Origin of the sequence: Streptomyces endophytica (genome assembly GCF_026153355.1) — a bacterium.
Lineage (GTDB): Bacteria > Actinomycetota > Actinomycetes > Streptomycetales > Streptomycetaceae > Streptomyces > Streptomyces endophytica.
This window is the reverse complement of the sequence record NZ_CP110636.1, coordinates 6,148,640-6,206,310: the sequence shown is the minus strand read 5'-3', so window position 1 is coordinate 6,206,310 and position 57,671 is coordinate 6,148,640. Positions and strand designations below refer to the sequence as shown.

41 protein-coding genes, 1 tRNA gene and 7 pseudogenes (2 of these 49 running past the window's edge) are annotated in these 57,671 nt (G+C 72.1%); 23 read left to right on the top strand and 26 right to left on the bottom strand.

The features are described from left to right. Positions 1-259, bottom strand: the start of a protein-coding gene (locus OJ254_RS27705; RefSeq protein ID WP_265364556.1) for a sensor histidine kinase. 1,298 nt of this gene lie to the left of the window's left edge; 259 of the gene's 1,557 nt are visible here — the first part of the coding sequence; its start codon is at positions 257-259; its stop codon lies beyond the left edge, outside the window. A 17-nt stretch (positions 260-276) separates the two neighbouring features. Then, a complete protein-coding gene (locus OJ254_RS27700) occupies positions 277-981 on the bottom strand; it encodes a response regulator transcription factor (protein ID WP_265364555.1) in 705 nt (234 codons plus the stop codon). Between the two features lie 148 nt (positions 982-1,129). On the opposite strand from OJ254_RS27700, the gene OJ254_RS27695 reads away from it, so the two are divergent. Beyond that, positions 1,130-1,906 (top strand): polysaccharide deacetylase family protein, encoded by a 777-nt coding sequence (locus OJ254_RS27695; protein WP_265364554.1) that lies wholly within the window; start codon positions 1,130-1,132, stop codon positions 1,904-1,906. Between the two features lie 276 nt (positions 1,907-2,182). Here OJ254_RS27695 and ssgD (OJ254_RS27690) read toward each other — a convergent pair whose 3' ends face one another. From ssgD (OJ254_RS27690) to OJ254_RS27680, 3 genes are all read right to left on the bottom strand, one after another. Then, entirely contained in the window at positions 2,183-2,596 is a 414-nt protein-coding gene (gene ssgD, locus OJ254_RS27690; RefSeq protein ID WP_265364553.1) for a spore wall synthesis regulator SsgD, read from the bottom strand. 126 nt (positions 2,597-2,722) lie between these two features. After that, positions 2,723-4,399 carry a PH domain-containing protein gene (locus OJ254_RS27685; RefSeq protein WP_265364552.1) on the bottom strand — a complete coding sequence of 559 codons (1,677 nt, stop codon included), beginning with the start codon at positions 4,397-4,399 and terminating at the stop codon, positions 2,723-2,725. Then, positions 4,396-4,929, bottom strand: coding sequence for a PH domain-containing protein (locus OJ254_RS27680; RefSeq protein WP_265364551.1), 534 nt, complete (start codon positions 4,927-4,929; stop codon positions 4,396-4,398). Before OJ254_RS27680 ends, OJ254_RS27685 begins: the two co-directional genes overlap by 4 nt. A 246-nt stretch (positions 4,930-5,175) precedes the next feature. Here OJ254_RS27680 and OJ254_RS27675 point away from each other — a divergent pair, with 246 nt between their 5' ends. Then, positions 5,176-5,778: a TetR/AcrR family transcriptional regulator gene (locus OJ254_RS27675; protein WP_265364550.1), complete on the top strand. Its 603-nt coding sequence runs from the start codon at positions 5,176-5,178 to the stop codon at positions 5,776-5,778. 112 nt (positions 5,779-5,890) lie between these two features. Here the strand turns inward: OJ254_RS27675 and ssgD (OJ254_RS27670) are convergent, their stop codons facing one another. Further along, positions 5,891-6,304: a spore wall synthesis regulator SsgD gene (gene ssgD, locus OJ254_RS27670; RefSeq protein ID WP_261954773.1), complete on the bottom strand. Its 414-nt coding sequence runs from the start codon at positions 6,302-6,304 to the stop codon at positions 5,891-5,893. A 599-nt stretch (positions 6,305-6,903) separates the two neighbouring features. Between ssgD (OJ254_RS27670) and OJ254_RS27665 the strand changes: the two genes are divergently transcribed. Then, positions 6,904-7,995, top strand: a complete 1,092-nt coding sequence (locus tag OJ254_RS27665; RefSeq protein WP_265364549.1) for a beta propeller repeat protein — start codon at positions 6,904-6,906, stop codon at positions 7,993-7,995. Positions 7,996-8,137: 142 nt separating this feature from the next. On the opposite strand, the gene OJ254_RS27660 is transcribed toward OJ254_RS27665, so the two are convergent. Both OJ254_RS27660 and OJ254_RS27655 read right to left on the bottom strand, forming a co-directional pair. Further along, on the bottom strand, positions 8,138-8,644 hold the full coding sequence (locus OJ254_RS27660; RefSeq protein ID WP_261954771.1) for a MarR family winged helix-turn-helix transcriptional regulator: 507 nt from the start codon (positions 8,642-8,644) through the stop codon (positions 8,138-8,140). Between the two features lie 341 nt (positions 8,645-8,985). Then, positions 8,986-11,067, bottom strand: a complete 2,082-nt coding sequence (locus OJ254_RS27655) for an FUSC family protein (RefSeq protein ID WP_265365335.1) — start codon at positions 11,065-11,067, stop codon at positions 8,986-8,988. A gap of 144 nt (positions 11,068-11,211) precedes the next feature. Between OJ254_RS27655 and OJ254_RS27650 the strand changes: the two genes are divergently transcribed. Further along, positions 11,212-11,805, top strand: a complete 594-nt coding sequence (locus tag OJ254_RS27650; RefSeq protein WP_265365334.1) for a TetR/AcrR family transcriptional regulator — start codon at positions 11,212-11,214, stop codon at positions 11,803-11,805. Positions 11,806-12,207: 402 nt separating this feature from the next. Here OJ254_RS27650 and OJ254_RS27645 read toward each other — a convergent pair whose 3' ends face one another. The 4 genes from OJ254_RS27645 to OJ254_RS27630 form a co-directional block, all read right to left on the bottom strand. Then, the gene (locus OJ254_RS27645; RefSeq protein ID WP_265364548.1) at positions 12,208-12,519 is read right to left on the bottom strand and encodes a hypothetical protein; all 312 of its coding nucleotides are present in this window, start codon (positions 12,517-12,519) and stop codon (positions 12,208-12,210) included. A gap of 871 nt (positions 12,520-13,390) precedes the next feature. Beyond that, positions 13,391-14,206, bottom strand: coding sequence for a DeoR/GlpR family DNA-binding transcription regulator (locus OJ254_RS27640; protein WP_265364547.1), 816 nt, complete (start codon positions 14,204-14,206; stop codon positions 13,391-13,393). Between the two features lie 194 nt (positions 14,207-14,400). After that, positions 14,401-15,282, bottom strand: a complete 882-nt coding sequence (locus OJ254_RS27635; protein ID WP_265364546.1) for a class II fructose-bisphosphate aldolase — start codon at positions 15,280-15,282, stop codon at positions 14,401-14,403. 69 nt (positions 15,283-15,351) lie between these two features. After that, positions 15,352-16,257 (bottom strand): SIS domain-containing protein, encoded by a 906-nt coding sequence (locus OJ254_RS27630; RefSeq protein WP_265364545.1) that lies wholly within the window; start codon positions 16,255-16,257, stop codon positions 15,352-15,354. A gap of 348 nt (positions 16,258-16,605) precedes the next feature. On the opposite strand from OJ254_RS27630, the gene OJ254_RS27625 reads away from it, so the two are divergent. Continuing rightward, positions 16,606-18,072, top strand: a complete 1,467-nt coding sequence (locus tag OJ254_RS27625) for a sugar porter family MFS transporter (RefSeq protein ID WP_265364544.1) — start codon at positions 16,606-16,608, stop codon at positions 18,070-18,072. A gap of 86 nt (positions 18,073-18,158) precedes the next feature. Here the strand turns inward: OJ254_RS27625 and OJ254_RS27620 are convergent, their stop codons facing one another. The 4 genes and pseudogenes from OJ254_RS27620 to OJ254_RS31205 form a co-directional block, all read right to left on the bottom strand. Then, the gene (locus OJ254_RS27620) at positions 18,159-18,458 is read right to left on the bottom strand and encodes a YciI family protein (RefSeq protein ID WP_265364543.1); all 300 of its coding nucleotides are present in this window, start codon (positions 18,456-18,458) and stop codon (positions 18,159-18,161) included. A gap of 34 nt (positions 18,459-18,492) precedes the next feature. Beyond that, complete coding sequence (locus OJ254_RS31215; protein WP_341483740.1) at positions 18,493-19,056, bottom strand: amidase family protein; 564 nt, start codon at positions 19,054-19,056, stop codon at positions 18,493-18,495. Beyond that, the gene (locus tag OJ254_RS31210; RefSeq protein ID WP_341483739.1) at positions 19,053-19,262 is read right to left on the bottom strand and encodes a hypothetical protein; all 210 of its coding nucleotides are present in this window, start codon (positions 19,260-19,262) and stop codon (positions 19,053-19,055) included. Before OJ254_RS31210 ends, OJ254_RS31215 begins: the two co-directional genes overlap by 4 nt. Before the next feature lie 95 nt (positions 19,263-19,357). Continuing rightward, positions 19,358-19,912, bottom strand: a pseudogene (locus OJ254_RS31205) (amidase family protein); the annotation flags it as partial. A gap of 170 nt (positions 19,913-20,082) precedes the next feature. On the opposite strand from OJ254_RS31205, the gene OJ254_RS27610 reads away from it, so the two are divergent. Continuing rightward, positions 20,083-20,787, top strand: coding sequence for an endonuclease V (locus tag OJ254_RS27610; protein WP_265364542.1), 705 nt, complete (start codon positions 20,083-20,085; stop codon positions 20,785-20,787). 34 nt (positions 20,788-20,821) lie between these two features. Here the strand turns inward: OJ254_RS27610 and OJ254_RS27605 are convergent. Continuing rightward, positions 20,822-22,009, bottom strand: a pseudogene (locus tag OJ254_RS27605) (saccharopine dehydrogenase family protein). 362 nt (positions 22,010-22,371) lie between these two features. On the opposite strand from OJ254_RS27605, the pseudogene OJ254_RS27600 reads away from it, so the two are divergent. Further along, positions 22,372-23,775 (top strand): annotated as a pseudogene (locus OJ254_RS27600) (sialate:H+ symport family MFS transporter); the annotation flags it as partial. A 68-nt stretch (positions 23,776-23,843) separates the two neighbouring features. Here the strand turns inward: OJ254_RS27600 and OJ254_RS27595 are convergent. Next, positions 23,844-24,584: an MgtC/SapB family protein gene (locus tag OJ254_RS27595; protein WP_265364541.1), complete on the bottom strand. Its 741-nt coding sequence runs from the start codon at positions 24,582-24,584 to the stop codon at positions 23,844-23,846. A gap of 163 nt (positions 24,585-24,747) precedes the next feature. On the opposite strand from OJ254_RS27595, the gene OJ254_RS27590 reads away from it, so the two are divergent. From OJ254_RS27590 to OJ254_RS27570, 5 genes and pseudogenes are all read left to right on the top strand, one after another. Continuing rightward, positions 24,748-25,179: an MmcQ/YjbR family DNA-binding protein gene (locus OJ254_RS27590; protein ID WP_265365333.1), complete on the top strand. Its 432-nt coding sequence runs from the start codon at positions 24,748-24,750 to the stop codon at positions 25,177-25,179. A gap of 127 nt (positions 25,180-25,306) precedes the next feature. Further along, a complete protein-coding gene (locus OJ254_RS27585) occupies positions 25,307-26,620 on the top strand; it encodes a CaiB/BaiF CoA transferase family protein (protein ID WP_265364540.1) in 1,314 nt (437 codons plus the stop codon). A 27-nt stretch (positions 26,621-26,647) separates the two neighbouring features. Continuing rightward, positions 26,648-27,789: pseudogene (locus OJ254_RS27580) on the top strand (acyl-CoA dehydrogenase family protein). A 22-nt stretch (positions 27,790-27,811) separates the two neighbouring features. Continuing rightward, complete coding sequence (locus OJ254_RS27575; protein ID WP_261954756.1) at positions 27,812-29,026, top strand: acetyl-CoA C-acetyltransferase; 1,215 nt, start codon at positions 27,812-27,814, stop codon at positions 29,024-29,026. Positions 29,027-29,059: 33 nt separating this feature from the next. Continuing rightward, positions 29,060-31,264 (top strand): 3-hydroxyacyl-CoA dehydrogenase NAD-binding domain-containing protein, encoded by a 2,205-nt coding sequence (locus tag OJ254_RS27570; RefSeq protein ID WP_265364539.1) that lies wholly within the window; start codon positions 29,060-29,062, stop codon positions 31,262-31,264. Positions 31,265-31,685: 421 nt separating this feature from the next. Here OJ254_RS27570 and OJ254_RS27565 read toward each other — a convergent pair whose 3' ends face one another. Beyond that, on the bottom strand, positions 31,686-32,441 hold the full coding sequence (locus OJ254_RS27565) for a MerR family transcriptional regulator (RefSeq protein WP_265364538.1): 756 nt from the start codon (positions 32,439-32,441) through the stop codon (positions 31,686-31,688). 129 nt (positions 32,442-32,570) lie between these two features. Here OJ254_RS27565 and OJ254_RS27560 point away from each other — a divergent pair, with 129 nt between their 5' ends. The 3 genes from OJ254_RS27560 (at position 32,571) to OJ254_RS27550 (ending at position 37,229) form a co-directional block, all read left to right on the top strand. After that, a complete protein-coding gene (locus OJ254_RS27560; RefSeq protein WP_265364537.1) occupies positions 32,571-35,009 on the top strand; it encodes an AMP-dependent synthetase/ligase in 2,439 nt (812 codons plus the stop codon). A 115-nt stretch (positions 35,010-35,124) separates the two neighbouring features. Next, positions 35,125-36,591, top strand: coding sequence for an amino acid permease (locus OJ254_RS27555; RefSeq protein WP_265364536.1), 1,467 nt, complete (start codon positions 35,125-35,127; stop codon positions 36,589-36,591). A 155-nt stretch (positions 36,592-36,746) separates the two neighbouring features. Further along, on the top strand, positions 36,747-37,229 hold the full coding sequence (locus tag OJ254_RS27550) for a macro domain-containing protein (protein ID WP_265364535.1): 483 nt from the start codon (positions 36,747-36,749) through the stop codon (positions 37,227-37,229). A gap of 33 nt (positions 37,230-37,262) precedes the next feature. Here the strand turns inward: OJ254_RS27550 and sph are convergent, their stop codons facing one another. Then, positions 37,263-38,252, bottom strand: coding sequence for a sphingomyelin phosphodiesterase (gene sph / locus OJ254_RS27545; RefSeq protein WP_265364534.1), 990 nt, complete (start codon positions 38,250-38,252; stop codon positions 37,263-37,265). Between the two features lie 177 nt (positions 38,253-38,429). On the opposite strand from sph, the gene OJ254_RS27540 reads away from it, so the two are divergent. Beyond that, complete coding sequence (locus tag OJ254_RS27540; RefSeq protein WP_265364533.1) at positions 38,430-39,293, top strand: oxygenase MpaB family protein; 864 nt, start codon at positions 38,430-38,432, stop codon at positions 39,291-39,293. 95 nt (positions 39,294-39,388) lie between these two features. Here OJ254_RS27540 and OJ254_RS27535 read toward each other — a convergent pair whose 3' ends face one another. Next, a complete protein-coding gene (locus OJ254_RS27535; RefSeq protein WP_265364532.1) occupies positions 39,389-40,876 on the bottom strand; it encodes a M1 family metallopeptidase in 1,488 nt (495 codons plus the stop codon). Positions 40,877-41,128: 252 nt separating this feature from the next. Here OJ254_RS27535 and OJ254_RS27530 point away from each other — a divergent pair, with 252 nt between their 5' ends. Continuing rightward, positions 41,129-43,093 carry a Xaa-Pro dipeptidyl-peptidase gene (locus tag OJ254_RS27530; RefSeq protein WP_265364531.1) on the top strand — a complete coding sequence of 655 codons (1,965 nt, stop codon included), beginning with the start codon at positions 41,129-41,131 and terminating at the stop codon, positions 43,091-43,093. Positions 43,094-43,513: 420 nt separating this feature from the next. Next, complete coding sequence (locus OJ254_RS27525; RefSeq protein ID WP_423836043.1) at positions 43,514-44,860, top strand: M14 family metallopeptidase; 1,347 nt, start codon at positions 43,514-43,516, stop codon at positions 44,858-44,860. 222 nt (positions 44,861-45,082) lie between these two features. Here OJ254_RS27525 and OJ254_RS27520 read toward each other — a convergent pair whose 3' ends face one another. After that, on the bottom strand, positions 45,083-46,069 hold the full coding sequence (locus tag OJ254_RS27520; protein ID WP_265364529.1) for an FAD-dependent oxidoreductase: 987 nt from the start codon (positions 46,067-46,069) through the stop codon (positions 45,083-45,085). A gap of 199 nt (positions 46,070-46,268) precedes the next feature. On the opposite strand from OJ254_RS27520, the pseudogene OJ254_RS27515 reads away from it, so the two are divergent. Further along, positions 46,269-47,480, top strand: a pseudogene (locus OJ254_RS27515) (FUSC family protein); the annotation flags it as partial. 671 nt (positions 47,481-48,151) lie between these two features. Here the strand turns inward: OJ254_RS27515 and OJ254_RS27510 are convergent. From OJ254_RS27510 to OJ254_RS27500, 3 genes are all read right to left on the bottom strand, one after another. Beyond that, on the bottom strand, positions 48,152-49,360 hold the full coding sequence (locus OJ254_RS27510) for a Cmx/CmrA family chloramphenicol efflux MFS transporter (protein WP_265364528.1): 1,209 nt from the start codon (positions 49,358-49,360) through the stop codon (positions 48,152-48,154). A 390-nt stretch (positions 49,361-49,750) separates the two neighbouring features. Beyond that, positions 49,751-52,195 carry a Tex family protein gene (locus tag OJ254_RS27505; protein ID WP_265364527.1) on the bottom strand — a complete coding sequence of 815 codons (2,445 nt, stop codon included), beginning with the start codon at positions 52,193-52,195 and terminating at the stop codon, positions 49,751-49,753. Positions 52,196-52,330: 135 nt separating this feature from the next. Next, positions 52,331-53,200 (bottom strand): SCO6745 family protein, encoded by an 870-nt coding sequence (locus tag OJ254_RS27500; protein ID WP_265364526.1) that lies wholly within the window; start codon positions 53,198-53,200, stop codon positions 52,331-52,333. Between the two features lie 152 nt (positions 53,201-53,352). Here OJ254_RS27500 and OJ254_RS27495 point away from each other — a divergent pair, with 152 nt between their 5' ends. Both OJ254_RS27495 and OJ254_RS27490 read left to right on the top strand, forming a co-directional pair. Continuing rightward, positions 53,353-54,312, top strand: coding sequence for a GlxA family transcriptional regulator (locus tag OJ254_RS27495; RefSeq protein ID WP_265364525.1), 960 nt, complete (start codon positions 53,353-53,355; stop codon positions 54,310-54,312). Between the two features lie 53 nt (positions 54,313-54,365). Next, positions 54,366-54,986 (top strand): annotated as a pseudogene (locus OJ254_RS27490) (DJ-1/PfpI family protein); the annotation flags it as partial. Between the two features lie 41 nt (positions 54,987-55,027). Here the strand turns inward: OJ254_RS27490 and OJ254_RS27485 are convergent. After that, entirely contained in the window at positions 55,028-55,798 is a 771-nt protein-coding gene (locus tag OJ254_RS27485; protein ID WP_265364524.1) for an enoyl-CoA hydratase/isomerase family protein, read from the bottom strand. 54 nt (positions 55,799-55,852) lie between these two features. Here OJ254_RS27485 and OJ254_RS27480 point away from each other — a divergent pair. Both OJ254_RS27480 and OJ254_RS27475 read left to right on the top strand, forming a co-directional pair. Beyond that, a pseudogene (locus OJ254_RS27480) lies at positions 55,853-57,510 on the top strand (ABC-F family ATP-binding cassette domain-containing protein). 96 nt (positions 57,511-57,606) lie between these two features. Next, positions 57,607-57,671: transfer RNA gene (locus OJ254_RS27475), tRNA-Met, on the top strand (it continues 9 nt past the right edge of the window).

Sequence of the window (57,671 nt, the reverse complement as noted above, 5' to 3'; positions counted from 1 at the left end):
GGGATTTGCCGGAGCGTTCCAGCTGCACCCGGAAGTTGTCCAGGTCCGCCTGCGTCGGCGGCACCATCAGCTCCGGCGCGAGCGAGTTGACCTGCGCCCGCAGATCGTTCACCGCGATGTCCTGGGACCGCTGCAGAATGGCGTTACGGGCCTCGCGGTACGTCAGCAGCGCCGTGGTCAGCGCACTGACGGCCGCCACCACCAGGAACCCCACGACGAGCCGCGCCCGCAGACCACGCAGCAGGGTGCGCGACGGCACCTTTCCGGCGAGGCGGTTCACAGCGGACCGAAGCGGTAACCGAAGCCGCGCACCGTCTGGACGTAACGGGGGCTGCGCGGGGTGTCCTCTATCTTCGTCCGCAACCGCATCACACACGCGTCCACCAGCCGCGCATCGCCGTGGTAGCTGTGCTCCCACACGTGCTCCAGCAACTGCTGGCGGCTGAAGACCTGCCCCGGCGTCGCGGACAGGAACAGCAGCAGCTTCATCTCCGAGGGCGCCAGCGCCAGGTCCTTGCCGCCCTTGGCGACGACCAGACCGGCCCGGTCGATGGCCAGTTCACCGTAGGTCTCGACCGGCGCGGGCCCCGGCTCCACGGCCGGGGCCCCGTCGGCGGGCAGCGCCGTACGGCGCAGCACCGCCCGGATGCGCGCCTCCAGCACCTCACCACGGGCCGGTTTGACGATGTAGTCGTCGGCCCCCGCCTCCAGTCCGAGCACCACGTCCAGGTCGTCGCCGCGGGCGGTGAGCATGATGATCGGCAGCTGCCGCTCGGCGCGGATCAGCCGGCACACCTCGAAACCGTCCTTGCCGGGGAGCATCAGGTCCAGCAGCACGATGTCCGGGCGGAACCCGGACAGCACCGCCAGGCCCTCCTCGCCGCTGGCCGCGGCCGCCACTTCGTGGCCGCGCCGCCGTAGCGCGAGGGACACCCCGTCCCGTACGGCGGCGTCGTCCTCGATCAGAAGTACTCGTGGCATGGCACCAGTATCAATAAGTTTCATGATGGATCCGTAACAGGAGCAGCCTCCCCGGCCCGGGGCGCATCTGTCGTGGTGGAAGACGGCGGACGCCTCCCGCGCCCGCCGTCGGCACGGACACCGGCACGGCATAGGGGACGGGATCGGGATGGCTCGGCGATTCGGTATCGAGGGCGGCATCATCACAGTGGTGGCGGCGGCGGTGGTGTCGCTGGGGATCGTCGGGGCGGTCGCCTCCGGCCAACTCGGCGGCCCCTCCAAGGCCGAGGCGGACACCCTCAACTCGGGCCAGCAGAGCATGCGGGCGCCGCAGAACGTCAGGGTCGACCCGTCCATCGTGCACGCCTCCGACCGCCCGGGCCGCAGCCTGAACATCACCATCGACGACGGCCCCAGCCCGGTCTGGACCCCCAAGGTCCTCGAAGTGCTGAAGAAGCACGACGTCAAGGCGGTCTTCTGCATGATCGGCCCGCAGGCCAGGGCCCACCCCGACCTGGTCAAGCAGGTGGTGGCCGCCGGCCACAAGCTCTGCGACCACACCGTCAGCCACAACACCGGCATGGACCACCAGCCGGAGAGCTACCAGTCGCAGCAGATCCTCGACGCCCAGAAGATGATCGAGGACGCGGCGGGCGGCGCCAAGGTCGAGTACTACCGGGCACCCGGCGGCGCCTTCACGCCCTACAGCCGGAAGCTGGCCGCCGACCACGGCATGCGCCCGCTCGGCTGGAACGTCGACAGCAAGGACTTCGAGAGCGGCAGCGTCGAGGCGATCGACGTCACCGTCCGCGGGGAGATCAGCAACGGGCCGACCGTCCTCTTCCACGACGGCGGCGGCAACCGCGCCCTGACCGTCGCGTCGCTGGACCGCCTCCTGCCGTGGATGAAGCAGCAGGGGTACGGCTTCGGGTTCCCCAAGCGGTGAGCCTACGGAACCGCCCGCTCACCTTCGGAAGGTCGATGTGTAGCGAGCCGCGGAGAGGGTAAGCGGCCGCCGCCCCGGGGGACCCCGGGGCGGCGGCCGTTCTGCGGGCCGGCGGCGCCGGTCACGTCACGGCGCGGTCGGCCCAGTCTTTGGCCGCCTTTCGGTGTTGTCCGTGGCCATCTGTCGACGTTCGACGTTCGACGTTCGACGTTCGGCGTTCGGCCCGGGCGTTCGTGGGCGGCCGTCGCCGCCCCTCGGCCCGTTTTCCCCCGCGGCCTACGCCGTTCCGAACAGCTCGGCGAGTCCGCGGTCCATGCCCAGATGGGCGAGTTCACTGCCGGCCGGCACGGCCTCGTACGACCGGTCCAGGAACCGCCGCACGTCCACCGTGTCCAACTGCACCATCGCGATGCCCTCGTCCGCGTGGAACTCCATCACCGTGCGGTCCGGGCCGCACGGCCGCACCCGTACGTCGCCCCGCCCGGCCGGCGCCCGCACCCCCTCCGCCAGCAGCTCACGCGCGAACGCCCAGTCCACCGCCGAGCCGTCCAGCGAGATCTCCGGCGGGAAGGACATCCGTACGGCCAGCGGGTCGGCGGGCTGGTAGTGCAACACCGCGGGCACCCCGTACGGGCCGGGAGTGGTGGCGATGAGACGGACCTGGACGGCGTGGTCGATGACGGTGTTCATCGCGCTGCTCCCTCACGGCTGTTGTTTGGGCAATGGCTCGTCCAGTAGGACGGTGTGCCCGCTCTCGCCGTGCACGCGACAGGGGTGTGATGTATCTCATGTTGCGGGGCACTTGTCGGAACACTGTCACCCCTGCTGCGTTCTCCCCGAACTCCCCGGGAACGTCCGGGAATCCACCGGGTCCACCGTGGATTGCCCGGCCGGAACGAGGAACTCCGCCAGAACCCCCGGTCCCGCGACCGCCGCGAACCCGGCCGCCTCGCCGGCCGCCAGATCCCGGACGCGATAGCCGTCCTCACCCGCCGCGACCGCCGCGGTCAACGTCACCAGACCGGACCGGCGGGTGAACGGCGAATCCGTGAACGTCCACGCCGCGATCGCGGACCGCTGGAGGACCAGGGTGTCGCGGCTGAAGGTGCCCGACCGGGCGACCAGGAAGCCGCCCTGGAGACCGTGCCCCAGACTGCGGTACGCGTCCCGCGCCAGCCACAGCACCAGCGGCGTGGCCACCACCGCGAAGACCCAGGCGCAGTGCAGCAGTACGGGGGTGAGGGCCGCCCCCAGCCCGGCGAGCAGCGCGGTACCGGGCAGCACGACGCACAGCATCCCGCGCACCCTGCGGCGCCGGAGGGCGGCACGGGGGTGGGGGGTCAGGGAGGCGGGAGCGGCCGGCAAGGGTGTGCGGAGAGCGCCGGCCGCCACCCGCAGTGCCTCCGCGCGCGGTGCCGGCGGCAGCAGCCCGCTCCGCTTGCGGTTCTCCTCGCGGTTGCCCAGACCGCCGGCCACCGCCCTGACCAGCGCACCGCCACCGGCCCGCAACATCAGCGGCTCCCGCAGCAACACCCCGCGCAACCGGGCCCGTTCGATGGCGACCGACCGGGTCGTGAACAGCCCGCGCCGCACCTGCAGCGTGCGGCCGTCGGTCCACTCCAGGCGGTAGTTCCACCAGTTCTCGACGTAGAGCGCCACGGCACCGACCGAGCCCAGGGCGAGGACGGCCAGCAGCGCCACCGGGACCGTCACCCAGAGGGCGCTCGTGCCGAACTCGGCGAACGCCTGCCGGACGATGCCGAGTTTCCACGGCTCGATGCCGATGCCGTCCAGCACCCGGTAGACCGAACCCGCCGCCGCGAACACCCCGCCGACGACCCAGAACGTGAGCGGCGCGTACCGCAGCCAGCGCCAGTCGACACGGGCCAGCACCGGGTCGCCGTCGGCCGCCGCACTGCCGGCCCGGGCCAGCAGCTCCGCACGCAGCCGCGCCGCCTCCGGGGCCGCCAGCGCATCCAGCGACAGCGCCCCACCGCCCTCGCCCGACCCGGCCGTACCGGCCCGCAACACGGTGACGCCCAGCAGCCGGTGCAGCGGTGACGCGGTCAGATCGACGGTGCGGATGCGGTGCAGCGGGATGCTCCGCAGCCGCCGGTTGAACAGCCCGCTGCGGATGTCGAGGGTGGCGGCGTACCGGGTGGGCGCGGCGCCGCCCGCCGGGTCGGGCCGCGCAGTCGTGTGGCCCGCCGCGTCGGCACCCCCGTCGAGGCTCACCCGGAACTCGGTGCGGGCCCAGCGGATCAGACCGAGCGTGGTGACGACGGCGAACGAAGCGGCGATGACGGCCAGGGTGATCCAGCCGCGGGCGCTGATCCGCCCCCCGGTGGCCAGCGCCGTCAACGCCAGCGAACCGAGCGGCGCCGCCATCCAGCCGCAGTGCACCAGCAGCGTCCGCGGATCCAGCCGCCGCCACCGGGGCGGGTGCGACGGGTGGTTCCACGGCATCGGCCGCGCCGGGTGTGAGCTGCTCATACGGCATCACCCGGCACCTGCTGCGCGGCCTCGCCGATCCGCCGCGAGAGCTCCTCGGCGTCCGCGTCCGACAGCCCCGCGATTTTTATGTCCCCGGCGGTCGACGCGGTGGTGACGGTCACCGTCGCCAGCCCGTACCGCCGCTGCAGCGGACCGCGCACGGTGTCGACCGTCTGCACCCGGGACAGCGGGGCTATCCGCCGCTTCTGCCAGAACCAGCCGCCCGCCGCGTACACCGCCCGCTCGCCGAGTTCCCAGGCGTGCACCGCGTACCGCCACCGCGGCATCACCACGAGATAGCCGAGTCCCGGCACGACGAGCACGACCAGCAGCAGGGGCCCCAGCCACGGCAGGGCGCCCGGGAAGAACAGCACGGACAGGACCGCCATGACCAGTGCGGTCAGCAGCATCGGTCCGCTGAGCGTCAGCAGCGCCTGCGCCGCCCACCAGCGGCGGGCCCGGGGATCGACGCGATGGCGGGGCGGGCGCAGGACGAGGGCGGCGTGGGGCTCGGCCCCGGGCTCGGACATGCGGAGTCACCGTTTCCAGGTCAACTGTATTGGATGGCGGTACGTTATAACGGTACAAGCGACTTGCAAAACGAGAAGCGAGAAGCGAGAAGCGCGAAGCGCGAGAGAAGCAAGACGAGCAAGACGCACGAGAGAAGCAAGAAGCGCAAGGAGCGCGAGACACGTGAGAAGCGTGAGGAGCGCGAGACACGTGAGAAGCGCGAGAGACCTGAGAAGCGCGAGGAGCGCGAAAGGAAGTCCTCCGCCGTGCCCAAGAAGGTGGACCACGAAGCCCGACGGCAGGAGATCTCCGCCGCGCTCTGGCGGATCGCCGTCACCCGCGGCCTCGACGGCGCCAGCCTGCGCGATGTCGCCGCCGAGGCCGGCATCTCGCTCGGCCGGCTGCAGCACTACTTCCGTACCAAGGACGAGATGCTGCTCTTCGCCCTCCGGCGGATCAACCAACTGGCCGCCGACCGCGTCCGCGAGCGCATCGAGGCACTCACGGGCGAGCCGACGCCCCGAGAGGTGCTGCGCGCCTGTCTCTCCGGGATGCTGCCGCTGGACGAGAAGAGCCGCACCGGCCTGCTGGTCGGCGCCGCCTATTACGTGCGCGCCGTCCACGACCCCGCCCTGCGCGCCGAGGCCCAGCAGGGCATCCCGCAGCTCCGCGACTTCTTCGTCAGCCAGCTCCAACATGCCGTGGAACGCGGCGAGTTGAACCCTGAGCGCGCCACCGCGGAGGAGGCCATGCTGCTGATCAGCACGGTCGACGGACTCGCCACCTACGTCCTGCTGGACGTCCACCAGCCGGAAACCGCCCTCCGTCTTCTGGACCGCTGTCTGGACAACCTCTTCGGGGAGGGGTGAGGGACGAGCCCCGGGGGGCGGGCGCTTACGGGGTATGGGTCTGCGGGTGCGGGTGCGGGTGCGGGTGCGGGAGCGGGGCGGGGGTGGGAGCGGGGTGGGGTGGGGGAAGGGCCTACGCCTCGCGCAACAGGGCGGCGAGATCCGCCTCGACGTCCAGATGCCGCGCCTCATCGCCCTGTGCGACGACCCCGTACGACAGTTCCAGGAACTCCCGCAGCTCCTGCGCCATGAACTCCACGACCGCCATCCCGCCGTCGGTGCGCAACTCGACCATGATCTCCTCGGACGTACACGGCCAGACCTGCACATCACCCGCCCCGGCCGGCCCGTACAGCCCCTCCTCCAGCAGTTCCCGGCCGAACGTCCACACCACCTCGGCTCCGTCCAGCGAGGCCGCCGGCGGAAAGACCAGACGCACCGCGAACGGGTCGGTGCGGTCGTACCGCAGGCTCGCCGGAATCACCCGCGACCGGGGAGCGGTCGCGATGAGACGGGCCTGAACGGCATGGTCGATGACGCTGGACATCGCGTGACTCCCTAACGGTGGTGACGGTGGTGCGGGCGTGCGGACACCGCGCATCGCTGACACCGTGCATCGCTGACTCTGCGCATCGCTGACACTGCGAATTGCGGACACTGCGAATTGCGGTGATGCGGTGGTGCGGTAGTGCCGTGGTGCGGTTGTGCAGGAGTGCGGATGCGGCCCCCGTCCATTAGGACGAGCGGGCGGCGGGACCGGGTGCGCCCGTTACCGCGGGATTAAGCGTGAGCTGCGTCACGAGCGGGAGGGTCCGGAAGGGGAGGGGAGGGCAGGTCGCATGAGGTAGGCCCCGGCATATGTCGATGTGTCAGCACATCACCCATGTCGGCCGGCCGACGGTCTGGACGTGACCACCCGGCTCGGCTAGCTTCCACGCACTGACGTGAGCGGGGTGGGGCGTGAGTGGGGTGGGGCCGATGCGGCGCACGGCGCGCAGGGTGAACGGGGGCAGGGGCGTGACTGAGGGCGTTGGTGTTGGTGTAGGCGTTGGTATTGACGTCGGTGTGGGCGTGGGCTTTGCCGGTGCCAGTGGCGGTGGCGGGGGCCGTGGCAGTCGAACTCGCCTGCGCGAGCTGGCAGTTGGGGTGACCGCGCTCGCGGCCGCGCTCCTCTCCCTCGCCACCGGCCCGGCCGCCGCGGCGCCCGCCCCGCCTGACCCTTCGACCACCCGTGAACCGGTGCCGGCGGCGGCGCTCACCGGCCCGCACGCCGGCTGGCACCTCAAGGACAGCGGCAGCACCGCCCGGTTCCGCGGCCTGGCGGCCGTCAGCCGGCGCACCGCCTGGGTGGCCGGTACGTCCGGCACCGTGCTGCGCACCCGCGACGGCGGCCGGCACTGGGCCGACGTGTCGCCGCCAGGCGCCGCGACGCTGGAGTTCCGCGACATCGAGGCGTTCGACGCGCGCCGTGCGGTCGTCCTGGCGATCGGCGAGGGGGAGGCGTCCCGCGTCTTCCGCACCGACGACGCCGGCGCCACCTGGACGGAAAGCTTCCGCAACACCGACCCCCACGCGTTCTACGACTGCCTCACCTTCTTCGACTGGCGCCACGGCATCGCCCTCAGCGACCCCGTGGACGGCAGGTACCGCGTGCTGTCCACCGGGGACGGCGGCCGGAGTTGGCGCGTACTGCCGTCGGACGGTATGCCTCCGGCACAACCGGGCGAGGCGGCGTTCGCCGCCAGCGGCCAGTGCCTGGTCTCCACCGGCAGCCACGACGCCTGGATCGCGACCGGCGGCGCGGCCACCGCCCGCGTACTGCACTCCGCCGACCGCGGCCGCACCTGGTCCGTCACCGACGCCCCGATCCCCGCGGGCGACCCGGCCCGCGGCGTCTTCGCGCTGGCCTTCCGCGACCGCACCCACGGGCTGGCGGTCGGCGGCGACTTCCGCGCCGACCAGCCGTCGCCCCACGCCGCCGCGGTCAGCGCCGACGCCGGCGCCACGTGGACAGCGGCCGCCCGTCCCCCGCAGGCGTACCGCTCCGGCGTGGCCTGGCTCCCGCACTCCCGCCGGCTCGCCCTGGCGGTCGGCCCCTCCGGCAGCGATCTGACCGCCGACGGCGGCCGCACCTGGCGCCCGTTCGACACCGGCTCGTACGACACCGTCGACTGCGCCCCCGACCTCGGCTGCTGGGCCGCGGGCGAACGCGGACGAATCGCCCGCCTGGAGCCGTGATTAGGCGCATGGCTCCGGCGGCACGACTGGGGCGGTGATCAGAGGCATGGCCCCGGCCGTACGACTGGGGCGGTGATCAGGCGCATGGCTCCGGCCGCACGACTGGAGCCGTGAGAGCGAGCCGGAGGTATTGCGCGCCGCGTCAGTCCAACAGGCTGCCGAGTCGCCCCTCCAGTACGACCAGCAACTCGCTGAGCGCCGCGGAGAGTTCCTCCTGCCGCTGATCGCCGATGCCGTCGAGCAGCGAGGCCTCGTACCGCAACTGCTCCGGCAGCAGCCGGTCGATGATCTCGCGTCCTTCGTCGGTCAGCGACAGATGGGCGACCCGGCGGTCGCGGTCGTCGGGCCGACGGGCGATCAGCCCCCGCTCCTCCAGTTGCCGCACCCGCTTGGTCACCGCAGCACCGGAGGCGAACGTCTCGCGGGCCACCCGCCCGGGCGTCAGCTCGCGGTCCATTCGGCGCAGCGTGCCGAGGATGTCGAACTCGGGACGGGTCAGCCCGGCGCGCCGCAACGGCGCATCGGCCGCCTGCTGCAGCAGCGCGGAGCAGCGGTTGAGCCGTCCGATCACCGCCATCGGGCCGGTGTCCAGCCCGGGGTGCACCTGCTGCCACTGGCGCAGCACCCCCGCGACGATGTCCTCGGTCACCCGCACTCTCCTCTCGGCCATTGCGTACGCCTTCAATTGTGCCTGCTCATACGGCACCGGACGCGCGTCGTGGGGCCGGTGCGCGGGCCGGGGGAGGAGCACCGGGGGAGGCGCAGACCGAAGCCGGAATCGAAGCCGCAGCGGGAGCGGCCGCCGGAGCCACAGCGGCGGGAAAGCCGAAGCCGGAGCCACTGCAGCGGGGAATGCCGAGGCCTGAGCCGCAGCAACGAGGGAAGCCGACGCCGGAGCTGCAGCAATGGGGAAACCGAAGCCAGTGCCGAAGCCGCAGCAACGAGGGAAGCCGAAGCTGGAGCGGGACCGCGGGACCGCGGTCCCGCAGCCTAAGTCGGAGCGGACGCGGCAGCCGCAGCGTGCGCAGACGCGGAGGCCGGCGCCGATACCGAAGCCGAAACGGAAACCGACGCCGATACCGAAGCCGAAACGGAAACCGGCGCCGATACCGAAGCCGAAACGGAAACCGACGCCGATACCGATACCGAAGCCGGCGCCGACGCGGGAACCGGTTCTGAGAGCCGCCGTACGAGGCCGGCCAGCGTACGGTGCCCCTGCTGCTCGGCACGGGCGATCCGTTCCTCCGGGAGCGCACGCTGCCACCATTCCCCGGACGCCACCTCCACCGCCTCACGCAGCTCGACCAGCCCCTCGGCCAGCCGGTCACGTGCCCAGCCGACCCTCCGCACGTCCCCCTCCGACCCCCGTGGCGACGGCTCGGCCGCGAGGGCGAGCAGCTCCCGCGCGGCGTCCTCCGCCGCCACGACCCGTTCCAGCGCGGATTCGATCCGGTCCGCGGCCCGTCGATTGGTGATCAGCACGCAGCAGGCCACCCCCACGGCCGCGCCCACCACCGTGTCGATCCAGCGGTCCGCGATCAGCGTGTGCGCCGGCAGCGGATTGCCGAAGGCGGTCAGCAGCAGCGCCATCGGCGTCACGCAGACCGACCCCAGCCAGTAGTTGCGGGTGATGCACGCCTCCGCCCCGAGCTGGAAGGCCAGCGCCAGCACGATCATCGCGAACTGGCCCGTGTGGATCAGCGGCAGCAGCACCGTGAACAGCAGCAGCCCGAGCAGATTGCCCAGCGTGCGTTGCAGGGCCCGCTGCCAGGAAAGCGTGGTGTTCGCCTGGTAGATGGAGGCCGCCGTGACCACGGCCCAATACGGATGCCCGACACCGACAGCCATCGACGCCCAGCCCGCCAGTACACACCCGAGGGCGACCCGCGCACCTATGGGCAGCAAGGGCGACCCGGGAGCGAGCCGCGCCAGCACGGCGCGTACCGCACCTGCGGCACGCGGATGCCCCGGCCCGGGCCGTCGCAACCCGGCTGCCCCCTCGGCACCGACGACGGCCGCATCCTCCGCCGCGACCCCCGCCCATTCCTCGGCCTCCGCTGCCGAGAGCGTGACCTGCGGCATCGTCCGCCCACTCCGCAACGCACGCGCCCAGCCACCGAGCCGCTCGGCCTCAGCCACCCGCCCCAGCCACCCCGACGCCGCTGCCCCTGCCCCTGCCGGTGCCGCCGCTCCTCGCCCTGCCGGTGTCCCGCCCAGCGCCGACTCCGCCCGCACCAGCAGTCGTTCGAGTGCGGCACGCACCGCAGCCCTCTCCGGGGTACGAGCCGGCACCAGGAACAACGTGTGCCAGGCCGCATTGACCGCAGCCGCAGCCCCGTGCCGAGCCTGCACCACACCCGCAGGCACCACACCTGCAGGCACCACACCTGTGTGCCCCGCGCCCACCCGTACCGTTTCCCCGTGCACCGCTTCGATGAGGTGCGTCTTCTCCGCGCGCAGCAGCCCCGCCGCGGCCTCCAACGCCCGGGCGACCGCGATCCGCTCCGGACCGTGCGGCCGTACGAGCGCGGGCGCCATACACACCAGCCACGCCAGTACGCCGGTCCCGAGCGTCAGCGCGAGGTGGAGCGGCACCTGCCCGAGGCGCTGCGGCACGAAGAAGGCGGACGCCGCGATGAACGTCAGGATGAGGTTCCCCGGCGGCCCGATGCGCGTGGCGTCGCAGAGCATCTTGTGAACTGCCGCGACCAACGAGGCGAGGACCACGAGCAGAGCGGTCGAGGCGATGAGCGACGCCGCGGTCAGGGCGACACCCACGCTCGCGACCATGCCGAGCACGACCCACGGCAGCGTGCGGGCACGAGCGGCGTACGGCAGCCCGTGCGCGTACAGCGCACACATCGCCCCGGCCGAGGTGTAGAGGACGAGATCCAGCCGGCCCAGCGCGAACAGCGTGAGGTCGGGGATCCCGAGAGCCACGACCGCGCTGAGCGCCGGCTTGTGCCAGATGTCGACGGGACGGCGCAGCCGCACGGTGCTCTTGATCGGCAACGGCCGGACGCGCACCACGACGCTCCCCGGCCCGGCGTTCCGGTGCCCTCTCGTCCACATCCCGGCAGGTCTGGCGTGCTTCCCCATACCTTGAGGCTAGCAGAAGATTCCCAAGTGTTTTACTCGCGAAATATAGGCCTGCGGCTCCGGTACAGCCGCAACGGGAGTGACAATGGCCGGGTGCCAGCCGCCAAGAAGAAGACCATGACCGCCCCGGCGTCACCGGAGCGCCGCAGCGAACTGCTCAACACCGCGGCCGAGGTGTTCGCCGCGCAGGGTTACAACGCCACCACCGTCCGCCGAATCGCGGACGAGGCCGGAATGCTCGCGGGCAGCCTCTACTACCACTTCGACTCCAAGGAATCGATGCTGGACGAGATCCTGTCCACGTTCCTGACCGAACTCTGGGACGGCTACGACGCCGTGCTCGCCGCCGGACTCGGCCCCCGGGAAACCATCGAGGCCCTCGTCACCGAGTCCTTCCGGGAGATCGACCGGCACCGCGCCGCCGTCGCCATCTATCAGAAGGAGGCCCGGCACCTCGCCGACCAGCCCCGCTTCGGCTATCTCGCCGACTCCCAGCGGAAGTTCGAAAAGGCGTGGCTGGGCACCCTGGAACGGGGCGTGGCCGACGGCGTCTTCCGCGCGGACCTCGACATCCGGCTCACCTACCGCTTCGTGCGCGACACCGTCTGGGTCGCCGCGAGCTGGTACCGCCCGGGCGGCCTGCACAGCCCCGAGGAGATCGCCCGCCAGTACCTCTCCATGGTCCTGGACGGCATCGCCGTACGCGCCTGACCACAAGGCCGTACGCGCCTGGTCGCGAGGCCGTACGCGTCTGACCGCGGGCTGTACGCGTCTGACCACAAGGCCGTACGCGTCTGGCTGCAGCGTCGTGCGCGAGCGACCGACCGCAGCGGGCGTGGGTGGCTGCCCGCACTCAAGCACGGCCGGCCTGCCGCGCAAGCCCACGTCGCGCCGCGCGTCCACGCGGCGACGGACGGGTGGTCCGTCCACGCGGCGACTGACGGACGGTGGGCCGCCGATTCCCTCGACGGCCCACGCTCACTACTCGCCACTCACTTCTCGCAGCTCACAGTGCACCGCTCACCGCTCGCGCCTCACCGCTCGCGCCTCACTGCGCAAGACTCACGGCTCAAGACTTACCGCTCGAGACTCACTGCTCAAGACTCACTGTCCTCAGCAGGAAACGTTCTTCACATACAGCGCCCGCGGAATCCCCGTCGTGCCGTACCAGACGTCCTTCGTCGCCCCCTTGGCAAGGCGGCCGCTCGGGTCGCTGTGGTGAGGAATGACGATCTTGTAGCACGACACACGCTGGGTGCACAGATTCGCCAGGCGCACGTATCGCTGCTGACCCTTGTTGAAGTACTTCCGGACCTTGACGCACTGCGGTGAGTGGTCGGCGGCCGCCGCTGGCGACGAGGCGACCAGGGTGAGCGAGGCGCTGCACGCCACCGCTGCCAGCGATATGGCCATGATCTTCCGCACGTGATCTCCCCCGTGGAAACTCAGATTCACCTTCAAACCCCCGCGAAGCATACGAACGGCTTCGCACGTTCATTCCCCATTGTCCACACGCGCCCCGGGAAAACAGCCTCGGGGGTCTCACAGGGACACAAGCGCGACACAAGAGCGACCCTTTCGGGACCGGCCCTTGCCCACCCCGGCCCCGCCGTTTGCCCGAAGGTGCCGCGCCAGCTCGGGGCGAAGGGCACTGCGCCAGTTCGGGCAGAAGGGCACTGCGCCAGCCCGGGGCGATGGTGCTGCGCCAGTTCGGAGGCGAAGGTGCTGCGCCAGCTCTGGCCGAGGGTGCCGAGGCAGCTCCGGCTGTGAAGATTGCCGCGCCACCTCGGACTGAAGGCCGGGCCAGCCGGCCCGGTGTCGCCCGGCATCCACCCCGTCCTCGATCCCGCCCGCCACCACCGACTACAGCTCGTCGATGCGCCAATACTCCAGGTCATGTCGAGTCAGCTCGGCCCGCTGAGTCGGCTCGGCCACGTCACCCTGCTCAGTCCCGCCACTGCCCAGTACTCCCCACGCCCGGGCTCCCGCCACGCCCAGTACTCCCCACGCCCGGGCTCCCCGCGCAGCTGGCGCCCGACCTCCCCACCCACAGCCTGGGCCGAGCGCACCTGCCGCCCGCAGCTGCCGTCCCCCGGGGGCCTCCCGGGCCCCCGCCCCCACCGCCCCGCCCACCCCTGCCCACCCACGTCCCAGCCCTCGCCCCACTCCCACCCAACGAGGGCGATCAACGAGAGGCTCAACAAGAGGCAATTAACAAGAGGCAATCAACCTCGCCACCCGCTCGCACTACCTACTTACCTACCTCCTACGCATAGGCGCTCGCTCGCTCGCTCACTCACTCACTGACTCGCTCGGTCACGGGTGGGCGTGCCGTCACCACCCGCAGCCCTCGGTCTGCGAACTCCCGGCGGGCGGCTTCCTTGGCGCTCGCGTCCGTGATGAAGGTGTCAAAGACGTCCGTGTCACCGACCCGGGCGAAGCACCGTTCGCCGATCTTCGACGAGTCCGCGACGATCACCGCACGCCGGGCGCGCTCCGCCATGAGGCGGTTGACCCGGGCCTCGGCCTCGTCGTGAACGGTGGCCCCCATCACCGGGTCCATGCCGTTCGCCCCGATGAACGCGATATCGATCGAGATCTGCTGGAGCACCAACTCACTGAAGGGTCCGACCAGTTCGAACGACCGGGAGTGCGCCACCCCGCCAGTGAGCACAATCTTGATCTGCGGCCGCACGGCCAGCTCATTGGCGATGTTCAGCGAATTGGTGACGATCGTCAGATGAGGCTGCGGGCCCGCCTCCGCGAAGTCCGGACGTGTGGCGAGCACCCGGGCGATCGCCGTGGTCGTGGTGCCACCGCTCAGCCCGACCACATCACCACGCTCGACCAGCTTCGCCGCGGCCTGTGCCACCGCTTCCTTCTCCGCCGACCGGTGCGCATGCTTGTAGCGGATCGGCAGGTCGTACGCCACCGAGCTGAGCACTGCCCCGCCCCGGGTGCGGGTCAGCAACTGCTGTTCGGCGAGAGCATCCATGTCGCGCCGCATCGTGGCGGCCGAGACTTCCAGTGCGGTCGCTGCCTCCTCGACATCCACCCGACCCCGCTCACCGAGCAGCTCGAGCAGTGCGTTCATCCGTTCATGGCGCTTCATGGCGCGAGCCTAATTCGTTTCCATCGGCCACGATGACGCCCGGTCGGCCCCCGCGTTCGCCGCATCTCTCGCCGCTTCCTCTCCCTCCGTCTCCTCTCTATCTCTCCATCTCTCTATGGGGCATCGCATCTCTCTATGGGGCGCTGCCTCCTTGCCTCCTTGCCTCCTTGCGTGTCTGAGCCGCGGGCCGGTGCTCAGCCGCGCGCCGGCGCCTGGGCCGCGTACTGCCCGGGCACCGCCGCCGGAGCGGCCAGTACGCCCAGCAGTCGTGCGGCCTCTTCGGTCACGGCCTCCCGCGCCGGTTTGACGTACTTCCGGGAGTCGACCAGTGACGGGTTCGCGTCCAGCGTCCCGCGTATCGACCGGGTGAAGACGGAGACCAGATGAGTGGAGATATTGATCTTCGTCATTCCGGCGGCGATGGCCCGGCGCAACTCGTCGTCCGGCACGCCGGAGGACCCGTGCAGGACCAGCGGCACCGGCAGCGTGGCACGGAGCGCCGCGATGAGCTCCTTGTCCAGGACGGCCGTGCGCTCGTGCATCGCATGGGACGAACCCACGGCCACGGCGAGGGCATCCACGCCGGTCGCGCTGACGAATGCCAAGGCCTCGTCCGGATCCGTGCGCACGCCCGGCGCGTGTACGCCGTCCTTGCCGCCCACCTCGCCGAGCTCCGCCTCGACATAGGCCCCTCGGTCGTGGCACCAGGAGGTGAGTTCGGCGGTGGTGGCGACGTTCTCCTCGTAGGGAAGGGCGGAAGCATCCACCATGACCGAACCGACCCCTGCGGTGATGCCCTCGCGGACCAGTTCGGCATCGGTGATGTGGTCGAGATGGACCGCGATCCGGGCGCTGGAGCCCTCGGCAAGGGCCAGCGTGGCCCGGGTGATGGGGAGCAGGCTGCCGTGGTAGCGGATGCAGTTCTCACTGATCTGCAGGATCAGCGGAATGCTGGTGCGTTCGGCCGCCGTGACGAGTGCCTCGGCGGTTTCCAAATGGATGACGTTGAAGGCCGCCGCGCCGACGTGCGCCTCACGTGCGGCGTCGATCAGGGACGAGGTGGGGACCAGGGGCATGGGATGTGAACTCCCTTGCAGGACAGGTGAGATGGGGAAGGGGGGACGGTGACGCGGAGGGTCGGCGGGCTATGAGGCGGCCGGGGCCTCGAGCATCACCGAGCGGGTGAGGCTGCGCGGGTTGTCCGGGTCCAGGCCGCGGGCCCGGGCACGCTCCAGCGCCACCCGCTGGACCAGGACCAGATCGGCCAGCGGATCGCGCGCATGGCGCACGAAACGCGCACCCGTTCGCACCACATCGGCCTCCAGTCCCTCCGGGGCCTCGCCGAACAGCCAGGTCACCCGACCGGGCGCGGCTATCGAGATGGGGCCGTGGCGGTACTCCATGGCCGGGTAGGACTCCGTCCAGCTCTGCGATGCCTCCCGCATCTTGAGCGCCGCCTCGTTGGCCAGCCCGAACGTCCAGCCCGTACCGAGGAAGGAGAACTGTTCGGCGTCCACCCACTCCTTCTCGACCGCTGCGGTCAGGGCCTCTTCCGCGTCGGTCACGGCCCGGGAGACGTCCTCGCCCAGATGCGCGCGCAGCAGCGTCAGCGCCGTGGTCGCGAAGCGGGTCTGCACCACCGACTTCTCGTCGGCGAACGGAAGCTCGACCGTTTCGTCGGACAGGGCAACGGCCGGCGTCTCGGGGTCACCGAGGATCGTCACCGTCGGAATGCGGCCCTTGACCGCGTCGAGTACCCGCAGCACTTCGGTCGTGGTGCCCGAGCGGGTGATCGCCACCACCGCGTCATAGCCGCGGTCGCCGCCGAGGAAGGCCTCGGAAGCGGCGAACGGGTCCGTCACGCCCAAGCCGGCGCTCTCGCGCAACGCCGCGTACGACTGCGCCATGAACCATGAGGTGCCGCAGCCGACGACGGCCACTCGCTGCCCCGCCTTCGGCAGCGGGCCGGCGGCCGCTCCGATCCGTGCGGCCTGCCGCCAGGTCTCCGGCTGGCTGTGCAGCTCCTGCTCCATGTACGAGGTCTCGCTCATGGCCCACCCTCCCGTGATGTGTGAAGCGGTCTTGCTCCGTTGCGGCCGGTTCCCTCCGACCTCGGCTGGATACTCTGCGAGCGGATTGCTCGAAACTGCAACTTTGGCGTCTGTTGCAATCGACTGTACGCATCATCGCTCTAGCGATCCATCCCTCGAAAGAGTGGCTGCGGGCAGAGGGGCAGGGAACAGCCATGCCCGCGCTGCAAGATTCTGAGGCGACTCGTGGGTGTTGACAGTTGCGCGAAGAACGTCAAATACTCGCATGATCAATCATTGAGTCCGCTGATGCTCTCGCTGACGCGCTCGCTCACGCAGCAAGGCCGCCCGCCGCACAAAGGACTTCCCATGTCCACTGCCACGATCTCCGCGACGCCTCCGCCGCCGTCCGCCGGGACTTCCGGTCGCACCGGCAGGCTGTTCGCGCTCACCGGCGCCATCGTTGGCGTCATCTACGGCTACGACACCGGCAGCATCTCCGGTGCCCTGGTGTTCCTGAGCAAGGACTTCCACCTCACCGAGACGGAAAAAGGGCTGGTCAACAGCATCTTGGTGTTCGGCTCCATCGTGGGAGCGCTGATCGGCGGCAAGCTCGCCGACGCGTTGGGGCGAAAGGCGGCAATGCTGATCGTCGCCGGCTCGTACGCGGTGTTCGTCGCGCTCTCCGCCGCCGCGCCCAACGTCGTCGTGCTGGACGCCGTCCGCTTCCTGCTCGGCGTCGCCATCGGGATCTCGATCGTCGCCGCGCCGCTCTACATCGCCGAATCCACCCCGGCCCGCATCCGGGGCGCCTCCGTCGCCGCCTATCAAGTGGCCACGGTCGCCGGCATCGTCCTCACGTACTTCGTCAACTGGGGCCTGTCCGGTGGCGGGCACTGGCGCTGGATGCTCGGTCTCTCCGCGATCCCTGCCGCGCTCGTCCTGATTCCGCTGTTCCGGTTGCCGGACACCCCCCGGTGGTACGTCCTCAAAGGACGCACGGAACGGGCCGTCGAAGTGATGGCCATGACCGACCCGGACGTCGATCCTCGCGCGGAGGTCGCGGCCGTCGGGGCCGCGCTCGCCGAGGAGAGCGGCGGATCGGCGCGTTCCCTGCTGCGCAAGCCCTATGCCCGCGCGGCGTTCTTCGTCATCGGGCTGGGGTTCTTCTGCCAGATCACCGGCATCAACGCCGTGACCTACTACAGCCCGCAGATCTTCGAGGAGATGGGCTTCACCGGCAATGGGCAGAACTTCCTGCTGCCGTCCTTCGTCCAGCTCGCCTCACTGGCCGCCACCGTGCTCGCCATCCTCATCATCGACCGGCTCGGCCGCCGGGTGGTGCTGCTCTGTGGCATCGGCACCATGGTCGTGATGCTGGGCGTGCTGACCGCGGTCTTCGGCTCGGGAGAGCTGCACGGCACCATGACGTGGGTCGGTTTCGGGGCGATCCTGCTGTTCACGGCGGCCTTCAACTTCGGTTTCGGGTCGCTGATCTGGGTCTACGCGAGTGAGGCCTTCCCGGCGCAGCTGCGGTCCACCGGGGCTTCGGTGATGCTCACCGCGGATCTGGTCGCCAACCTGCTGATCGCCCAGTTCTTCCCCTCGCTGATGGCCTGGGCAGGAGCGGCGCGGACCTTCGCGGCGCTCGGCGTGCTCGCCCTCGCCGCGCTGGCCTTCGCGACCGTCACCGCGCCGGAGACCAAGGGACGCCAGCTGGAGGAGATTCAGGGGTACTGGCGGAACGGCGGCCGCTGGCCCGTGGCCGGCGAGCCCGAACCGGTGGGCGCCGCCCCGCTCGGCAAGTCCGCGGTGCCGCCCACCGCGTCTTCCTAGCCTTCTCGCCAGGTCGGCGGGCGCCCGGGCCCGCCCGCTACCGGGTGCCCGCCACGCCAATGCCCCCAGTACCCCCGGTCACCGCCTCAGGTCGGCAGCTGCTCCCGGTACGTCTCCAGGGCCGGGGCGGTCGTCGTCGCCACGAATTCCGTGATGCGGTACTCGCACACACCGGCGAGGGTGAACGGGTCCTGGGCCACGATGTCCTCCACGGTCTTCCGGTCCATGCCGGCGGCGAGGATCACGCCGCCGTTACGCGGGACCTTGCGCCCGGCGGCGATGAAGTGCCCGGCCGCGTACTGCTGCTGCAGCCAGGCCACATGCTCTTTGAGGACGGCGTCGACACGTTCGAGGGGTGCGGTATAGGTCAGTTCCAGTACGAACATGGTGGCAATATATGCACTGCCGGATTCCTCGCTCTCAGGTGGTGGGCAGGTCCGGGCGCCGTCGCCCGTGACGGGTCGCGGTCTCGTAGGCATGGCCGGCCTGCAATACGGCGAGGTCGGCCCTCGGCGCACCGATGAACTGCAGGCCCACGGGCAGGCCACCGGGCGTGAAGCCCGCCGGAACCGACAGGGCGGGCAGCCCGAGGAGCGAGATCAGGTAGGCCGAGCGCATCCAGTCCAGATACGTCTCCGTGGGCCGGCCGGCGACCTCCGTCGGGTACTCCAGTTCCACGTCGAACGGCGTGACCTGACTGACCGGGCAGAGCAGCAGGTCGTAACGGGAGAAGAAGTCCACCGCGCCGAGGTGGAGCCGGCTGCGGACCGTGGTGGCGGTGATGAGATCGGCCGGGGTCAGCCGGCGGCCCTGCTCGATGTTCCGGGCGAGGCTGGGCTTGAGGGCCTCCCGGTCGACGTCGAGCAGCACGCCCAGCGCCAGGTCGAAGCTGTGCGCCCGCAGCGTACGGAACGCCTCGTCGGCCCCGGCCAGGTCCGGGCACGCCGTCTCCACATGGCAGCCGAGCGCCTCCAGGACACTCAACTGCGGCTCCAGTACGGCGAGGACGTCCGGGTCGGCCGGTGCGTGTCCGCCGAGGTCCGGGACCAGGCGACGCGCAGGCCGCGCAGCTCGCGGTCGAGCGGGACCCGGAACGCCGCGCCGGGGGCCTCCAGACTGATGGGGCAGCGCGGATCCGGACCGGCCATCGCGGACAGCAGCAACGCGGTGTCGGCGACGGTCCGCCCCATGGGTCCCGGGACCGCGAGGGTGTCCCAGAGATTGCCGCCGGGTGCGGAGGCACCCGCCCCGGGGTGGGCCGCAGTCCGACCACGTTGCAGAAGGACGCCGGATTGCGCAGCGAGCCACCCATATCGCTGCCATCGGCGAGGGGTTGCAGTCCCGCCGCCAGGGCCGCCGCGGCACCGCCGCTGCTCCCGCCTGCCGAGCGGCTGGTGTCGTACGGATTGCGGGTGGTGCCGAAGACCGGGTTGAACGTGTGCGAACCGGCGGCGAACTCGGGGACGTTGGTCTTGCCGAGGCGGACGGCGCCGGCCCGCTGGAGGCGGTCGACCACCAGGTCGTCCTCGGCGGGCACGTAGCCGGCGAAGAGCGGCGAGCCGAACGTGGTGCGCATACCACGCGTGAGGTGGGTGTCCTTGAAGGCGATCGGCAGTCCGTGCAGAGGCGGCACCTCGGCGCCCCGGGCCAGTCGCTCGTCGGCTTGGGCGGCGGCGACCAGGGCGCCCTCGGGATCGAGCGTGACGATGGCGTTGACGGCCGGATTGACCTGTTCGATCCGGTCCAGATGAGCCTGCACGACCTCCCGGGCGGACAGCTCGCGGCGGCGTAACCGGGCGGCGAGATCGGTGGCGTCGAGCTCGTGGAGTGCGTCGGACATGGCGGGCCTCTGCTGGTGTCAGGGACGTGTGTCGAGGGCGGAGGGGAGCGCGGCGGCATGCGGTGCCGGGACCACTCTCCTCACCGTACCGAGGGGTACTGACAGTCCGTCCGGTCGCCGTTCCGCCCGGCGAACGGGCCGGTCAGCCGTTCGGTAGCGTGGCCGTCATCATGGACACTCCCGGAACGATCTCCCGCGACGAGGAACTGCGGCACTGGCCGGCGGACGAGGACCGGGCCCGCGCGGTCCAGGACCGGCTGCGGCCCTACGTACAGCTCGACGAACCCGGCCCGGAACCAGGGTTCGAGGGCACGGTCGTGGGCGTGGACGTCGCCTACGACGACGCCCGCGATGTCGTCGCCGCGGCCGCCGTGGCGCTGGACGCCCGTACCCGCGCCGTCGTCGACGAGGCCACCGCCGTCGGCCAGGTCTCCTTCCCGTACGTGCCGGGGCTGCTGGCCTTCCGGGAGATCCCCACCGTGCTCGCCGCACTCGACCGGCTGGCCCGCACTCCCGACCTGGTGATCTGCGACGGCTACGGTGTGGCGCACCCACGCCGCTTCGGGCTCGCCAGCCACCTGGGGGTGCTCACCGGCCTGCCCACCATCGGTGTCGCCAAGAACCCCTTCACCTTCCGGTACGACCCTCCGGGCCCGGAGCGGGGTGCCACCTCTCCGCTCCTGGACGGCGACGAGGAGGTGGGACGAGCGCTGCGGACCCAGACGGGCGTCAAACCGGTCTTCGTCTCCGTGGGGCACCGGGTCAGCCTCGACCGGGCCTGCGCCCACACGCTGCACCTGGCACCGGACTACCGGATTCCGGAGACCACCCGGGCCGCCGACGCGCTGTGCCGCCGCGCCCTGGCCGGCATCTGACACCGGAACCCCTGCTGGTGGTGCGGCGGTCCGGCTATCCCTCCCGGAGGACCCGGAAGGTGATGCCTGCCTTCTGGAGCCGCGTGGTCAGCGCGTCCCCCATGGCCACCGCGGGCGTCACCTGGCCGGCGGTCCGCGGCAGATCGTCGAAGGCCAGGCTGAGCGCCGACTCGGCGAGCATCTTCGCCGTCTCGTCGTAACCGGGATCGCCGCCCGCGACCTCGGTGATCAGGCGTTTGCCGCCACCGGAGGCGACGAAGCGCACCGTGAACCAACTCCGGGCGCGCCGCTCCGGGCTCGGCCCCTGGCCCGGCTCCAGACGGCCCGACAACCACCGCCGGGCGGCGGTACCTGCGCGGCCGCGCACAGCGCCCCGGCGCCCAGGGCCCCGCCCACGGCGATCGGCAGCCGCCGGACGCCGGCGTAGTGGCGGTAGCGGAAGTCCGGGCCGTAGCGGTCCAGAGCGGCGGCCGAGCGGGCGATGATCTGCGGGTCGAGGGTCGGCAGCGGCACACCCCACGTGCCGGTCTCCGCGCTCCTGAGGGGGGCCGAACGGGGCCCGGGTCCGGCGCCCGGCCGGCCGGGGTTCGGCCCGCTGCCGGTCGCGGGCCGCCCGTGCCATGGCGACCGGCCGCGAGGCGACGGTCAGCGCGGAGGCCAGCGTGCCGCCGGAGAACGCCGCATTGGTGCGGACGAAACCGTCGATGCGCAGCGGCACGCCCTCGGGGAGCAGGCCCACGGTGTAGTGGACGCCGAGGTCATGGGGGACGGAGTCGAAACCGGCGGCGTGGACCAGGCGCGCGCCCGAGGTGCGGGCCGTCGCGTCGTGCCGCAAGAACATGCGGTCGATGAATTCCGGCTCGCCGGTGAGGTCGACGTAGTCGGTACCGGCCGCGGCGCACGCGGCGACCAGCGGCTCGCCGTGCAGCAGATACGGGCCCACCGTGGTTGCCAGCACCCGGGTGTCGGCGGCGAGGGCGTGCACGGCGTCCCGGTCGTCGCTCTCGGCCCGCAGCAACGGCAGATCACCGCAGGCCGGGTTGATCTCCGCCAGGCGGTCCCGCAGACGCTCCAGCTTGGCGAGATTGCGGCCGGCCAGCGCCCAGCGGCAGTCCTGGGGCGCGTGCTCGGCCAGATAGGCCGCGGTGAGAGCGCCGGCGAAGCCGGTCGCCCCGTAGAGGACGAGGTCGTGGGCCCGTCCCTCGGTGTTCTGCCGTGGCATGCTGCGCGTCCTCTCGACCGCCCCCGGTGAGCTGGTGTTCGGACCCTAGGCAGTCGCCGTCGTCCCGTCAACGCGGCCCTGACGCCTCCCCGTTGGGGCTGGTGCGATCGGAAGTGCCGTACGGCGGCGGGGTGCGGCGGGCACCCTTGACAGGGCGGGGTGGCCGGGCCACATTCACCGTGAACGCGGCGACGTAGGACGTCCCATGTCTCTGTTCCCCGCCGTTGCCGACTCCAGGAGGAGGCCGGTTTGCCGTGACGACGCGCCCCTTGGACGACCACCAGGACGACCGCCGACCGGGACCAGCCGCTCAGGGAACACGGCGCTGGTACCAGGAGGTCACGCCACGGCAGTGGAAGGCCATGTTCGCCGCCTGGATCGGCTATCTCCTCGACGGCTTCGACTTCGTCCTGATCACCCTGGTGCTGACCGAGATCGCCGACGAGTTCCACCTGGGCACCGCCACCGCCGCCTCGCTGATCTCCGGTGCGTTCATCACCCGGTGGCTGGGCGGCGCGCTCCTCGGCGCACTGGGCGACCGCTACGGCCGCAGGGCCGCCATGGTCGCCAGCATCCTGCTCTACTCGCTCGGAACCTTCGCCTGCGGCTTCGCCTGGAACTACAGCAGCCTGTTCGTCGCCCGTCTGGTGATCGGCCTGGGCATGGCGGGGGAGTACAGCGCCAGCGCGACCTACGTGCTGGAAACCTGGCCCACCCGGTGGCGCAACCGGGCGTCCGGGTTCCTCATCTCCGGGTACGCGAGCGGCACCGTCGTCGCGGCCGAGCTCTACAAGTGGGTGGTGCCCCACTGGGGCTGGCGCTGGATGTTCTGGATCGGCATACTGCCCGTCCTCGTCGCCCTCTGGGTGCGCAGATCACTGCCGGAGGCCGGGGACTGGCACCGGGAGATCGACACGTCCGGTACGCGCCCCGAAGAGGAACGTCCGCATCCTTTCCGGCCGTTGTTCACCGGGCGCCGCCGCTGGCTCAACGCCGTCCTGGCCGCGACCGCCTCGGCCGCCCTGTACTGCGTCTTCACACCCGTAGGAACGGGGTACGTCCCCTGGCTGTCCGGTGTCGCGGCGCTGTGCCTGGTCGCCTTCGCCGTGCAGCTCGGCGGCCGCCACGGATGGCTGCTGTACGTGTCCCTGATGGCGACCGTCTTCTGCGCCTTCCTCTACAGCTGGCCCGTCCAGGCCCTGCTGCCCACCTACCTCAAGACCGACCTCGGCTACGCCCCCGGACAGGTCACCGACGTGATGTTCTACGCGGGCTTCGGCACCATGGCGGGATGCTGGCTCGCGGGCTACACCGGCGACCGGCTCGGAACCCGGCGCGCCTACGCCTGCACCCTGCTGGCCTCGCTCGCCTTCGTCTTCCCGGTCTTCGCGGTCCGCGACAACCTGCCCCTCCTCGGCGTGCTGGTCTTCGGTCTGCTCGCGCTCAGCCAGGGCATCTCCGGCATCCTGCCGAAATACCTCGCCGGCCACTTCCCCACCGCGACCCGCGCCGCCTCCCTGGGCTTCGTCTACAACGTCGGCGCCCTGGGCGGCGCGGTGGCACCCGTCCTCGGAGCCCATCTGGCCGAAGGCATGCCCCTGGGACGCGCGCTCGCCGTGCTCACCTTCGGGCTGACGCTGCTCGTCATCCTCCTGGTGGGCGGCAATGTGCCGCAGCGCCTGGGGAGACTGCTCGACCGTCAGGCGCCCGACGACCACCTCGTACCGGAGCCCGAAGCGGGGCAGAGGTCCCCAGGGGCGCCGCGCCCCATCCGGCCGCCGAAGAGACGCCGGGCTGAACCGGCCTCGCCCCGTACCGGCCCGCCGCGGCCTGTTCACTCCGTACGGTCGTCCTGCCGCCCCAGCGTCACCCCGCGCACCCCCTCCAGCTCGGACAGCTCCTCCACCAGGGGATGGGCCGCGGCGGCACCCTCCAGACGGAGCAGCACCTCGGCCGCGAACCGCTGCTCGTCCACGCCGGTCTCCACCTGGACATCCGTCACCCGGAACCCCCGACCGGTGCACATCTCCAACATCCGCCCCAGCAGTCCGCGTTGCGTGCGATAGGCGACACGCAGATCGACCCGGGTGAGGGACGGCTCCTTCGCGATCCGGTCGGAGATCCTCGTGAAGCCGCGGACGATGAGGAAGTGCACCGCCGTCGCACCGATCGCCAGCAGCGGCAGCCCACCCCCGCACGCCATGCCGATGGCGCAGGTCAGCCAGATGGTGGCGGCCGTCGTCAGCCCGCGGACGGCGTCCTTCCGGACGAAGATCAGGCCACCGCCGATGAAGCCGATGCCCGAGACGACCTGGGCGGCGACGCGGGACGGATCGAGCGCCACACCGTCGGCTCCCAGCAGCGCCCCGAAGCCGTGGATCGACACCTCCATGAACAGCGCGCTGCCCACACCGACCAGCGTGTGGGTGCGCAGGCCGGCGCCTTTCTGCCGGGCCTCCCGTTCGAGGCCGATCAGCGAGGACAGCAGCAGCGCCAGGGCCAGTTCGGTGAACTGGCGCAGTCCCTGACCGGCATGGAAGTCGAACAGTGCGGCGGCGAGTTGCGCATCGGACATGGCCGCAATTGTCCCTCTGTCGGCCGGGCGACCGGCGCTGCGCGGGCCGTTGTCAGTGCCCGCGGTTAGCGTGGGATGCGTCGGTCGGCCCGTGCGCGAGACGCGCGGTGCCGGGGCGGTGCCGCAGGTGGTGCCGTACGGGGGAACGGACGTGGAGGAGCTCATGACGAAGGCGGCGGGCCCGGAGGCGGTCCGGAAGCGGGTGCGGGCGTTCGCGCTCGGACTGCCCGGGGCGGTGGAGGAATTTCCCTGGGGCGAAAGCGTCATCAAGGTGAACAAGAAGGTCTTCGTCTTCCTCGGCGTCGATGACGGCAGCCATCCACCGGGCGTCACCGTCAAGCTGAAGGATCCGGAGGCGCATGCCCATGCCCTGACCTCGCCCGGTGCCGAGCCGGCGGGCTACGGCCTGGGCAAGGCCGGCTGGGTGCGGATCCCGCTGGACGAGCAGGGGGCGCCGGCCGCCGAGCTGCTCTGTGACTGGGCGGAGGAGTCGTACCGCGTCATAGCCCCCAAGAAGCTCATCGCCGAGCTCGACGGGGATAGCGGCGCAGCGGCAGCAGGCGCGCAAAAGGCCCGTGGCGGCGAGGGCAGTTGAGCCTCGTCGGCACGGGCCTTTCCGCGTGGTCGCCACGCGGCAAGGGGTCTTGTGGAAAGTGGAACACGTTCTTAACATCACGAGTGTTACATCAGAAGTGTCACAGTGCGGAAGGGCATGGGGCGCGATGACGGAGTCAGACAACGGCCCGCTCCACGGCGTACGGGTCGTCGAGCTCGCGGGCATCGGCCCCGGGCCGTTCGCGGCCATGCTCCTGGCCGACCTCGGCGCCGACGTCGTCCGCGTCGACCGCCCCGGGGGCGCCGGCCTGGCCATCGACCCCGCCTACGACATCACCAACCGCAACAAACGCTCCGTGCTCGTGGACCTGAAGACCCCCCAGGGCGTCACCCAGGTCCTCGACCTGGCCGAACGCGCCGACGTACTGCTGGAGGGCTACCGCCCGGGCGTCGCCGAACGACTCGGCGTCGGCCCCGAGGAATGCCTGGCACGCAACCCCCGGCTCGTCTACGGCCGGATGACCGGCTGGGGCCAGCAGGGCCCGCTCGCCGACACCGCCGGACACGACATCGGCTACATCGCCATCACCGGCGCCCTGGGAATGATCGGCCCGCCCGACGGCCCGCCCGCCCTCCCCGCCAACCTCCTCGGCGACTACGCCGGCGGCTCCCTCTACCTCGTCATCGGCGTCCTCGCCGCACTCCAGCACGCCCGCACCGAAAACGGCCGGGGCCAGGTCGTCGACGCCGCGATCGTCGACGGCACCGCCCATCTGACCGCGATGATCCACGGCATGCTGGCGGCCGGCGGCTGGCAGGACCGGCGCGGCGCCAACCTCCTGGACGGCGGGACACCCTTCTACGGCACCTACCGGACCGCCGACGGCGGATACATGGCCGTCGGCGCCCTGGAAAAGCGCTTCTACGGCGAATTCATCCGGCTGCTGGGCATCGAGGACGAAGCCCCGGCACGAGACGACCTCACCGCCTGGGACGAGCTCCGCACCGCCATCGCAGCCCGCTTCAAGACCCGCACCAGAGACGAATGGACCACCGTCTTCCAGGACTCCGACGCCTGCGTCGCGCCGGTCCTCTCCCTGCGCGAGGCACCGCACCACCCGCACCTCGCCGCCCGCGGCACCTTCGTCGACCACGGCGGCATCACCCAACCAGCGCCCGCACCCCGCTTCTCGCACACCCCCGGCGCGGTCCGCACACCACCCGCCCGGCCCGGCGCGGACACCGAGGACATCGCCCACGACTGGCAGACCCCCAGCCTCCTCACCCCACCCCCGAAGACCCCGCCCCCACCCCGGGCCGCACCGAGCAGAAGGACGCGGCCCACTGATGAAACCCACCACCACCCCCGCCACGCGGCCGGCCCACCCCCGACCGCCGAAGGCACCGTCGCCCCGGAACCGGCCACCCCGGCCACCACCCGGGCCGCCCAGCCCATCGAGACCGTCAAGAACTGGCTCTGAGGAGGGCCCACCGAGATGACCGCCCCACTGCCGCGCCAGATCTTCACCGCGGACCACGAGGCCTTCCGCGAAACCGTCCGCACCTTCCTCGCCAAGGAGGTGACACCCCACTACGAACAGTGGGAGCAGGACGGCATCGTCAGCCGGGACGCCTGGCGCGCCGCCGGCCGACAGGGCCTGCTGGGCATGGCCGTGCCCGAGGAATACGGCGGCGGAGGCAACCCCGACTTCCGCTACAGCGCCGTCCTCGCCGAGGAGTTCACCCGCGCCGGCACCCCGGCCTCGCCCTGGGCCTGCACAACGACATCATCGGCCCCTACCTGACCTCCCTCACCACCGACGAACAGAAGCAGCGCTGGCTCCCCGGCTTCTGCAGCGGCGAGATCATCACCGCCATCGCCATGACCGAACCGGGCGCGGGCTCCGACCTCCAGGGCATCCGCACCACCGCCGAGGACAAGGGCGACCACTGGCTGCTGAACGGCTCCAAGACGTTCATCTCCAACGGCATCCTCGCCGACCTCGTCATCGTCGTCGCCAAGACCACCCCCGAAGGCGGCGCACACGGACTGTCGCTGCTCGTCGTCGAACGCGGAATGCCAGGCTTCGAACGCGGCCGCAACCTCGACAAGATCGGCCAGAAGTCCCAGGACACCGCCGAACTGTTCTTCCACGACGTACGCGTCCCCAAGGACAACCTCCTCGGCGAGCTCAACGGCGCCTTCGTCCACCTCATGACCAACCTCGCACAGGAACGCATGGGCATAGCCGTCGCCGGCATCGCCGCCGCCGAACACCTCCTGGAGATCACCACCCAATACGTCAAGGAACGCGAAGCATTCGGACGACCACTGTCCAAGCTCCAGCACATCCGCTTCGAGATCGCCGAGATGGCCACCGAATGCGCCGTCACCCGCACCTTCCTCGACCGCTGCATCGCCGACCACTCCGACGGCACCCTCGACGCCGTACACGCCTCCATGGCCAAGTGGTGGGCCACCGAACTCCAGAAACGCGTCGCCGACCGCTGCCTCCAACTCCACGGCGGCTACGGCTACATGACCGAATACCGCGTCGCCAAGGCCTTCACCGACGGCCGCATCCAGACCATCTACGGCGGGACGACCGAGATCATGAAGGAGATCATCGGCCGCTCCCTGCTCGGCTAACCCTCCCCGGAAAGGCTTACCAGTGAGTTCCGAAGCGTACGTATACGACGCGATCCGCACCCCGCGCGGCCGCGGCAAGGCCAACGGCGCGCTGCACGGCACCAAGCCCATCGACCTGGTCGTCGGCCTGCTCCACGAAGTACGCCGCCGCTTCCCCGGCCTCGACCCGGCCGCGATCGACGACATCGTCCTCGGCGTCGTCGGCCCCGTGGGCGACCAGGGCTCCGACATCGCCCGGATCGCCGCGATCGCCGCCGGCCTGCCCGACACCGTCGCCGGCGTCCAGGAGAACCGCTTCTGTGCCTCCGGCCTCGAAGCCGTCAACATGGCCGCCGCCAAGGTCCGCTCCGGCTGGGAAGACCTGGTCCTCGCGGGCGGCGTCGAATCCATGTCGCGGGTCCCGATGGCGTCCGACGGCGGCGCCTGGTTCGCCGACCCCATGACCAACTTCGACACCGGCTTCGTCCCCCAGGGCATCGGCGCCGACCTCATCGCCACCATCGAGGGCTACAGCCGGCGCGACGTCGACGAGTTCGCCGCCCTCTCCCAGGAACGGGCCGCCGCAGCATGGAAGGACGGCCGCTTCGACCGGTCCGTCGTCCCCGTACGCGACCGCAACGGCCTCGTCGTCCTCGACCACGACGAGCACATGCGCCCCGGCACCACCGCCGACTCCCTCGCCTCCCTCAAGCCGTCCTTCGCCACCATCGGTGACGCCGGCGGCTTCGACGCGGTCGCCCTGCAGAAGTACCACTGGGTCGAGAAGATCGACCACGTCCACCACGCCGGCAACTCCTCCGGCATCGTGGACGGCGCCGCCCTCGTCGCCATCGGCAACAAGGAGGTCGGCGAGCGCTACGGCCTCACCCCGCGGGCCCGCATCCTCTCCGCCGCGGTCTCCGGCTCCGAACCGACGATCATGCTCACCGGCCCCGCCCCCGCCAGCCGCAAGGCCCTCACCAAGGCCGGCCTGACCATCGACGACATCGACCTGGTCGAGATCAACGAGGCCTTCGCCGCCGTCGTGCTCCGCTTCGTCAAGGACATGGGCCTGAGCCTCGACAAGGTCAACGTCAACGGCGGCGCCATCGCCCTGGGCCACCCCCTCGGCGCCACCGGCGCGATGATCCTCGGCACCCTCGTCGACGAACTCGAGCGGCAGGACAAGCGCTACGGCCTGGCCACCCTCTGCGTCGGCGGCGGCATGGGCATCGCCACCGTCATCGAGCGCCTCTGACCCCCTCGTCCCACCCACCACGGAGTACGCACCATGAGTGAACCCGCAGCTTTGTCGACCATCCGCTGGGAAAAGGACGAGACCGGCGTCGTCACCCTGGTCCTCGACGACCCCGACCAGTCCGCCAACACCATGAACAACGCCTTCAAGACCTCCCTCACCGCGGCCGTCGACCGCCTGGAGGCCGAGAAGGACAGCATCCGCGGCATCATCATCACCTCCGCCAAGAAGACCTTCTTCGCCGGCGGCGACCTCCGCGACCTGATCGCCGTCACCCCCGCCCAGGCCCAGCAGGCCTTCGAGGCAGGCAACGGCATCAAGCGCGACCTGCGCCGCCTCGAAACACTCGGCAAGCCCGTCGTCGCCGCCATCAACGGCGCCGCGCTGGGCGGCGGTTACGAAATCGCGCTGGCCTGCCACCACCGCATCGCCCTCGACACCCCCGCCACCAAGATCGGCCTGCCCGAGGTCACCCTCGGCCTGCTGCCCGCCGCCGGCGGCGTCACCCGCACCGTACGACTGCTCGGCATCGCCGACGCCCTGCTGAAGGTGCTGCTCCAGGGCACCCAGTACAACGCCACCCGCGCCAGGGACGCCGGACTGATCCACGACGTCGCGGCCACCCCCGACGAACTCCTCACCAAGGCCCGCGCCTTCATCGACGAGCACCCCGAGTCGCAGCAGCCCTGGGACGCCAAGGGCTACCGCATCCCCGGCGGCACCCCCGCCCAGCCGAAGTTCGCGGCCAACCTCCCGGCGTTCCCCGCCAACCTCAAGAAGCAGCTCAACGGCGCGCCGTACCCGGCCCCGCGCAACATCCTCGCCGCGGCCGTCGAGGGCTCCCAGGTCGACTTCGAGACCGCGCAGACCATCGAGGCGCGGTACTTCGTCGAACTGGTCACCGGCCAGGTCTCCAAGAACATGATCCAGGCCTTCTTCTTCGACCTCCAGGCCGTCAACTCCGGCGCCAACCGCCCCAAGGGCATCGAACCCAGGCCGGTCGAGAAGGTCGCCGTGCTCGGCGCCGGCATGATGGGCGCCGGCATCGCCTACGCCTGCGCCAAGGCAGGCATCCAGGTCGTCCTCAAGGACATCACCCCGGAGGCGGCGCAGAAGGGCAAAGCGTATTCGGAGGGGCTGCTCGACAAGGCGCTCTCCCGGGGCCGCACGACCGAGCAGAAGCGCGACGAACTGCTCGCCCGGATCACGCCCACCGCCGATCCCGCCGACCTCGCCGGCTGCGACGCCGTCATCGAGGCGGTCTTCGAGGACGTCGCCCTCAAACACAAGGTGTTCAAGGAGATCCAGCACATCGTCGCGCCCGACGCGCTGCTGTGCTCCAACACCTCCACCCTCCCCATCACGCTCCTCGCCGAAGGCGTCGAACGGGACCAGGACTTCATCGGGCTGCACTTCTTCTCACCGGTCGACAAGATGCCGCTGGTCGAGATCATCAAGGGCGAACGGACCGGCGACGAGGCGCTGGCCCGCGCCTTCGACCTGGTCCGCCAGATCAAGAAGACGCCGATCGTGGTCAACGACTCGCGCGGCTTCTTCACCTCCCGCGTCATCGGCCAGTTCATCAACGAGGGCGTGGCGATGATCGGCGAGGGCCTGGAGCCGGCCTCCGTCGAACAGGCCGCCGCCCAGGCCGGCTACCCCGCCAAGGTGCTGTCCCTGATGGACGAGCTGACCCTGACGCTGCCGCGCAAGATCCGTGAGGAGAGCCGGCGGGCCGTCGAGGAGGCCGGCGGCACCTGGCAGCCGCACCCGGCGGACGAGGTCATCGACCGGATGGTCGACGAGTTCGACCGCCCCGGCCGCAGCGGGGGCGCCGGCTTCTACGAGTACGGCGACGACGGCCGGCGCGCCGGCCTCTGGCCGGGCCTGCGCGAGCACTTCGCCCGCGAAGCCGCCACCATCCCCTTCATCGACATGCAGGAACGCATGCTCTTCTCCGAGGCGCTGGACACCGTCCGCTGCTTCGAGGAAGGCGTGCTCACCTCGGTCGCCGACGCCAACATCGGCTCCATCTTCGGCATCGGCTTCCCGGGCTGGACCGGCGGCGTGATCCAGTACATCAACGGCTACCAGGGCGGCCCGGGCCGCGAGGACCTCGTCGGCCTCCCCGGCTTCGTGACCCGCGCCCGGGAGCTCCAAACGGCCTACGGCGACCGCTTCGCGCCCCCCGCATCACTGGTCGAAAAGGCCGAAAGGGGCGAGAAGTTCAGCGACTGACGGGGCGAAGGTGACGGGTCGAGGGGCGGGCACAGCCGGTGCCCACCCCTCTCCCTCCCTCCCTCCCTCCCTCCCTCCACTCCTTCCGTCCACTCCACCGCTTTGATTACAGTAAGTAGTGAGCGCTGGAACAAATAACTCTCCGTAATCGTTGCCGTAATACGAAGGGTCGGCGCACAAGGCACCGGAGGGACGACGTCGGAGGAGCGATGGCCCATCGGAGTGGCGGGAGGAGCGATGGCCCACCGGAGGAGCGATGGGCCAGGGGGTGTAAGGGGAGTAGGGGTTCGTAGGGGGCGTAGGGAGACCCGGCCCGGGTGCCCAGCACCGGCTCCCGTGGGCCCGTTCCCCGCCCGCGGGGTCGGATTCCCTGCCCGCGGGGTCGGACGCTCCCGCTGCGGCCCCCGGTCCGCGTCCGGGCTCACTCCTCCGGGATGCCGTCCCGCCGCCCGGGGGTACCCTCCGCACCGAACCACTCCCGCAGTTCCTGCTTCATCGATCGCTGGAAGGCGGTGACCAGTGCCTGCACCACCATCGGCTGCATATGGGCCGAGAGCGACTTCATCCGCGCCATCTCCTCCGCGTCCGGCCCGCCCGCCCGGTGCGGACCCCATACCTCGTCCTTGAACAGCCGGCTCAGTTCGCGGGCCGCCGAGCGGGTGTGCTCGATGACGACGGTGCGCGCCGCGAGGATGGTTTCCAGCGCGATCGGTACGTCCAGCAAGCGGGTGCCGAGATGCAGCAGCCCGGGGTCGACGCGGAAGACCTGCGGGTCCTCGGTCCGTACGAGCACGCTCATGGCCGCCAGCCGGTCCAGGTCCTCCTCGGTCAGCTCCCGGCCGACCCGCCGCTCCAACTGGTCACGGGTGGCGTCCTCGGCCTTGTCCGGGATCCAACTCGCCACCATTGCACGGTGGATGGCGAGATCCTGGGCGCTCAGGTCGGGCGGCAGCTGCTGCAGGTAGCGCTCGATGGCCGACAGGGTGAGGCCCTGGTGCTGGAGTTCCTCGATGAGGGCGAGCCGCGAGAGGTGGTCCGGGCCGTAGCGACCGACCCGGCGGGGGCCGAGCTCCGGCGGTGGCAGCAGGCCGCGGGTGCTGTAGAAGCGGATCGTGCGGACGGTGACGCCGGCGCGGGCGGCCAGTTCGTCGACCGTCAGATCGGTGGCGGACTCCATGTTCAACAGTATTGCTGTCTCACCACTCTTGTGAAACCTTGGGGAATCTTCTGAAACCGGGAGCGGGAGGAAGGTTCGCTGGAAGTCTGAAGGCTGGCGGAATCTGCGGGACCGAGCGAGGAGCCTGCGTTGACCACGATCCTGCGCATGCCCGGTGAACCGGGCCACCTGACCCTCCCCGCACTACTGTTGCGCAACGCTGAGGACCACGGCGAGCGGCCGGCGCTGTCCTGGCGCGACACCGTGACGGACCGCGACACCGTGACTGATCGGGACGCCGGGGGTGCCCGTGACGCCGGGGGTGCCCGCGACGCAGGGGGCGTCCGCGACGCAGGGGGCGTCCGCGACGTGGGTGTCCCCGGCGTCGTGACTGGCCGTGCCTCCGTGAGTGGCCGCGACGCCGTGAGCGGCGCCGGTGGTGACACCTCTGGCGGCGTCGGCGGCTGGCGCACCTTGAATTGGGCCGAGGCTCGCCGTCGGGTCGCGGAGCTCGCCGTCGGCTACCGCTCGCTCGGCGTACGGCGCGGGGAGATCGTCCTCCTCATGATGGGCAACCGCCCCGAGCACTGGCTCAGCGACCTGGCGCTGGTGCACCTGGGTGCGGTGCCGGTGACGGTGTACGGCACCGCCGCCCCCGAACAGATCGCCCATATCGCTCGGCACAGCAGGGCTCGCTTCGCCGTACTGGAGGGGCCGTCGGAAGTGGCGCGCTGGGAGCCGTTGCTGGACGACGCCGCCGCCCGGCTGGAGAAGCTGGTGGTCGTCGAGGCGCCGGATCCCGTCGGGACGGGCCTGCAAACCGGGGCAAGCCCGCAAACCGGGACAAGCCCGAAAGTCGAAGCGGACCCACCAGTCGAAGCGGACCCGCAAGCCGAGGTGGACCCACCAGCCAAGGCGGACCCACCAGCCGAGGTGGACCTGCAAACCGGAGCCGACCCGCGAGCCAAGGTGGGCCCACCAGCCGAAGCGGACCCGCAAGCCGCTGCCGCCCCCCAACCCAGTGCAGACCCGCAAGCCGAAGCCACCCACCAAGCCAGCCCAGGCCCGCACCAAGCCAGCCCAGGCCCGCACCAAGCCGGCACAGGCCCGCACCAACCCAGCCCAGGCCCCCAACAACCCAGCCCAGGCCCGCACCAACCCAGCCCAGGCCCCCAACCCGGGGCCGCTCCCCAAGCCAAGGCCGCGCCGCCAACCTCTGCAGACCCCCGTCGCCTGTCCTACGCGGCCCTGGCGGCCAGGGGAGCCGATGGGTACGCCTGCGACCCGGAGGTGTTCGAGGCGGTCTGGCGGGAGGGGGAGGCGGGGGAGGCGCTGACCGTTGTCTTCACCTCCGGGACCACCGGGGATCCGAAGGGGGTGGTGGTCAGCCACCGCAATGTGCTGCTCAATGCGGTGGCGCTGGACGCCGTGGTGGAGCTGCCGGAGCATGCCGCGCATCTGTGCTACCTCCCCTTCGCGCACATCGCGGAGCGGATGCTGGGGCTGTATCTGCCGGTGTTCCGGGCCGGGCACGTCTTTCTGTGCGCGGATCCGGCGGCCGTCGCGGACGCCGCGCGTGAGCTGCACCCGGTGGAGTTCTTCGGTGTCCCGCGGGTCTGGGAGAAGCTGGCCGCCTCGGTGCGCGCGGTGCTGGCGCGGCTCCCGGAGGAGCGCAGGGCGGCGGTCGAGGCGGCGGGGGAGACCGCCCGGGCCCATGTCGCGTGCCGGGAGCGCGGGGAGCGGCCGTCCGGCGAGCTGGCGGCGGCCTTCGCCCGGGCCAAGGCGGAGGTGCTGGATCCGCTGCTGGCGGCGGCCGGCTTCGACCGGCTGGTGTGGGCGGCGAGTGCCTCCGCGCCGATGCCCCCGGACGTGGTGCGGTTCTGGGCCGGTCTCGGGGTCGTGATCATGGACGCCTGGGGGCTCACCGAGACGACCGGCGTGGCCACGGCGAACGGGCCGGCGGCGTTCCGGCTGGGCTCGGTCGGCCGTCCGGTCGACGGTGTGGAGCTGCGCACCGCCGAGGACGGGGAGATCGAGGTCCGGGGACGCACGGTGTGCGCCGGGTACCTGCGGGCCGACGGGACCGTGGAGCCCACGACCGGCCCCGACGGCTGGTTCGCGACCGGTGACGTCGGGCGGGTCGACGAGGACGGCTTCCTCTGGCTGACCGACCGCAAGAAGGAACTGATCGTGACCTCGACGGGCAAGAACGTCTCGCCCGCGCTGGTGGAGAACGCCCTCAAGGAGCATCCGCTCATCGGGCAGGCGCTGGTGTACGGCGACAGTCGGCCCTATGTGGTCGCACTGTTGGTCCTGGATCCGGAGCTGGCGCCTGCCTGGGCCGCGCGGCGCGGCATCGAAGGCACGCTGCCGGAGCTGGCCGGGCATCCGAAGGTGCGGGCCGATGTCGAGCAGGCCGTCGCGAGGGCGAACGCGCGTCTGAACCGAACGGAACAGGTCAAGAAGTTTGCGTTGCTGGGCGAGGAATGGGGTCCCGAAACGGGCGAACTGACCCCGTCTTTGAAAATGCGCCGCCAGATAATTCATGCCAAATACGGACAAATCTTGGATGGCCTATACACGCTGTGATCTTGCCCACAGACGGAGGGGCGCTCTTCGGGGAAGGTGTGCCGTCGGCCGTCCGCGCGATCCGCGGGATCCGGCCATCGCTCAAGCGCCTGCCCGAAAGCGAGATGCACCAGCAGTGAGCACAGAAACCGTCACCGAGACAGCCCACAGGTCACCTGACGGGGGGAGCGGCTCGCAGCAGGACGCGGGCGACGCGGGGTACAGCAAGGGCCTCAAGGGCCGGCACATCAACATGATCGCCATCGGCGGCGCGATCGGCACCGGCCTGTTCCTGGGCGCCGGCGGCCGTCTGCACTCCGCCGGCCCCGCGCTGGCCGTCGCGTACGCGGTCTGCGGCCTCTTCGCCTTCTTCGTCGTGCGCGCGCTCGGCGAGCTGGTGCTGCACCGCCCGTCCTCCGGGTCGTTCGTCTCCTACGCCCGTGAGTTCCTCGGCGAGAAGGGCGCCTACGTCGCCGGCTGGATGTACGTCGTGAACTGGTCGACGACCGGTATCGCCGACATCACCGCGATCGCGCTCTACACGCACTACTGGAGCCTGTTCACCGACATCCCGCAGTGGGTGATGGCGCTGATCGCGCTGGCGGTCGTGCTGACGGTGAACCTGATCTCCGTGAAGATCTTCGGTGAGCTGGAGTTCTGGTTCGCGATCATCAAGGTCGCCGCGCTGGTCGTCTTCATGTTCATCGGCATCTTCCTGCTGTCCACCCACCACCCGGTCGGCGGCCACTCGCCGGGCCTGAGCCTGATCACCGACCACGGCGGCATCTTCCCGACCGGTCTGCTGCCCGTGGTGATCGTGCTCCAGGGCGTGGTCTTCGCCTACTCCGCGGTCGAGCTGGTCGGCGTCACCGCCGGTGAGACCGGTGAGCCGCAGAAGGTCGTGCCGAAGGCCGTCAACTCCATCATGTGGCGGGTGGGCGTCTTCTACGTCGGCTCGGTGATCCTGCTGGCGATGCTGCTGCCGTGGAACAAGTACACCGCCGGACAGAGCCCGTTCGTCACGGTGCTGTCCAACGTCGGTGTCCCGGCGGCCGGCGACGTGATGAACCTCGTCGTGCTCACCGCGGCCATGTCCAGCCTGAACTCCGGTCTGTACTCGACCGGCCGGATCCTGCGCTCCATGTCGATGGCGGGCTCCGCGCCGAAGTTCGCCGGCCGGATGAACCGCAACCAGGTTCCGTACGGCGGCATCATGCTCACCTCCGCGGTGTGCGTGCTCGGTGTCGGGCTGAACTACTGGCTCCCGGGTGAGGCGTTCGAGATCGTGCTGAACATCGCGGCGCTGGGCATCATCAGCACCTGGTGCACGATCATGGTCTGCCACATGGTCTTCGTGCGCCGCTCGAAGGAGGGACTGGTCGAGCGCCCGCGGTTCCGGCTGCCCGGCACTCCGGTCACGGACATCGCCACCATCGTCTTCCTGCTCGGCGTCATCGTGCTGATGTGGTTCGACGACGGTGTCGGCCGCAAGACCGTGCTGCTGATCCCGGTCATCGGCGCCGCGCTGGTCGCCGGCTGGTTCGGGGTCCGCGGCCGGGTGGCCCGGATCGCCGAGGAACGCGAGCTGAACGCGGCGGAGTAGTCGCGCACCAGCGGTGCCTGAGTACGACAGGGCGGTCGCGGCGGGCCGGAAGGTCCCCGCGGCCGCCCTCGCGCATGCCCGGGCCCCCGGTCCGCTCCCGCCCGGCCGTCGTGCGGTCCCGGTCGATTGTCAGTGGCCGGCTCTACTGTGAACACATGACCGAGAACACGGGGATTTCCTACGTCAAGGGGGACGCCACCGCACCACAGGGCAAGGGCGTCAAGATCATCACTCATGTCTGCAACGACCTGGGCGGCTGGGGCAAAGGCTTCGTCCTCGCGCTCTCCCGCCGCTGGCCGGAGCCCGAGGCGGCCTACCGCAGATGGCACCGCGAGCGCGCGGGCAACGACTTCGGGCTGGGCGCCGCCCAGTTCGTCCAGGTCGGCGACCGGCTGTGGGTGGCCAACGTCGTCGGCCAGCGGGGCATCCGGACGGGCAGCAAGGGCGTCCCGGTGCGGTACGAGGCCATCGACGCCGGGCTCGGCCGGGTCGCGGACCGGGCCGCGGAGCTCGGTGCGTCGGTCCACATGCCGCGGATCGGCTGCGGGCTGGCGGGCGGGAAGTGGTCCCGGGTGGAGCCGCTGATAGCCGAGCGGCTCACCCGGCGCGGCATACCGGTGACGGTCTACGACCACTGACTCCCCGCCCGCCGGCCGCGGGAGGGTCCGGGCTCAGCCGCCGATCAGCGGATAGTGATCGCTGAGGTTGGTGTAGGTGTAGTCCTTGCCCCAGCTGGAGACGGTCCAGGGCGCCGACTCCTCCTTGATCACTTCGTTCCGCCAGTCGGCGGGCCGGGCATGGCCGTTGCGGTGCAGCACGTAGTCCAGGTCCTCGCGGGGGTCGTCGGGGTAGCGGTACTTCGCGATCGAGTTCTCCTGGGTGTCGAAGGAGTACGGGTGCCCGGTGCGGCTGTCGGCCGGGGCCAGATCGCCGTTGCTGAGCAGGGCGTTGTACTCCGCGCTGTGGGAGTCGACGTTGAGGTCGCCGGCGACCATGACCTCCTCGTCCGCCGGGATGTTCTTGGCGTCGAGGAAGGCGTCGATCTCCTTGAGCTGCTTGGCGCGGTCCGCGGCCGCCTCGCCCGCCTTGCAGCCCGAGTCGGTGGACTGGGTGTGGGTACCGACGATGTGCACCTTGGTGCCGTTGACGTCCAGCACCGCATAGACGAAGCCCTTGTTGGACAAGGAGTCCGAACCGCAGGCGTCCTGGTAGATGTACTGCTCCTTGCGCAGGATCGGCCACTTGCTCAGCAGGGTCACCCCGCCGTCCTCCGGGGTGACGGCCGAGTAGGCGCCGCCGGTGGCGTCCCAGCCGTTCTTGCTCCGGCCCACCACCGGAGTCTGGTGCGGATACTGCCCGGCGGCCCGGGACTTCAGCGCATCGGAGGAGGAGTTGTCGAACGCTTCCTGGAGCACGACGACGTCATTGCCCTGGAAGAAGTCCGCGGCCGCGATCGCCTGCGCGCGGTGGTCCTGGCCCCAGTTGGGATAGAGGTTCTTGCTCATCAGGAAGGTGTTGTAGCTCAGCACCTTCAGATGGGGAGCGGTGGCGGCCGAGGCGGTGGGGGACGCGGCGGTCACGGTCGCGGCGGCGAGGACCGCGGCGAGCGCGGCGGTCCGAAGGCCCGCTGCGGACGGCGTGCGCGGCGCTGGGTTCGACACTGAATCTCCCTATGGGGGTGGGGATTTGGTCCGGCGGCGCCATCCAACCAGCTGACATTACTTCTAGGTAACCGTCCGGGAGGTATGAGATGTACAGACAGGGCCGGGCACACCCGGTAGGGGCAGAGGTTCCGCTGCCCGCATGGCACCGGCAGGCGCCGTATCATGAGGAATGCCATGAATACGGAGAAAAACCAGCCAAAACCCCCGCCGGTCGGCGGCGTCCTCTGGTCGTTGGCCGGGGACATCCGCATGCTGCTCACCCTGCCGCCGGCGCTGACCATGCAGGTCGCACACCCCGCGGTGGGCGCCGGCGTGGACGACCACTCCGTCTTCCGGACCGACCCGTGGGGCCGTGGCGAGCGGTCGCTGGTCTCGCTGCAGCTGTGGGTCTACGGTGGCGACGGCGCGGCCGAGGAGGGTCGCCGGCTGCGCCGGCTGCACCGGACCATCGAGGGTACCGACGCACACGGCCGGCCGTACCACGCACTCACCCCCGCGAACTACGCCTGGGTGCACGCCACCGGGTACCCCGTCTTCCGGCACGCCCAGCGCTACCTCGGCCGCCCCTTCACCCCGGCGCAGGAGCGGCAGTTGTACGCGGAATGGCTCCAGGTCGGCCGGGTGCTGGGCATCCAGGACCGCGATATGCCGCAGACCATCGAGGAGTTCTGGCCGTACTACCGCCGGGTCCTCGGCGCCGAGCTCGAAGCGACCGCGGTGGTACGGGAGTTGACCGACCCCGACCCGCCGCTTCCGGTGCCCGATCGCGGGCCGCGCTGGCTGCGGCTGCTGTTCCGGCTGGTGTGGCCCTGGCTGCGCCCGCGGTTCGCCCGCTTCCGACGGTTCGTCACGATCGGTCTGATGCCGCCGGACGCCCGTCGTGCCATCGGCCTGGAGTGGACCGAGGCGCAGGAGCGCCGGCTGCGCCGCTTCGGACGCGTGGTGCGCGTGGTGGTCCCGGCCCTTCCGGAGCGGTTGCGCTTCATGCCGATCGCCCGCCGCGCCCGGCGGGCGGCCCGGCAGGCCGCGGGCCGGTAGCCGCGTCCGGCGGACGACGGGCGGGGGCGGAGCCGGGGGACGACGGCCCCGGCTCCGCCCCGTTCAGCGCCCGGCGGCCGCCGGGCGGCCGGGCGTCAGTGCCCGTGCGTGTCGTGCGTGGCCGCGATCTGCTTCCAGGACTTCGGCTGCGCCACGGGCCCGCGGGGCGCACCCAGGGACCGCTTGGCCGCGCCCGCCGCGGGCTTGGACGGCTGGAACAGCCAGGTGTCGAAGAAACCGGCCAGCTTCTTGCCGGACTTTTTCTCGGCGAACGTCACGAAGTCGGCCACCGAGGCGTTGCCGTACTTGTGCTCGGTCGGCCAGGACTTGAGGAGGTCGAAGAAGACCTTGTCGCCGACCTTGTTGCGGAGCGCCTGCAGGGCCAGTGCGCCACGGTCGTAGACGGCGCCGTCGAACTGGTTCTCCGCGCCCGGGTTGCCCGGCTTGACCTTCCAGAACGGGTCGTCGGCCGGGTGCTGGGCGTAGACGTAGTCCGCCAGTTCCTGCGCCGTGCCCTCGCCCTCCTTCTCCGACCACAGCCACTGGCTGTAGGCGGCGAAGCCCTCGTTGATCCAGATGTCCTTCCAGTCCTTGAGGGAGACGCTGTCGCCGTACCACTGGTGCGCCAGCTCGTGCACCACGACCGAGACGTTGGTGCCCCGGTCGAAGGCCTTCTTGCCGTAGAACGGCCGGGTCTGGGTCTCCAGGGCGTACCGGGCCGGCACGTTGGGGACGTAGCCGCCGACCGCGTTGAACGGATACGGACCGAAGACGCTTTCCAGCCACTCGGTGATCTCGGTGGTGCGCTCGATGCTCGCCCGCGCCGACCCCTCGTTCGCGCCGAGGTCCTTGCTGACGGCGTTGATCACCGGCAGGCCGTTCGCCGTCGTGTCGGTGGTGATGTCGAACTTGCCGACCGCCAGCGTCGTCAGATACGTCGCCTGCGGCTTGTCCGAGCGCCAGTTGTAGCGGGTCCAGCCGAGCTTGGAGGTCTGCGAGGCCAGCACACCGTTGCTGAGCGCCTGGGTGCCGTCCGGGACCGCGACCGAGACGTCGTAGGTCGCCTTGTCGGTGGGGTGGTCGTTGCTCGGGAACCACCACACGGCGGAGTCCGGCTCCTGGGCGATCACCGCGCCGTCGGGCGTACGGGCCCAGGCGGTGAAGTCGTCGATCTTCAGCTCGGAGGGCTTGCCCGCATAGCGCACGACGACGCTGATCTGCCGGCCCTTCTCCAGCGGCGCGGCCGGGGTGACCTCCAGCTCGTGCTTGCCGGACGTGGCGAAGGTGGCCTTCTTGCCGTTGACCCTTATCTCGCTGACCTTGAGACCGAAGTCCAGGTTGAAGCGGGAGAGGTCCTGGGTGGTCGTGGCGAGCAGCGTCGCCGTGCCCTCCAGCAGGTCCGTCTTCGGCTGGTACTTGAGGCGCAGGTCGTAGTGGGAAACGTCGTATCCGCCGTTTCCGCTCTCGGGGTAGTAGGTGTCGCCCACGCCCGGAGCGCCCGGAGTGAAGTCGGCCGCGGAAGCCGGGATCGCCAGCAGCAGACTGAGCGCGGCCGCGCCCGGGACGAGGAGTCTGTGACGCACGAGTCCTCCAACTCGTAGGGGGATGGCTCTGGTTCAGACCCTAGACAGCAACCCGGACGGCGTCATGGACATGGCCGAATCTGACACATGACCGACATGAACCACCAACTGCCCGCCCGGCGTCGTGATCCCCGCCGGACCCGGCGTCCCGGCCGGTCCCGCCCGCCCCGGGGGTGCCGGCCGTCACCGACCGCACAGCCGTCGTCACCCGCACCCTTACGCGCGGGAGTTGAGCCGCGCTACGGTCCGCCCGTGACGAACCCTGCGCGGTTTCCCCGCATTCCCTTCACAGCGCTCGTGCTGGCGGCCGTCGCCGCCCTGCTGTCCGCACTGATCGGGCCGGCCGCCGCGCAGGCGGCGCCCGGTGAGAGCAGACCCGTGTACTCCTACGACCACGCGATACGCGAATCGGTCTGGGTCGACACCCGCCTCGACGGCGATGCGGACGGACGGACCGACCGCGTCGCCGTCGACATCGTGCGGCCGTCCGAACCCGCCCGGCAGGGCCACCGAATACCGGTGATCATGGACGCCAGTCCGTACTACTCCTGCTGCGGACGCGGCAACGAGAGCCAGAAGAAGACCTACGACGCCCACGGCCGGCCGGTCCAGTTCCCGCTCTTCTACGACAACTACTTCGTGCCGCGCGGCTATGCGACCGTCCTCGTCGACCTGGCGGGCACCAACCGCTCGGACGGCTGCGTCGACGTCGGTGGCCGCTCCGACATCCAGTCGGCCAAGGCCGTCGTCGACTGGCTGGGCGGCCGGGGCCGCGCCTACACCGCCCGCACCGGAGGCAGACCCGTCACGGCCGACTGGTCCAACGGCAGCACCGGCATGATCGGCAAGAGCTGGGACGCCACCATCGCCAACGGCGTCGCGGCCACCGGGGTCAAGGGGCTGAAAACCATCGTCCCGATCGCCGGCATCTCCTCCTGGTACGACTACTACTTCGCCAAGGGCGCCCCGCTCTACGACTCCGGCCCGGACGCGCTCGCCCACGCGGTCGACAGCCCGGACGCGCAGAAACGATGCGCCGCCGTCCAGAAGAAGCTCGTCGACGGGGCCCCGCGCAGCGGTGACTGGACCGCGCTGTGGACCGAACGGGACTACGTCCGCAACGCCGGCAAGGTCCGGGCCAGCGTCTTCCTGGTGCACGGCATGCAGGACCTCAACGTCCGTACCCGGCACGCCGGTCAGTGGTGGGACGCGCTCGCCCGGCACGGCGTCGCACGCAAGATCTGGCTCTCCCAGACCGGGCACGTCGACCCCTTCGACTACCGGCGCAGCGACTGGGTCAAGACCCTGCACCACTGGTTCGACCACTATTTGCTGGGCTACGACAACGGCATCGACCGCGCCCCGATGGCCGATATCGAGCGTTCCCCCGGCGTCTGGTCCACCGACCCGCAGTGGCCCGCGCCCGGCACCACGGCCACCACACTGCGCCCGCGCGCCGGCCAGGAACCCGGCGTCGGTGTCCTCGGCACCCAGAAGGCGCCCCAGGGCGCCGGCGAGACCTTCACCGACGACCCCCGGCTCAGCGAGGCCGACTGGGCGTCCGACATCGACCGGCCGACGCCTGCCAAGGCCGGGTTCAGCACCGGGCCGCTGCGCGCGCCCCTGCGGCTGTCCGGCTCGGGTTCGGTGACCGTCACCGTCACCCCGAGCACCTCCACCGCCCACCTCTCCGCCGTCCTGGTGGACCTCGGCCCCGACACCATCCGCAACTACGGCGCCGACGGTGAGGGCATCACCACCCTCGACCGGCGCACCTGTTGGGGCGCCGGCACCACGGGGGACACCGGCTGCTTCCGGGAGACCGCCGCCGACACCGAGAAGGTCGCGCACACCGTCTTCAGCCGCGGCTGGGCCGACCTCGGCAACTACGCCGACCCCCACAAGGGCCGCCCGCTCACCCCGGGAAAGCCGTACACCCTCACCCTCGACCTGGCCGCCACCGACCACATCGTGCCCGCCGGGCACCGCCTCGCACTGATCGTGGCCGGGACCGACGCCGGGCTGATCGACCCGCCCCCGTCCCGGCCCACCCTTGCCCTCGACCTGTCCCGCACGTCCGCCCGCCTCCCGCTGACCGGCGGCCCCACGGCCTTCGCACGGGCCACCGCGCACGCGTCCGCCCCCGGCCACCCGACGGCACCACTGCACGGGATCGTCCCGCCACGGTCGCTCAGCCGGATGCCCGGCGCGCAGTGACCGCGCAGGGGTGTCTCCCCGGTCGCGCCGGTGGCCGGGGGGGTGACGCCGACCCTCCCTGCCACGTCGGCTTCCCCGGTCATGTCGGCTTCCCCGGTCGCGGCGGCTTCCCCGGTCGCGGCGGCTTCCCCGGCCGGGGCGGCCGCCCCGGTCACGTCGGCCTCCCGGCCCCGCCGGACGGCCTCGCCGGACCAGGGAGACACCCCTCTACAGGGAGACACCCCTAGGGGCCGCCCCACCACGGGCGCCCCCACAACGGCCCCACCCGGCCCGGCATCCGCCCCCGCCGGCACCACGCCCGCCCGCACCCCGCACCCCGCCCCCGCACAGCCGGTCCCACCGCCCCGCCCCGCCACTCCGACGCCCCCCCACCGCCCCCGACGACCCCCACCGCTCACTCAAGGGAGGCACCCGCCCGTGATGCTCCGTACCCGCCGCCTCGTCCTCGCGACGCTGGCCTTCGGTCTGACCGCCACCCTCGGCGCGACGCTGCCGGCCGCACCCGCCCGCGCGACCGGAACCCACCTGCCCCGTACGGGATTCGAAACCAGCCATGGCACCCGCTGGACCAGCGAGTTCGAGGAACAGCGTTTTCTGGCCACCGTCGACCGCGCCACCCCGCGCGTCCGCATCGACCGGATCGGCACCACCGCGCAGGGCCGCCCGCTCCGGCTCGTCCGCATCGGCGCCCCGGCCCCCGCCTCCCCGGCCGCCGTACGGCGCGGCAACTCCGTACTGCTCATCTGCTCCCAGCACGGCGACGAGCCCTCCGGACGGGAGGCCTGCCTCGCCACGATCCGCGACCTCGCCTACGCCACGGACCCGGCCACCCGGCGCTTCCTCACCCGGACCAGCGTGCTGGTCGTCCCCACCGCCAACCCCGACGGCCGGGCCGCCGACACCCGCGGCAACTCCGAGGGCACCGACATCAACCGCGACCACCTCGCCCTGAAGACCGCCGAGGCCCGCGCGATGGCCCGGGTGCTCCGCGACTACCGCCCCGACACCGTCTACGACCTGCACGAATACGGTCCGACCGTGCCGTACTACATGAAGGACCTGCTGTCGCTGTGGCCGCGCAACCTCAACACCGCGGACGCGGTGCACCGAGAAGCCTCCTCGCTCTCCCAGGACTTCGTCGCCCCCGCCGTACGGAAGGCCGGCTTCAGCACCGGGGTCTACGGCATCTGGACCGACCCGGAGACCGGTGACCCCGTCAAGCAGGTCGCGGGCGACGGCCAGGAACGGATCCTGCGCAACACCGCCGGCGTGAAGGGCTCGGTCGGGCTGCTGGTCGAGACCCGGGTCGATGCCCTCACGGCCGCCGAGAAGGCCGACCCGGCGCTCAACAACAGACGCCGGGTCACCTCCCAACTCGCCGCCCTGAGAGGTGCGTTCGACTTCCTCGGGCAGCACCGGCGGCGCATCGAGACGGCCACCACCGCCGCCCGGCTCGCCGGTTACGCCGACCGTGGCCCGGTCTACCTCGGCGGCGCGGACAACGAGTCCCCCGCCCCCGGTCAGGTCCTGACCGACCCGCCGTGCGGCTACCGGCTCACCCCGGAGCAGTTCGCGCAGACCGAGGACGAGCTGGCGCTGCACGGCGTGCTCGGCGTCCGGGGCCGGGACGGCTCGGTCGTCGTTCCGCTGCGCCAGTCCCTGCGCCGCCTCGTCCCGCTCCTGCTGGACGGCCGGGCCGCCTATCACCTCACGTCCGCCACACCGCTGGCCGACTGCCCCCGGTCCCGGTCGGGCCGTACGCCATAACGCCGGACACCCTCGGACACCCTCGGTCGGGCCGTACGCCGTAACGCCGGACGTCCCCGGTCGGGCCGCACGCGGTAACGCCGGACATCCCCGGGCTGGGCCGGGGCCGGGCCCGGGGCCGCGCAGGAGGCACCGCTGCTCCCGCCCCACGCAGGCCGGCTCCTCCCGCCCCGCCCCGGCCGCCTGCCCTTGCCCCGCCCCGCCCGTCTCTTCCCGCCCCGGCTAACCCAGAACTCGCCGCACCCACCCCACCACTTCCTCCGCGCACCCCCACGCCACGGTCACCCCCGCGCCCCCGTGCCCGTAGTTGTGGACGCACCACGTGCCGCCCGGCAGGCGCTCGGCCTCCAGTCGCACCGCGGGGCGCGACGGGCGCAGGCCCACCCTGTGTGCCAGGACCCGGGCCCGCGCCACCTCCGGGAACGGTTCGGCGCAGCGTGCCACGATGGCCTCCGCCACCGCCGGATCCGGCTCCCGGGACCAGGCGTCCTCCCGCGCCGTACCGCCCAGCACCAGCCCGTACGGCTGCGGCAGCAGATACGTGGTGTCCGTCGCGCCGCCGTCCGCGGCCACGAACCACTCGCGCACACCCGGGTTCGCGACGATGACCAACTGGCCCTGGACCGGACGCACTTCGGGATCGGGGACGAGCTCGCGCGCGCCCAGGCCGGAGCAGTTCACCACCACCGAGGCGGTCCGCCCGGCCTCCTCCAGAGAGGCCAGCGCCCGGCGTTCCAGCGTGCCGCCGGCCGCGGTCAGCCGACGCTCCAGATAGCGGAGATGGGCCGGCATGTCCACCAGCGGGGTGCGTGCCCGCCACCCGGCCGCGGCCCCCGGGGGGAGTTCGTCCGGGCGGGCCGGCCGCAGTCCGGGAACGGCCGCGTACCAGGCGGAGAGGCCGTCGTCGTCGCCGGGCGCGGCCCCCGCCATCGTGCCCGTCACCAGCCGGGCACCGGTCTCCTCGGGCCGCCGCGCCAGAGCGGACAGCACCTGGAAGGACCGCACGGACCAGGCCACCGCCCGCTCGTAGGGCCGGATGCGGTACGGCCAACACAGTCCGCCGGCCGCCGCGGACGTCGTCGCGTCCGCCGCGTCCCGGCGCACCACCCGCACCCGGTGGCCGTCCTCCGCCAGCGCCACCGCCGAGGTCAGCCCGATGACGCCACCGCCGACCACCCACACCTCGTCCGTGCCCGTGTCGCTCGTCATGGCGGGATGGTAGGAGGTGTTCCGTCGGGCCGGCATCCGGCGGCCGCCGCGGAAGCCGGACTTCCGCCATTGGTGATCTTGCGGTAACCCTCCGGCAGCGGTGCGGACGAAGCAGGACCTTAGGCTGGGAGCAGCACCGTCGGCCGATGTCGCCCCTCGGATCCGCTCGCCGTCCGTACGCCGTCGACTGAGGAGGCCCATGCTCCGCGCGCAGCGCGCCGTGCCCGCCTGGCTCGCCCACCCGTTCCGCTGGCAGCGGCTGCCCGTGCCCTGGGCCGCCGTCGCCCGCGGTGCGCTCTGCGCCGGGCCGCTGCTCGGCGCGGGCATCGCCACCGGCCACCCGGCGCCCGGAGTGCTCGCCGCGCTCGGTTCCATGCTGGCCGGTGTCAACGACCGCCCCGGCACCCGCCGCACCGGCATCGTGCACATCGGCCTGCCCGCGCTCGCCTCGGCGCTCGGGATGCTGATCGGCGCCTCGCTGCGGGCCGTGGACGCGGGCTGGTGGGTCGTACCGGCGCTGTTCGTGGTCGGTTTCGTCTCCGGCGCGGGCAGCGTCGCCGGTCCGGTCCGCTCGAACGCCGGGATGCAGATGCTGGCCACCACGGTCCTGGGCGCCGGGATGCCGCTGCCCGGCGCACCGTGGGCCAAGGCCCTGACGCTGCTGGCCGGCTGCCTGTGGCTGCTCCTGCTGCGCCTGGTGCTGCGCCCGCCGCGCCCGGCCGGTGGTGCGCTCAGCGGTGAGCGGGCCGCGGTCGCCACGGTCTTCGACGCGCTGGCGGACGCCCTGGGCGCGGCCGGCGGGCCCGGCGCCGAGCCCGCCCGGCGCCGGCTCACCGCCGCTCTGGACCGCGCCGACGAGGCGCTGCGGCTGCGGCTGCTGACGGACCGGCTGCTGCGCCGCCCGGCCGGCCCGGACGAACTCCTGCTGGCCGAACGGTTCGCCGCGGCCACCGCGTTGTGCGAGGCCAGCGTCGCACTGCTGTGGGAGGCCCGCCCGCTGCCGGCCCGGGTCGCCGACAGCCCCCGCGGGTTCGCCACCGCGCTGCGCACCGGGCGGCCACCGGGCCGGCTGTCCGCCCCCGAGACCAGCACGCCCGGCCGCGGGGCCTTCGACCAGGCGCTGCTGGACGCGGCGGTGGCGTTCGCCCGCAGCGAGCCGCTGACCAGGACCCGGCCGCGTGCGGGGCGGCCGGAACCGGCGCGGCGCGGGCACGGACTGCTCGGGCCGGCCGGCCGGGACTACGGCCTGCGGGTCGCGCTCTGCATCGCGGCGAGCGCGGCGGTGGCGCTGCTGCTGCGGGCCGACCACTGGTACTGGCTGCCGGCCACCGCCACCTTCCTGGTCAAGCCGGACCTGGGCCCGCTGTTCTCCCGTACCGTCAACCGCTTCGCGGGGACCGTCGCCGGGGTGGTGGTGTTCGCCGGGGCCGGTCTGCTGCTGACGGGGGAGTGGTGGCCCGCGCTGGTGGCGGGGCGGGCGGGGCGCTGCTGCCGTTCGCCACCCGGCACTTCGCGCTGCAGACCGTGGCGATCACCCTCATGGTGCTGTCGTTCGTGTACGTCAGCGGAGCCCGGGAGGCGGCCGCCGAGCGGCTCGTCGACACCTCCATCGCCTGCGGCATCGTGCTCGTGGTGGGGCATCTGCCGCGGCTCGCCGACCCCCGCCGCCGGGTCGGGCAGCGGGTCACCGCGGCGCTGCGGGCCACCGAACGCTTCCTGCGGCACGTCCTCGAGGCCCGCCCCGGTACCGACCCCGCCGAGCGGCTGGCGCTCCGCCGGGCCGCGTACCGGGCACTGGGGAGGCCCGGGCGGCCGCGGAGACGGCCGCCGCCGAACTCCTGGCCGCCCGGGACCGCAACCCCGACTGGCCGGCCGTGGTCACCGCCGCCGAACGCATCGTGGACGCCGCGACCGCCTGCGCGGTACGCCTCGACCACGGCGCCCGCCGCCCGGGCGCCGAGGAGGCCGAGCGGCTGTGCCGGGCGCTCTCGGCGATGGCCGACGCCCTGGAGGATCCGGGGCGCCGGCCCGGCACGGCCCTGCCGGACGTGGAGCTGCGGGCCGACCCGGACTGCGCCACGCTCACCGACGTCGCGGCGGAACTGGAACGCATCCGGGGGCACGCCGGGGCGGGCTGAGCCGGCGGGAGGCGGCGAGGGCCACGCCGCCCACCGCCAGCGCGAGCGCCACGAGCAGGGCGCTGACCCCCACCGGAGCCCGGTAGCCGAACCCGGCGGCGAGCGCGGCGCCGCCCAGCCACGGGCCCAGCGCGGCCCCCACGTTGAGCGCCGCCGTGGCGAAGCCGCCGGCCAGCGTCGGCGCCCCGATCGCCGCGTAGAGCGCCTGCGCGACCAGGGTGGAGCCGACCCCGAACGACAGCGCCCCCAGGGCGGGGACGAGCAGCAGGGCCGCCACCGGGTTGCCGGCCGTCAGCGCCAGCAGCGTCCATCCGGCGAGCAGCGCCGCGCCGCCGGCCAGCAGCAGCGGGACCGGGCGGGTGTCGGCCAGCCGCCCGCCGGCGCTCACCCCGGCGAACGCGCCCAGCCCGAACAGCGCCAGTACGGCCGGCACCCAGCCGGTGCCGATCCCGGCGACCTCGGTGACCAGCGGCGCGAGATAGGTGAAGGTGCAGAAGGTGGCGCCGTTCACCAGCGCGCCCAGGAGCAGGGTCAGCAGCAGCCGCGGTGAGCGCAGCGTCCGCAGCTCGCCCCGCACCCGCACCGGCTCGCCGTCCGGCGCCCGTCCGCCGTCGGCCGGGACCGAGCGGACGATCGCCACCACGGCCGGCACCGAGACCGCGGCGACCGCCCAGAACGCCGAGCGCCACCCCCAGACCGCACCGAGCAGCGCACCGGCGGGCACGCCCGCGACGCAGGCCAGGGTGGTGCCGCCGAGCAGTACGGAGGTGGCCCGGCCCTTGGCGTCCGGGGCGACCAGGGAGGTCGCGGTGGCCAGGGCCACGGCCAGGAACCCGGCGTTGGCCAGTGCGGCGACGACCCGGGTGGCCAGCAGCACCGGGAAGCTGGTGGTGACCGCGCCGACCACATGGACCAGCAGGAAGGTGACCAGGAACGCCGGCAACGCCCGGCGGGGCGGCCGGCGCCGGGCGAGCAGCGCCATCAGCGGCGCCCCGACACCCATGCCGACGGCGAACGCCGAGGTCAGTGAGCCCGCGGTGGACAGCGGGACGCGCAGATCGGCGGCGATGTCCGGCAGCAGGCCGGACAGCATGAACTCGGAGGTGCCTTGCGCGAAGACGGCGAGTCCGAGCAGATACAGGAAGAAGGGCACAGCAACACTCCGCAACCACGGTGTGGATCGACGTGCGTCACCTCACCGGGGCGCAGCGGAACGCCCGGGCCCCTGAGGGTTCGACACGGATCCTGACGGGACATCAGGACGGGACGGCCGTGCGCACGACGGCGCTGACGGCAGGGGGCGACGATCCGGTGGCGGCGGAGCACAAGGAGGCGACGGCGCGACGGCGGAATGCCGGGCCGGCGGGGCAACGCGAAAAGCCACCGGACGGCCGGTGGCTAGCGTCTTGATGCCTCGGGGCTGGACATGGGCGCAGACTAACGGCGGCCCGCCGGGCCGGTCCACGCAATAAATGCCGTACGCGCAGAACGGGCCCCGGGGGTCAGGAGACTCCCCGGGGCCCGTCCGTATCCGGCGGTCCGGTCAGCGGCCGCCGCCGTCCTTGCCCAGCAGCCCGGCCCGGCGCAGCGCGTCCGCCATGGCGTCGTTGGCCGGCCCGGCGTCCCGGCCGCCGCCGCGGCGGTCACCGCCCCGGCCACCGCCCTGCCGGCCGCCGCCGCCCTGGCGCTGCCGCGGCGCGCCGCCCCGGCCGCCGTCGCGCGGGCCGCGGCCGCCGTCCGCACCGCCGCGGCGCTCGCCGCCGGCCGCGGGGGCGCCCTTGCCGGGCTCGTCGTCCAGACGCAGGGTCAGCGAGATCCGCTTGCGCGGGATGTCGACGTCGAGCACCTTGACCCGCACGATGTCGCCGGGCTTCACCACGTCCCGCGGGTCCTTGACGAAGGTCCGCGACATCGCCGAGACGTGGACCAGGCCGTCCTGGTGGACGCCGATGTCCACGAACGCCCCGAAGGCGGCGACGTTGGTCACCACGCCCTCCAGGAGCATCCCCGGCTCCAGGTCGCCGATCTTCTCCACGCCCTCCTTGAAGGTCGCGGTCTTGAACACCGGACGCGGGTCCCGGCCCGGCTTCTCCAGTTCCTGGAGGATGTCGGTCACCGTCGGCAGCCCGAAGGAGTCGTCGACGAACTCGGCCGGCTTCAGGGTGCGCAGCACCGCCGTGTTGCCGATCAGCGAACCGACCTCGGTGCCCGCCGACTTCACCATCCGGCGCACCACCGGATACGCCTCCGGGTGCACGCTGGAGCCGTCCAGCGGGTCGTCGCCGCCCCGGATCCGCAGGAAGCCCGCGCACTGCTCGTACGCCTTCGGGCCGAGCCGCGCCACGTCCTTGAGGGCCTTGCGGGAGCGGAACGGGCCGTTGGCGTCGCGGTGCGCGACGATGTTCTCGGCCAGGCCGGAACCGATGCCCGACACCCGCGACAGCAGCGGCGCGGACGCGGTGTTGACGTCCACGCCGACGCCGTTGACGCAGTCCTCGACCACCGCGTCCAGCGACCGCGAGAGCTTCACCTCGGACAGGTCGTGCTGGTACTGCCCGACGCCGATCGACTTCGGGTCGATCTTGACCAGTTCGGCCAGCGGGTCCTGCAGCCGGCGGGCGATGGACACCGCACCGCGCAACGACACGTCCAGGTCCGGCAGTTCCTGGGAGGCGAAGGCGGACGCGGAGTAGACCGAGGCGCCGGCCTCGGACACCATCACCTTCGTCAGCTTCAGCTCCGGCTGCGCCGCGATCAGATCGGCCGCCAGCTTGTCGGTCTCACGGGAGGCGGTGCCGTTGCCGATCGCGATCAGCTCGACCCGGTGCTCACGGGCCAGCTTCGCCAGCGTGGCCAGCGAGGCGTCCCACTTCTGCTGCGGGACGTGCGGGTAGATGGTGTCGGTGGCGGCCACCTTGCCCGTGGCGTCCACGACCGCGACCTTCACACCCGTACGGAAGCCGGGGTCCAGGCCCATCGTGGCGCGGGTGCCGGCCGGCGCCGCGAGCAGCAGATCGCGCAGGTTCGACGCGAAGACCCGCACCGCCTCGTCCTCGGCGGCCTGCCGCAGCCGGAGCCGCAGATCGATGCCCAGATGCACCTGGACGCGGGTGCGCCAGGCCCAGCGGACGGTGTCCAGCAGCCAGGAGTCAGCCGGGCGCCCGCGGTCCGCGATCCCGAACTTCCCGGCGATGGACCGCTCGTAGGAGCTCGGGCCCTCGGTGGCCGCCGACGGGTCCTCCGGCTCCAGGGTGAGGTCGAGGACCTCCTCCTTCTCGCCGCGGAACATCGCCAGCACCCGGTGCGAGGGCAGCTCGGTGAACGGCTCGGCGAAGTCGAAGTAGTCGGCGAACTTCGCGCCGGCCTCCTCCTTGCCCTCGCGGACCTTCGCCGTCACCTGGCCGCGCGACCACATCCGCTCCCGCAGCTCACCGATCAGGTCCGCGTCCTCGCCGAACCGCTCGGTCAGGACGGCCCGCGCGCCGTCCAGGGCGGCCGCCGGATCGGCGACGCCCTTGTCCGGGTCCACGAACGCCGCGGCGGCCGCGGCCGGCTCCACGGAGGGGTCGGCGAGCAGCCCGTCGGCGAGCGGCTCCAGACCGGCCTCCCGCGCGATCTGCGCCTTGGTGCGGCGCTTGGGCTTGAACGGGAGGTAGATGTCCTCCAGCCGGGCCTTGGAGTCGGCGCCGCGGATCTGCGCCTCCAGGGCGGCGTCGAGCTTGCCCTGGGACCGTACGGACTCCAGGACCGCGGTGCGCCGCTCCTCCAGCTCCCGCAGGTAGCGCAGCCGCTCCTCCAGGGAGCGCAGCTGCGCGTCGTCGAGCGTGCCGGTGGCTTCCTTGCGGTAGCGCGCGATGAACGGGACGGTCGAGCCACCGTCGAGCAGTTCGACCGCGGCCTTCACCTGCCGCTCCTTGACGCCGAGCTCCCCGGCGATCCGCGCTTCGATGGACCCGAGGGCCCCGATGGGCTCAGTGGCTGCCGTCACGTTGATCCTGCCCGCCTTCCAGCATTGCTTGAGCCTGCATTGTGCCGGGTGAGCGAGCGGACTGTCGCGCCGCCCAGCCGGTGGGCGGCACCGGGGTGTGCGCGGTGCCGGCACACCCCGGTGGCCGCGGGCGGCCTACTTGCCGAACAGGGTGGCGGGGAACGCGCCGGCGTTCATGACGGCGGTGGTGAAGCCGGTCGCCAGCTCGGTGAGCCGGGCCACGCCCGCCGCGCCCAGGTGCTCGTACGGGGCCCGGTCCAGGCGGTCGGTGGTCTCCTCCAGGTCCTTGCGCAGTGCGACGCCGGCCTCGGTCAACTGGCCCTCGCCGTCCAGCAGACCGCGGGAGCGCAGCCGCTCCTGGGCGGCCTGCCAGTCCTCCTCGGTCCAGCCGCGGGTCGCCAGAACGCCCCGGGGGCTCATGCCGCGGCCGGTGGCGGTGTGGCTGACCAGGGCCTCCAGCCCGTCCAGTTCGGCGTCCAGCAGTGCCACCAGGTGGCCGTCGCCGCGGTGTTCGCGCAGCAGGGTCGAGGCGTGCCAGTAGGCCAGGTGCGGGGCGTCCGGCACCGGGAGGTCGGCGTGCGCGGCGTACAGCGGCCGGGCCCGGCGGGTACAGGCCTCGGTGGCGCGCAGTGCCAGCTCGGCGGCCTCCGCCATCTCCGGCGACGCCACCGCCTCGTCACCGAGCAGCCGGCGCAGGGTCGCGTCGGCGGCCCGCAGCCGGGCGTCGAGCACGTCCTGCGGCGTGGTCTTCGTCCACACCTCCGGGAGGTGCCGGGCGACCAGCTCGTACTTGAAGTTGTAGAAGGTGGCCGCGACGGTGCCGGGGCCGACCGCCCCCATCGCCGCGCTGCGGCAGACGAAGTAGCCGGCCCTGGAGTCGTCGACGCCGACCTCGGCCATCTCGGCGGCCAGCTCCGGCGCGAAGTAGTGCGTGGAGTGGAAGGGGTTGATGACGTTGTGGCACGTGCGGCCGGCCCGCTCGGGCAGTGCGCTGTGAGAGGTCATGCGGGCAGGGTACCGACCCGTCGGTATGGCGTCGGCGGCAGGGCCGCGACGGCCGCCCCGACGGCTTTTGCGGTGGTCCTGACCAGGCAATGGCAGGAAAGGTGGGAAACCCGTCATTGCCGCCATCGGCGCCGCTGCCGAGGATGGACGGTATGGAACAGCGCGAGGTGCTGGTCGTCCTCTTCGACGGCGTGCAGGCCCTGGACGTCACCGGGCCGGTGGAGGTCTTCAGCGGCGCGGCGCAGGCCGTCCCCGGTGCCTACCGGATCCGTACGGCCGCCCTGGACGGCGCCCCGGTGCGCACCACCAGCGGTCTGACCCTGGTGCCCGACACCACGCTCGCCGCCGCCGGGCCGCCGCACACCCTGCTGGTCCCGGGCGGCCACACCGACGCCCCCGACCCTCGGCTGGTCGACTGGCTGCGGAACAACGCCCACCGGGCCCGGCGGAAGGTCTCGGTGTGCAGCGGGGCGATGCTGCTGGCCGAGGCCGGGCTGCTGGACGGCCGGCGCGCGACCACCCACTGGATGCTGTGCGACCTCCTCGCCCAACGGTTCCCCGCGGTACGGGTGGAGGCCGACCCGATCTACGTGCGGGACGGCGACCTGGCCACCTCCGCGGGCGTGACGGCCGGCATCGACCTGGCGCTGGCCCTCGTCGAGGAGGACCTCGGCCGGGACCTCGCGCTCACCATCGCCCGGCACCTGGTGGTGTTCCTGCGCCGGCCGGGCAACCAGAAGCAGTTCAGCGCCCAGCTCGCCGCCCAGACCGCGCAGCGGCGGCCGCTGCGCGACGTCCAGCAGTGGATCACCGAGAACCCGGCCGCCGACCTGTCCGTCGAGGCCCTCGCCGCCCGCGCCGGGCTCTCCCCGCGCCACTTCGCCCGGGCGTTCCGCGACGAGGTCGGTATGACGCCGGGTCGCTATGTCGACCGGGTGCGGCTGGAGGCCGCCCGCCGCTGCCTGGAGGACACCGCCGACGGCATCGCCCAGGTGGCCCGCCACTGCGGCTACGGCACCCCCGAGGCGATGCGCCGCGCCTTCCTCCGCGCCCTGGCCGCCTCCCCGGCCGAATACCGCCGCCGCTTCCAGCCGGCCCCCGCGGCCCGCTGAACGGCCGCCCCACTCCCGACCCTTCCGAGTCACTCCTCCTGATGGGAAACGCCATGCAGATCGCGATCCTCCTCTACGACCGCTTCACCACCCTGGACGCCATCGGCCCCTACGAGACGCTCAGCCGCCTCCCCGGCGCCGAGACGGTGTTCGTCGGCGAGCGCGCCGGGACGTACCGCAGCGACCTCGGCGCCGTGGGGCTGGTAGCGGACGCCGCGCTGGACGAGGTCACCGCGCCCGACATCCTCGTCGTCCCCGGCGGCCCGGGGCAGACCGCGCACATGGCGGACGGGCCGCTGCACGAGTGGATCCGCGCCGTGGACGCCGCCACGACCTGGACCACCTCGGTGTGCACCGGCTCGCTGCTGCTGGCGGCGGCCGGCCTCCTCAAGGGGCGCCGGGCCACCTCCCACTGGCTCGGACTGGACCACCTGGCGGCCCTGGGCGCCGAGCCGACCGGGGAGCGGGTGGTCTTCGACGGCAAGTACGTCACCGCGGCCGGGGTCTCGTCCGGCATCGACATGGGCCTGCGGCTGGCCGGCCGGATCGCCGGGGACACCGCGGCCCAGATCATCCAGCTCGGCATCGAGTACGACCCGCAGCCGCCCTACGACGCGGGCTCCCCGGAGAAGGCGCCGGCCGAGATCACCGCGGCGCTGCGGGACCACGGCCCGTCCCTGCTCAGCGGGGGCGGGAACCGAAGGCGTAGTGCCGCTCACCCGGCGGGCCAGGTGAACCGCGGCGGCCTGCGCTCCAGGAAGGCGGCGGCACCCTCGGCGGTGTCGCCGCTCGCCCGGGCCTCGGCGGCCCAGTGGGCGCCGCGCTCCTCCGCCTCGTCCGGCGGCACGTCCCAGGTGCCGTTGGCCAGTTCCTTCGCCGCCGTCTGCGTCAGCAGCGACCGGCTCGCCAGTACGGCCGAGAACTCCGCGACCCGCTTGCCCAGCTCGCCCTCGGCCAGCACCTCGTCCACCAGCCCGGTCCGCAGCGCCCGCGCACAGTCGATCAACTCCCCCGAGAACAACAGGTACTTGGCGGACGAGAGTCCGACCAGGCGGACCAGCCGGCGGGTGGCGGACGCCGGGTAGACCACCGCCAGCTTGGCCGGCGTCACCCCGAACAGCGCCCCTTCCTCCGCGAACCGCAGATCGCAGGCGGCCGCCAACTGGGCGCCGCCGCCCACGCAGTAGCCGCGTATCGCCGCCAGCGTCGGCTTCGGGAAGGCGGCCAGCGCCTCCTCGGCCGCCACCGCCAGCCCCTGCGACTCCGATGCCGGCCCGCGCAGCGAGGCGATGTCCGCGCCCGCGCAGAACGTCCCGCCGGCGCCGGTCAGCACCAGCGACCGCACCGCCCGGTCGGCCGCCAGCCGCGCCAGCAGGGGCGGCAGATCCCGCCACATCTGGACGGTCATCGCATTGCGCTTGCCGGTGTTGCTGATGGTGACGGTCGCTGTGCCGTCGCTGACGTGCGTCGTGAGGCCCGGTTCCATGCCCGGATATTAGAGCGACCGCGGCCCGGGCGGCCGACTACGATCGACGGCCTGATGTCAGCAACCCTCGTCGCCAAAGACCTCGCCGCCGGCCACGGCGAGCGCATCCTGTTCTCCGGTCTCGATCTGGTCGTCGCCCCCGGGGACGTGATCGGCCTCGTCGGCGCCAACGGCGCGGGCAAGTCCACGCTGCTGCGCCTGCTGGCCGGTCTGGACACCCCGGAGGAGGGCGCGCTCTCCCTCAGCCCGCCCACCGCCACCGTCGGCCACCTCCCGCAGGAGCCCGACCGCCGCCCCGGAGAGACCGTACGGGCCTTCCTCGCCCGCCGTACCGGCGTGGCCGACGCCCAGCGCGCCCTGGACGCCGCCACCGAGGCCCTGGCCGAGGAGCGCCCCGGCGCCGACGACGCCTACGACACGGCCTTCACGCGCTGGCTCGACCTCGGCGCCGCCGACCTCGACGAACGCGCCGAGGAGACCGCCGCCCAGCTCGGCCTCACGGTCGGCCTCGACCAGCCGATGACCGCCCTCTCCGGCGGACAGGCCGCCCGGGCCTCGCTCGCCTCCCTGCTGCTCTCCCGCTACGACGTCTTCCTGCTGGACGAGCCGACCAACGACCTGGACCTGGACGGTCTGCACCGGCTGGAGGAGTTCGTCACCGGCCTGCGCGCCGGCACCGTCCTCGTCAGCCACGACCGCGAGTTCCTGGCCCGCACGGTCAACCGCGTACTCGAACTCGACCTCGCCCAGCAGCAGGTCAACAGCTACGGCGGCGGCTACGCCTCCTACCTGGAGGAACGCGCCCGGGCCCGGCGGCACGCCCGCGAGCAGTACGAGGAGTACGCCGAGACCAGGGCCGCCCTGGAGACCCGCGCCCACACCCAGCGCAACTGGATGGAGAAGGGCGTCCGGAACGCCCGCCGCAAGGCCCCGACAACGACAAGATCGGCCGCAAGGGCCGCGTCGAGGCCACCGAGAAGCAGGCCGCCAAGGCCAAGCAGACCCAGCGCCTGATCGAGCGGCTGGACGTCGTCGAGGAGCCCCGCAAGGAGTGGGAGCTGCGGATGGAGATCGCCGCCGCGCCCCGGGCCGGCGCGGTCGTCGCGACCCTGCGCGACGCCGCCGTCCGGCGCGGGGACTTCCGCTTCGGCCCGGTGGACCTGCAGATCGACTGGGCGGACCGGGTCGCCATCACCGGCCCCAACGGCTCCGGCAAGTCCACCCTGCTGGCCGCCCTGCTCGGCCGGCTCCCGCTGGACGCCGGGCAGGCCGCGCTCGGCCCCGGCGTGGTGGTCGGCGAGATCGAGCAGGCCCGCGGCCGGCTCTTCGGCGGCCAGCAACTGGGCGACCGGCCGCTGATGGACGCCTTCCGGGCCGCCGTGCCGGACCTGCCGCCCGCCGACGTCCGCACCCTGCTCGCCAAGTTCGGGCTGAAGGCCGCCCATGTGCTGCGCCCGGCGCACACCCTCTCGCCGGGGGAGCGGACCCGGGCCGCGCTGGCCCTCCTCCAGGGGCGCGGGGTCAACCTCCTGGTCCTGGACGAGCCGACCAACCACCTCGACCTGCCGGCCATCGAGCAGCTGGAGTCCGCGCTCGCCTCGTACCCGGGCACGCTGCTGCTGGTGACGCACGACCGGCGGATGCTGGACGCGGTGCACACCACACGGCGGATCGAGGTCGAGGCCGGGCGGATCACCGACCGGGCGGTGTGACCCGGCGGGCCCGGGCCGAGGCGCCACGCCTGCCGCGGCCGGTCGGTTTATCGATTTGGATCTGCGGCGGGCGACCCGTAAGGTAGGGGCAACCGACGCGGGGTGGAGCAGCTCGGTAGCTCGCTGGGCTCATAACCCAGAGGTCGCAGGTTCAAATCCTG

Coding starts and splice junctions, on each gene's coding strand:
- OJ254_RS27635 (WP_265364546.1), bottom strand. CDS start 15,282: ATGCCCCTGGTCCCCACCTCGTCCCTGATCGACGCCGCACGTGAGGCG.
- OJ254_RS27550 (WP_265364535.1), top strand. CDS start 36,747: ATGACCGAGAACACGGGGATTTCCTACGTCAAGGGGGACGCCACCGCA.
- ssgD (WP_265364553.1), bottom strand. CDS start 2,596: ATGAACACCGTCATCGACCACGCCGTCCAGGTCCGTCTCATCGCCACC.
- ssgD (WP_261954773.1), bottom strand. CDS start 6,304: ATGTCCAGCGTCATCGACCATGCCGTTCAGGCCCGTCTCATCGCGACC.
- OJ254_RS27680 (WP_265364551.1), bottom strand. CDS start 4,929: ATGTCCGAGCCCGGGGCCGAGCCCCACGCCGCCCTCGTCCTGCGCCCG.
- OJ254_RS27700 (WP_265364555.1), bottom strand. CDS start 981: ATGCCACGAGTACTTCTGATCGAGGACGACGCCGCCGTACGGGACGGG.
- OJ254_RS27620 (WP_265364543.1), bottom strand. CDS start 18,458: ATGTTCGTACTGGAACTGACCTATACCGCACCCCTCGAACGTGTCGAC.
- OJ254_RS27495 (WP_265364525.1), top strand. CDS start 53,353: ATGGAACAGCGCGAGGTGCTGGTCGTCCTCTTCGACGGCGTGCAGGCC.
- OJ254_RS27500 (WP_265364526.1), bottom strand. CDS start 53,200: ATGACCTCTCACAGCGCACTGCCCGAGCGGGCCGGCCGCACGTGCCAC.
- OJ254_RS27695 (WP_265364554.1), top strand. CDS start 1,130: ATGGCTCGGCGATTCGGTATCGAGGGCGGCATCATCACAGTGGTGGCG.
- OJ254_RS27650 (WP_265365334.1), top strand. CDS start 11,212: ATGACCGCCCCGGCGTCACCGGAGCGCCGCAGCGAACTGCTCAACACC.
- OJ254_RS27590 (WP_265365333.1), top strand. CDS start 24,748: ATGACGAAGGCGGCGGGCCCGGAGGCGGTCCGGAAGCGGGTGCGGGCG.
- OJ254_RS27525 (WP_423836043.1), top strand. CDS start 43,514: ATGCTCCGTACCCGCCGCCTCGTCCTCGCGACGCTGGCCTTCGGTCTG.
- OJ254_RS27685 (WP_265364552.1), bottom strand. CDS start 4,399: ATGAGCAGCTCACACCCGGCGCGGCCGATGCCGTGGAACCACCCGTCG.
- OJ254_RS27540 (WP_265364533.1), top strand. CDS start 38,430: ATGAATACGGAGAAAAACCAGCCAAAACCCCCGCCGGTCGGCGGCGTC.
- OJ254_RS27595 (WP_265364541.1), bottom strand. CDS start 24,584: ATGTCCGATGCGCAACTCGCCGCCGCACTGTTCGACTTCCATGCCGGT.
- OJ254_RS27485 (WP_265364524.1), bottom strand. CDS start 55,798: ATGGAACCGGGCCTCACGACGCACGTCAGCGACGGCACAGCGACCGTC.
- OJ254_RS31210 (WP_341483739.1), bottom strand. CDS start 19,262: ATGGGGCGGACCGTCGCCGACACCGCGTTGCTGCTGTCCGCGATGGCC.
- OJ254_RS27625 (WP_265364544.1), top strand. CDS start 16,606: ATGTCCACTGCCACGATCTCCGCGACGCCTCCGCCGCCGTCCGCCGGG.
- OJ254_RS27640 (WP_265364547.1), bottom strand. CDS start 14,206: ATGAAGCGCCATGAACGGATGAACGCACTGCTCGAGCTGCTCGGTGAG.
- OJ254_RS27655 (WP_265365335.1), bottom strand. CDS start 11,067: ATGTGGACGAGAGGGCACCGGAACGCCGGGCCGGGGAGCGTCGTGGTG.
- OJ254_RS27565 (WP_265364538.1), bottom strand. CDS start 32,441: ATGGAGTCCGCCACCGATCTGACGGTCGACGAACTGGCCGCCCGCGCC.
- OJ254_RS27585 (WP_265364540.1), top strand. CDS start 25,307: ATGACGGAGTCAGACAACGGCCCGCTCCACGGCGTACGGGTCGTCGAG.
- OJ254_RS27570 (WP_265364539.1), top strand. CDS start 29,060: ATGAGTGAACCCGCAGCTTTGTCGACCATCCGCTGGGAAAAGGACGAG.
- OJ254_RS27520 (WP_265364529.1), bottom strand. CDS start 46,069: ATGACGAGCGACACGGGCACGGACGAGGTGTGGGTGGTCGGCGGTGGC.
- OJ254_RS27630 (WP_265364545.1), bottom strand. CDS start 16,257: ATGAGCGAGACCTCGTACATGGAGCAGGAGCTGCACAGCCAGCCGGAG.
- OJ254_RS27610 (WP_265364542.1), top strand. CDS start 20,083: ATGGACACTCCCGGAACGATCTCCCGCGACGAGGAACTGCGGCACTGG.